At 69.2% G+C, this 52,465-nt stretch carries 76 protein-coding genes (1 of these 76 cut by a window edge); 10 read left to right on the top strand and 66 right to left on the bottom strand.

Features of this window, described 5'->3' with window-relative positions:
* From K7G59_RS32695 to K7G59_RS32580, 24 genes are all read right to left on the bottom strand, one after another.
* Positions 1–552, bottom strand: partial view of a hypothetical protein gene (locus K7G59_RS32695; protein ID WP_225840323.1) — the 5' portion only. Its footprint begins 246 nt before the window's first position; only the first 552 of its 798 coding nucleotides appear in the window; its start codon is at positions 550–552; its stop codon lies beyond the left edge, outside the window.
* Positions 553–567: 15 nt separating this feature from the next.
* Positions 568–765, bottom strand: a complete 198-nt coding sequence (locus K7G59_RS32690; protein WP_225840322.1) for a hypothetical protein — start codon at positions 763–765, stop codon at positions 568–570.
* A gap of 12 nt (positions 766–777) precedes the next feature.
* Complete coding sequence (locus K7G59_RS32685) at positions 778–1,338, bottom strand: hypothetical protein (protein ID WP_225840321.1); 561 nt, start codon at positions 1,336–1,338, stop codon at positions 778–780.
* Between the two features lie 12 nt (positions 1,339–1,350).
* Complete coding sequence (locus K7G59_RS32680) at positions 1,351–4,062, bottom strand: hypothetical protein (RefSeq protein WP_225840320.1); 2,712 nt, start codon at positions 4,060–4,062, stop codon at positions 1,351–1,353.
* A 138-nt stretch (positions 4,063–4,200) separates the two neighbouring features.
* The gene (locus tag K7G59_RS32675; protein WP_225840319.1) at positions 4,201–4,704 is read right to left on the bottom strand and encodes a hypothetical protein; all 504 of its coding nucleotides are present in this window, start codon (positions 4,702–4,704) and stop codon (positions 4,201–4,203) included.
* Positions 4,705–4,719: 15 nt separating this feature from the next.
* Positions 4,720–8,553 (bottom strand): phage tail protein, encoded by a 3,834-nt coding sequence (locus K7G59_RS32670; protein ID WP_225840318.1) that lies wholly within the window; start codon positions 8,551–8,553, stop codon positions 4,720–4,722.
* Positions 8,554–8,694: 141 nt separating this feature from the next.
* A complete protein-coding gene (locus tag K7G59_RS32665) occupies positions 8,695–9,105 on the bottom strand; it encodes a hypothetical protein (protein WP_225840317.1) in 411 nt (136 codons plus the stop codon).
* Between the two features lie 10 nt (positions 9,106–9,115).
* Complete coding sequence (locus K7G59_RS32660; protein WP_225840316.1) at positions 9,116–9,523, bottom strand: hypothetical protein; 408 nt, start codon at positions 9,521–9,523, stop codon at positions 9,116–9,118.
* A gap of 23 nt (positions 9,524–9,546) precedes the next feature.
* Positions 9,547–9,912, bottom strand: a complete 366-nt coding sequence (locus K7G59_RS32655; RefSeq protein WP_225840315.1) for a hypothetical protein — start codon at positions 9,910–9,912, stop codon at positions 9,547–9,549.
* Between the two features lie 3 nt (positions 9,913–9,915).
* The gene (locus K7G59_RS32650; RefSeq protein ID WP_225840314.1) at positions 9,916–10,131 is read right to left on the bottom strand and encodes a hypothetical protein; all 216 of its coding nucleotides are present in this window, start codon (positions 10,129–10,131) and stop codon (positions 9,916–9,918) included.
* 218 nt (positions 10,132–10,349) lie between these two features.
* A complete protein-coding gene (locus K7G59_RS32645; RefSeq protein ID WP_225840313.1) occupies positions 10,350–11,090 on the bottom strand; it encodes a hypothetical protein in 741 nt (246 codons plus the stop codon).
* Positions 11,090–11,548: a hypothetical protein gene (locus K7G59_RS32640; protein WP_225840312.1), complete on the bottom strand. Its 459-nt coding sequence runs from the start codon at positions 11,546–11,548 to the stop codon at positions 11,090–11,092. The genes K7G59_RS32645 and K7G59_RS32640 overlap by 1 nt, the downstream gene beginning before the upstream one ends.
* 6 nt (positions 11,549–11,554) lie before the next feature.
* A complete protein-coding gene (locus tag K7G59_RS32635) occupies positions 11,555–11,923 on the bottom strand; it encodes a hypothetical protein (RefSeq protein WP_225840311.1) in 369 nt (122 codons plus the stop codon).
* A gap of 2 nt (positions 11,924–11,925) precedes the next feature.
* The gene (locus tag K7G59_RS32630; RefSeq protein WP_225840310.1) at positions 11,926–12,987 is read right to left on the bottom strand and encodes a hypothetical protein; all 1,062 of its coding nucleotides are present in this window, start codon (positions 12,985–12,987) and stop codon (positions 11,926–11,928) included.
* Between the two features lie 427 nt (positions 12,988–13,414).
* Positions 13,415–13,855 (bottom strand): hypothetical protein, encoded by a 441-nt coding sequence (locus K7G59_RS32625; RefSeq protein WP_225840309.1) that lies wholly within the window; start codon positions 13,853–13,855, stop codon positions 13,415–13,417.
* Positions 13,856–13,951: 96 nt separating this feature from the next.
* On the bottom strand, positions 13,952–15,304 hold the full coding sequence (locus K7G59_RS32620; protein ID WP_225840308.1) for a phage major capsid protein: 1,353 nt from the start codon (positions 15,302–15,304) through the stop codon (positions 13,952–13,954).
* Positions 15,305–15,315: 11 nt separating this feature from the next.
* Positions 15,316–16,356 carry a head maturation protease, ClpP-related gene (locus K7G59_RS32615; RefSeq protein ID WP_225840307.1) on the bottom strand — a complete coding sequence of 347 codons (1,041 nt, stop codon included), beginning with the start codon at positions 16,354–16,356 and terminating at the stop codon, positions 15,316–15,318.
* The gene (locus tag K7G59_RS32610; protein WP_225840306.1) at positions 16,353–17,840 is read right to left on the bottom strand and encodes a phage portal protein; all 1,488 of its coding nucleotides are present in this window, start codon (positions 17,838–17,840) and stop codon (positions 16,353–16,355) included. Before K7G59_RS32610 ends, K7G59_RS32615 begins: the two co-directional genes overlap by 4 nt.
* 199 nt (positions 17,841–18,039) lie before the next feature.
* Positions 18,040–19,536, bottom strand: a complete 1,497-nt coding sequence (locus K7G59_RS32605; RefSeq protein ID WP_225840305.1) for a hypothetical protein — start codon at positions 19,534–19,536, stop codon at positions 18,040–18,042.
* Positions 19,520–20,050, bottom strand: coding sequence for a hypothetical protein (locus K7G59_RS32600; protein WP_225840304.1), 531 nt, complete (start codon positions 20,048–20,050; stop codon positions 19,520–19,522). Before K7G59_RS32600 ends, K7G59_RS32605 begins: the two co-directional genes overlap by 17 nt.
* Positions 20,051–20,200: 150 nt before the next feature.
* Complete coding sequence (locus tag K7G59_RS32595; RefSeq protein ID WP_225840303.1) at positions 20,201–20,449, bottom strand: hypothetical protein; 249 nt, start codon at positions 20,447–20,449, stop codon at positions 20,201–20,203.
* A gap of 25 nt (positions 20,450–20,474) precedes the next feature.
* On the bottom strand, positions 20,475–20,900 hold the full coding sequence (locus K7G59_RS32590) for a hypothetical protein (protein ID WP_225840302.1): 426 nt from the start codon (positions 20,898–20,900) through the stop codon (positions 20,475–20,477).
* Positions 20,901–20,956: 56 nt separating this feature from the next.
* On the bottom strand, positions 20,957–21,226 hold the full coding sequence (locus K7G59_RS32585) for a hypothetical protein (protein WP_225840301.1): 270 nt from the start codon (positions 21,224–21,226) through the stop codon (positions 20,957–20,959).
* A gap of 12 nt (positions 21,227–21,238) precedes the next feature.
* Positions 21,239–21,577: a hypothetical protein gene (locus K7G59_RS32580; protein ID WP_225840300.1), complete on the bottom strand. Its 339-nt coding sequence runs from the start codon at positions 21,575–21,577 to the stop codon at positions 21,239–21,241.
* A 124-nt stretch (positions 21,578–21,701) separates the two neighbouring features.
* On the opposite strand from K7G59_RS32580, the gene K7G59_RS32575 reads away from it, so the two are divergent.
* On the top strand, positions 21,702–22,055 hold the full coding sequence (locus K7G59_RS32575; protein WP_225840299.1) for a ribbon-helix-helix domain-containing protein: 354 nt from the start codon (positions 21,702–21,704) through the stop codon (positions 22,053–22,055).
* A 166-nt stretch (positions 22,056–22,221) separates the two neighbouring features.
* Positions 22,222–22,689, top strand: a complete 468-nt coding sequence (locus K7G59_RS32570) for a hypothetical protein (RefSeq protein WP_225840298.1) — start codon at positions 22,222–22,224, stop codon at positions 22,687–22,689.
* A 52-nt stretch (positions 22,690–22,741) separates the two neighbouring features.
* Here the strand turns inward: K7G59_RS32570 and K7G59_RS32565 are convergent, their stop codons facing one another.
* The 8 genes from K7G59_RS32565 to K7G59_RS32530 all read right to left on the bottom strand — a co-directional run bounded on the left by K7G59_RS32565 (position 22,742) and on the right by K7G59_RS32530 (position 26,780).
* Positions 22,742–23,005 carry a hypothetical protein gene (locus K7G59_RS32565; RefSeq protein WP_225840297.1) on the bottom strand — a complete coding sequence of 88 codons (264 nt, stop codon included), beginning with the start codon at positions 23,003–23,005 and terminating at the stop codon, positions 22,742–22,744.
* Positions 23,006–23,173: 168 nt separating this feature from the next.
* Positions 23,174–23,347: a hypothetical protein gene (locus K7G59_RS32560; protein ID WP_225840296.1), complete on the bottom strand. Its 174-nt coding sequence runs from the start codon at positions 23,345–23,347 to the stop codon at positions 23,174–23,176.
* Between the two features lie 75 nt (positions 23,348–23,422).
* The gene (locus tag K7G59_RS32555) at positions 23,423–24,004 is read right to left on the bottom strand and encodes a hypothetical protein (protein WP_225840295.1); all 582 of its coding nucleotides are present in this window, start codon (positions 24,002–24,004) and stop codon (positions 23,423–23,425) included.
* The gene (locus K7G59_RS32550; protein WP_225840294.1) at positions 24,001–24,513 is read right to left on the bottom strand and encodes a hypothetical protein; all 513 of its coding nucleotides are present in this window, start codon (positions 24,511–24,513) and stop codon (positions 24,001–24,003) included. Before K7G59_RS32550 ends, K7G59_RS32555 begins: the two co-directional genes overlap by 4 nt.
* Positions 24,513–25,175: a hypothetical protein gene (locus K7G59_RS32545; RefSeq protein WP_225840293.1), complete on the bottom strand. Its 663-nt coding sequence runs from the start codon at positions 25,173–25,175 to the stop codon at positions 24,513–24,515. The genes K7G59_RS32550 and K7G59_RS32545 overlap by 1 nt, the downstream gene beginning before the upstream one ends.
* On the bottom strand, positions 25,175–26,029 hold the full coding sequence (locus K7G59_RS32540; protein WP_225840292.1) for a protein transporter Sec31: 855 nt from the start codon (positions 26,027–26,029) through the stop codon (positions 25,175–25,177). The genes K7G59_RS32545 and K7G59_RS32540 overlap by 1 nt, the downstream gene beginning before the upstream one ends.
* A 159-nt stretch (positions 26,030–26,188) precedes the next feature.
* Positions 26,189–26,383: a hypothetical protein gene (locus K7G59_RS32535; protein WP_225840324.1), complete on the bottom strand. Its 195-nt coding sequence runs from the start codon at positions 26,381–26,383 to the stop codon at positions 26,189–26,191.
* Positions 26,384–26,513: 130 nt separating this feature from the next.
* Positions 26,514–26,780, bottom strand: a complete 267-nt coding sequence (locus K7G59_RS32530; RefSeq protein WP_225840291.1) for a hypothetical protein — start codon at positions 26,778–26,780, stop codon at positions 26,514–26,516.
* A 141-nt stretch (positions 26,781–26,921) separates the two neighbouring features.
* Here K7G59_RS32530 and K7G59_RS32525 point away from each other — a divergent pair, with 141 nt between their 5' ends.
* The 3 genes from K7G59_RS32525 to K7G59_RS32515 all read left to right on the top strand — a co-directional run bounded on the left by K7G59_RS32525 (position 26,922) and on the right by K7G59_RS32515 (position 28,343).
* A complete protein-coding gene (locus tag K7G59_RS32525; protein ID WP_225840290.1) occupies positions 26,922–27,452 on the top strand; it encodes an AlpA family transcriptional regulator in 531 nt (176 codons plus the stop codon).
* Positions 27,445–27,789 (top strand): DUF6221 family protein, encoded by a 345-nt coding sequence (locus K7G59_RS32520; protein WP_225840289.1) that lies wholly within the window; start codon positions 27,445–27,447, stop codon positions 27,787–27,789. The genes K7G59_RS32525 and K7G59_RS32520 overlap by 8 nt, the downstream gene beginning before the upstream one ends.
* Positions 27,790–28,136: 347 nt before the next feature.
* A complete protein-coding gene (locus tag K7G59_RS32515; protein ID WP_225840288.1) occupies positions 28,137–28,343 on the top strand; it encodes a hypothetical protein in 207 nt (68 codons plus the stop codon).
* Between the two features lie 422 nt (positions 28,344–28,765).
* Here K7G59_RS32515 and K7G59_RS32510 read toward each other — a convergent pair whose 3' ends face one another.
* The 13 genes from K7G59_RS32510 to K7G59_RS32450 form a co-directional block, all read right to left on the bottom strand.
* Positions 28,766–29,134, bottom strand: a complete 369-nt coding sequence (locus K7G59_RS32510) for a thermonuclease family protein (RefSeq protein WP_225840287.1) — start codon at positions 29,132–29,134, stop codon at positions 28,766–28,768.
* Positions 29,127–29,543 (bottom strand): hypothetical protein, encoded by a 417-nt coding sequence (locus tag K7G59_RS32505; protein ID WP_225840286.1) that lies wholly within the window; start codon positions 29,541–29,543, stop codon positions 29,127–29,129. The genes K7G59_RS32510 and K7G59_RS32505 overlap by 8 nt, the downstream gene beginning before the upstream one ends.
* A 23-nt stretch (positions 29,544–29,566) precedes the next feature.
* Positions 29,567–29,794, bottom strand: a complete 228-nt coding sequence (locus K7G59_RS32500) for a hypothetical protein (protein WP_225840285.1) — start codon at positions 29,792–29,794, stop codon at positions 29,567–29,569.
* 169 nt (positions 29,795–29,963) lie between these two features.
* On the bottom strand, positions 29,964–30,920 hold the full coding sequence (locus tag K7G59_RS32495) for a hypothetical protein (protein WP_225840284.1): 957 nt from the start codon (positions 30,918–30,920) through the stop codon (positions 29,964–29,966).
* A 79-nt stretch (positions 30,921–30,999) separates the two neighbouring features.
* Positions 31,000–31,983, bottom strand: a complete 984-nt coding sequence (locus K7G59_RS32490) for a site-specific DNA-methyltransferase (RefSeq protein ID WP_225840283.1) — start codon at positions 31,981–31,983, stop codon at positions 31,000–31,002.
* On the bottom strand, positions 31,980–32,522 hold the full coding sequence (locus K7G59_RS32485) for a hypothetical protein (RefSeq protein WP_225840282.1): 543 nt from the start codon (positions 32,520–32,522) through the stop codon (positions 31,980–31,982). The genes K7G59_RS32490 and K7G59_RS32485 overlap by 4 nt, the downstream gene beginning before the upstream one ends.
* A gap of 36 nt (positions 32,523–32,558) precedes the next feature.
* Positions 32,559–33,011, bottom strand: coding sequence for an XF1762 family protein (locus K7G59_RS32480; protein ID WP_225840281.1), 453 nt, complete (start codon positions 33,009–33,011; stop codon positions 32,559–32,561).
* Between the two features lie 54 nt (positions 33,012–33,065).
* Positions 33,066–33,488, bottom strand: a complete 423-nt coding sequence (locus K7G59_RS32475) for a DUF4326 domain-containing protein (RefSeq protein WP_225840280.1) — start codon at positions 33,486–33,488, stop codon at positions 33,066–33,068.
* 17 nt (positions 33,489–33,505) lie between these two features.
* On the bottom strand, positions 33,506–33,706 hold the full coding sequence (locus tag K7G59_RS32470; RefSeq protein ID WP_225840279.1) for a hypothetical protein: 201 nt from the start codon (positions 33,704–33,706) through the stop codon (positions 33,506–33,508).
* Positions 33,703–34,044 (bottom strand): hypothetical protein, encoded by a 342-nt coding sequence (locus K7G59_RS32465; RefSeq protein ID WP_225840278.1) that lies wholly within the window; start codon positions 34,042–34,044, stop codon positions 33,703–33,705. Before K7G59_RS32465 ends, K7G59_RS32470 begins: the two co-directional genes overlap by 4 nt.
* Positions 34,045–34,195: 151 nt before the next feature.
* Positions 34,196–34,945 carry a hypothetical protein gene (locus K7G59_RS32460; protein ID WP_225840277.1) on the bottom strand — a complete coding sequence of 250 codons (750 nt, stop codon included), beginning with the start codon at positions 34,943–34,945 and terminating at the stop codon, positions 34,196–34,198.
* On the bottom strand, positions 34,942–35,886 hold the full coding sequence (locus K7G59_RS32455; protein WP_225840276.1) for a helix-turn-helix domain-containing protein: 945 nt from the start codon (positions 35,884–35,886) through the stop codon (positions 34,942–34,944). Before K7G59_RS32455 ends, K7G59_RS32460 begins: the two co-directional genes overlap by 4 nt.
* Before the next feature lie 80 nt (positions 35,887–35,966).
* The gene (locus tag K7G59_RS32450; protein ID WP_225840275.1) at positions 35,967–36,419 is read right to left on the bottom strand and encodes an endonuclease domain-containing protein; all 453 of its coding nucleotides are present in this window, start codon (positions 36,417–36,419) and stop codon (positions 35,967–35,969) included.
* 90 nt (positions 36,420–36,509) lie between these two features.
* On the opposite strand from K7G59_RS32450, the gene K7G59_RS32445 reads away from it, so the two are divergent.
* Entirely contained in the window at positions 36,510–36,710 is a 201-nt protein-coding gene (locus K7G59_RS32445) for a hypothetical protein (protein ID WP_225840274.1), read from the top strand.
* A 58-nt stretch (positions 36,711–36,768) separates the two neighbouring features.
* Here K7G59_RS32445 and K7G59_RS32440 read toward each other — a convergent pair whose 3' ends face one another.
* The 20 genes from K7G59_RS32440 to K7G59_RS32345 form a co-directional block, all read right to left on the bottom strand.
* Positions 36,769–37,092, bottom strand: coding sequence for a hypothetical protein (locus tag K7G59_RS32440; protein WP_225840273.1), 324 nt, complete (start codon positions 37,090–37,092; stop codon positions 36,769–36,771).
* A 13-nt stretch (positions 37,093–37,105) separates the two neighbouring features.
* A complete protein-coding gene (locus K7G59_RS32435; protein ID WP_225840272.1) occupies positions 37,106–37,447 on the bottom strand; it encodes a helix-turn-helix domain-containing protein in 342 nt (113 codons plus the stop codon).
* Positions 37,444–37,740, bottom strand: coding sequence for a hypothetical protein (locus tag K7G59_RS32430; protein ID WP_225840271.1), 297 nt, complete (start codon positions 37,738–37,740; stop codon positions 37,444–37,446). The genes K7G59_RS32435 and K7G59_RS32430 overlap by 4 nt, the downstream gene beginning before the upstream one ends.
* Entirely contained in the window at positions 37,737–38,303 is a 567-nt protein-coding gene (locus K7G59_RS32425; protein WP_225840270.1) for a WhiB family transcriptional regulator, read from the bottom strand. Before K7G59_RS32425 ends, K7G59_RS32430 begins: the two co-directional genes overlap by 4 nt.
* Entirely contained in the window at positions 38,300–39,103 is an 804-nt protein-coding gene (locus tag K7G59_RS32420) for a hypothetical protein (RefSeq protein ID WP_225840269.1), read from the bottom strand. Before K7G59_RS32420 ends, K7G59_RS32425 begins: the two co-directional genes overlap by 4 nt.
* Positions 39,100–39,687: a hypothetical protein gene (locus K7G59_RS32415; RefSeq protein WP_225840268.1), complete on the bottom strand. Its 588-nt coding sequence runs from the start codon at positions 39,685–39,687 to the stop codon at positions 39,100–39,102. Before K7G59_RS32415 ends, K7G59_RS32420 begins: the two co-directional genes overlap by 4 nt.
* On the bottom strand, positions 39,684–39,905 hold the full coding sequence (locus tag K7G59_RS32410; RefSeq protein ID WP_225840267.1) for a hypothetical protein: 222 nt from the start codon (positions 39,903–39,905) through the stop codon (positions 39,684–39,686). Before K7G59_RS32410 ends, K7G59_RS32415 begins: the two co-directional genes overlap by 4 nt.
* On the bottom strand, positions 39,902–40,084 hold the full coding sequence (locus tag K7G59_RS32405; RefSeq protein ID WP_225840266.1) for a hypothetical protein: 183 nt from the start codon (positions 40,082–40,084) through the stop codon (positions 39,902–39,904). The genes K7G59_RS32410 and K7G59_RS32405 overlap by 4 nt, the downstream gene beginning before the upstream one ends.
* 3 nt (positions 40,085–40,087) lie before the next feature.
* Positions 40,088–40,423: a hypothetical protein gene (locus K7G59_RS32400; RefSeq protein WP_225840265.1), complete on the bottom strand. Its 336-nt coding sequence runs from the start codon at positions 40,421–40,423 to the stop codon at positions 40,088–40,090.
* Complete coding sequence (locus K7G59_RS32395) at positions 40,420–40,731, bottom strand: hypothetical protein (protein WP_225840264.1); 312 nt, start codon at positions 40,729–40,731, stop codon at positions 40,420–40,422. The genes K7G59_RS32400 and K7G59_RS32395 overlap by 4 nt, the downstream gene beginning before the upstream one ends.
* Positions 40,728–41,462 (bottom strand): exonuclease domain-containing protein, encoded by a 735-nt coding sequence (locus K7G59_RS32390; protein WP_225840263.1) that lies wholly within the window; start codon positions 41,460–41,462, stop codon positions 40,728–40,730. The genes K7G59_RS32395 and K7G59_RS32390 overlap by 4 nt, the downstream gene beginning before the upstream one ends.
* Positions 41,459–42,550 carry a hypothetical protein gene (locus tag K7G59_RS32385; protein ID WP_225840262.1) on the bottom strand — a complete coding sequence of 364 codons (1,092 nt, stop codon included), beginning with the start codon at positions 42,548–42,550 and terminating at the stop codon, positions 41,459–41,461. Before K7G59_RS32385 ends, K7G59_RS32390 begins: the two co-directional genes overlap by 4 nt.
* Positions 42,550–43,467: a hypothetical protein gene (locus K7G59_RS32380; protein WP_225840261.1), complete on the bottom strand. Its 918-nt coding sequence runs from the start codon at positions 43,465–43,467 to the stop codon at positions 42,550–42,552. Before K7G59_RS32380 ends, K7G59_RS32385 begins: the two co-directional genes overlap by 1 nt.
* Positions 43,464–43,664 carry a hypothetical protein gene (locus K7G59_RS32375; protein WP_225840260.1) on the bottom strand — a complete coding sequence of 67 codons (201 nt, stop codon included), beginning with the start codon at positions 43,662–43,664 and terminating at the stop codon, positions 43,464–43,466. Before K7G59_RS32375 ends, K7G59_RS32380 begins: the two co-directional genes overlap by 4 nt.
* Complete coding sequence (locus tag K7G59_RS32370) at positions 43,661–44,107, bottom strand: hypothetical protein (protein WP_225840259.1); 447 nt, start codon at positions 44,105–44,107, stop codon at positions 43,661–43,663. Before K7G59_RS32370 ends, K7G59_RS32375 begins: the two co-directional genes overlap by 4 nt.
* Positions 44,104–44,487: a hypothetical protein gene (locus K7G59_RS32365; protein ID WP_225840258.1), complete on the bottom strand. Its 384-nt coding sequence runs from the start codon at positions 44,485–44,487 to the stop codon at positions 44,104–44,106. The genes K7G59_RS32370 and K7G59_RS32365 overlap by 4 nt, the downstream gene beginning before the upstream one ends.
* Positions 44,484–45,209, bottom strand: coding sequence for a hypothetical protein (locus K7G59_RS32360; RefSeq protein ID WP_225840257.1), 726 nt, complete (start codon positions 45,207–45,209; stop codon positions 44,484–44,486). The genes K7G59_RS32365 and K7G59_RS32360 overlap by 4 nt, the downstream gene beginning before the upstream one ends.
* A complete protein-coding gene (locus tag K7G59_RS32355; protein ID WP_225840256.1) occupies positions 45,206–45,520 on the bottom strand; it encodes a hypothetical protein in 315 nt (104 codons plus the stop codon). Before K7G59_RS32355 ends, K7G59_RS32360 begins: the two co-directional genes overlap by 4 nt.
* 92 nt (positions 45,521–45,612) lie before the next feature.
* Positions 45,613–45,792 (bottom strand): hypothetical protein, encoded by a 180-nt coding sequence (locus K7G59_RS32350; RefSeq protein WP_225840255.1) that lies wholly within the window; start codon positions 45,790–45,792, stop codon positions 45,613–45,615.
* Positions 45,789–46,079 carry a helix-turn-helix transcriptional regulator gene (locus K7G59_RS32345; RefSeq protein WP_225840254.1) on the bottom strand — a complete coding sequence of 97 codons (291 nt, stop codon included), beginning with the start codon at positions 46,077–46,079 and terminating at the stop codon, positions 45,789–45,791. Before K7G59_RS32345 ends, K7G59_RS32350 begins: the two co-directional genes overlap by 4 nt.
* A gap of 192 nt (positions 46,080–46,271) precedes the next feature.
* Here K7G59_RS32345 and K7G59_RS32340 point away from each other — a divergent pair, with 192 nt between their 5' ends.
* Together K7G59_RS32340 and K7G59_RS32335 are read left to right on the top strand one after the other, a co-directional pair.
* The gene (locus K7G59_RS32340; protein ID WP_225840253.1) at positions 46,272–46,721 is read left to right on the top strand and encodes an XRE family transcriptional regulator; all 450 of its coding nucleotides are present in this window, start codon (positions 46,272–46,274) and stop codon (positions 46,719–46,721) included.
* 13 nt (positions 46,722–46,734) lie between these two features.
* Positions 46,735–47,313 (top strand): hypothetical protein, encoded by a 579-nt coding sequence (locus tag K7G59_RS32335; protein ID WP_225840252.1) that lies wholly within the window; start codon positions 46,735–46,737, stop codon positions 47,311–47,313.
* On the opposite strand, the gene K7G59_RS32330 is transcribed toward K7G59_RS32335, so the two are convergent.
* A complete protein-coding gene (locus K7G59_RS32330; RefSeq protein WP_225840251.1) occupies positions 47,207–48,874 on the bottom strand; it encodes a recombinase family protein in 1,668 nt (555 codons plus the stop codon). The two genes, K7G59_RS32335 and K7G59_RS32330, sit on opposite strands and share 107 nt — an antisense overlap.
* Before the next feature lie 749 nt (positions 48,875–49,623).
* On the opposite strand from K7G59_RS32330, the gene dxr reads away from it, so the two are divergent.
* Together dxr and K7G59_RS32320 are read left to right on the top strand one after the other, a co-directional pair.
* A complete protein-coding gene (gene dxr / locus K7G59_RS32325; protein WP_225840250.1) occupies positions 49,624–50,895 on the top strand; it encodes a 1-deoxy-D-xylulose-5-phosphate reductoisomerase in 1,272 nt (423 codons plus the stop codon).
* Positions 50,892–52,196 (top strand): RIP metalloprotease, encoded by a 1,305-nt coding sequence (locus K7G59_RS32320; RefSeq protein WP_225840249.1) that lies wholly within the window; start codon positions 50,892–50,894, stop codon positions 52,194–52,196. The genes dxr and K7G59_RS32320 overlap by 4 nt, the downstream gene beginning before the upstream one ends.
* Positions 52,197–52,465: the final 269 nt, after the last annotated feature.

The following is a 52,465-nucleotide window of genomic DNA, read 5'->3' as shown; positions in this document are numbered from 1 at the left end:
GCCCCCCGCCACAGCCGAGGACTTGTCGACGGGCAGGCTGCCGTCCGACTTCGGATTGAACATGGACTGCAGCCAGACGATCCCCAGCATCGCCGGGCCTGCCTGCAGTGCCGACTTGAGCGCGCTCAGGCTGAACGCGTGCGTGTACCCAGACGCCAGCCCCCACCCCTTCAGCGCCTTCGCCACGCCGAGCCCCGAGCTTCCGGTGTCGTCCGGCGGATACGAGCCGCTGATCCCGTCCAGCGTGGTCGCCACCTTGTACAGATCCACGGCGAGCGCCTCGTTGACCGGCCGCGCCACACCCTTCACCGTCACCGAAGTGGCGCCCGGCCCGGCCGCGGAATCCGTCGCCAGCACGCCAGCCGCCGCGTTGCCCGTGCACGAACCCAACTGGCCCTGGTCAAAGACGGGCACGCGGCGCTGCCATTGGACCGGCTTGAGCGCGGACTCCGGCAGGACACCGTGCGCGTACCGCAGCGACCGCGGATCGTGCTCGATGTGACGTCCGAGACGGTACGGGCCGTCTCGCTCGGGGAGATGCTCTATGTTCATGGGCCCTCCTCGGGCTCAGATGACGGTGATGACCTGCTCGTATTTCTGCGCGACGACGGAATCGACCCCGCTCACCCCGGCGAGGCAGTTCCTGATCGCGTTGACGATGACGATGTCGTCGACGACGTGCGGTTCCTGGTCGATGCTGCCGATCGACACCGAAACCACCGGCAGAACCGATGCATTACGTGCGGTGATCTGGTAATACGCCACATTTACTCCTTGTCAGGCGATTCGCTGCAGGCGCAGCCACGAGTCCGTGTAGAGCGTCACCGCGCTGGCGTCCGACGTGTTCTGCGCCCACTGCAGGGCGTACGTGCCGCCCGTCGCGCCGACGCGGAGCATCCCCCAGACCTGCACCGTGAGCGGGGTAAGAGACACGCCCAGGCAGCCAAAAGACCGGGGCTGCGCGACGTCGTTGGTCTCGGTCCGGACCGTGTAGCCGCGGGACGTCTGCGTGTCGGTCACCAATGCCGGCGTGTTGCTGGTCGATATGACCGGGCTGTGCCCGACGCCCCATCCGTACCACTCGCCGAGCGCACCCGCTGGCACCGACCAGCCCATGTTCAGGTCTGCGGCGGCCGGGCCGTCGTACTTGATGATGCCGTCCATGGCGTACACGGCGCCCGCGGTCACGTCGAACGTCAGGTGCGGGTCGGAGGTGAGCGTGGTGGTCGCCGCGAGCGACGTGTCGGCCGTCTTGCGGGCGACCTGCGGTTGCATGGCGCGGAGCAGGCTGGCGGTGATGCGCTGCCCTGCGAGCGGCGTGGGATATGCCTCAGCCACGGTGGTGTCTCCTTACAGGGCGAGGATGGTCGGGTGTGCGAGGCGGACATCAGAGCCCGCCTGCTGGGCTTTGACGACGCCGTTGACACTGCGGACGACGGTGAAGGTCTGCGGGCTGATCAGCTGGAAGTTCGCGAACCGCAGTTGGGGGCTCACGTTGGTGTTGCCGGCACCCGAGAACGAGCGGGTGCCCACAGTGGCGGACGAGGTCAGGGACGAGTCCGTCGCCATCACGTGCCAGCTGCCGGGCTCCGTATCCGTCGCGGTCCAGATCCGCGCCTTCAGGGCGGCTCCGACAGCCTGGATGCGGACGCGATAGAAAGCGCCCGCCACATGCGTGAGAGCAGTGGTGATGGCGGCCAGCTCGGTCTCCACGCCGCTGACGCGTTTCCGCAGCGACAGGACGATCGTGTTCGCGGTGGTGAACTCGACTCTGGCCATGTACCAGTTGTTGTTGTCGACGGCCCGGATCACGGGGCCGCCGAACAGGCTGGCTCCTGTGGCCAGGGCGCTGGTAGCGACGTCCGCGTACAGGTCGGTGTCTGCGGACGATGCGGCGATGGTGGTCAGGTGTGCGATGCCGGTGCTGGGCTGGGTGACGGAGCCATAGCCGCTGCCGACTGCGAAGTCCGCTGCACTCCCCGTGACGCTCCACGGCTGCCCGGTGTCCGCGGTGCCCCACCCGTTGGAGGTGGTCCGAGAGAACGTGTCCCGCACCGACGGCGTGACGGCGGTGACCCGCATCACCTCGCCGCCTACGCGGATGTCCCACGGGGTTTCCGCGCTATCGGTGGTCCAGAGTGTCGACATGCCGGGTGACGGCGCCACGTACAGGATCGTGTCCGAGGAACCGATCGCCGACAGCAGCTGTGAGCCGTCGGTGTCGACCCGAGCCGCCGCACTGTCGAGGTACCCGACCGTGTACGGCGACGCCGGCGCGCACGTGAACGTGACTCGATGCTCGAACCGGGTGATCGTCTCGGACATGCCGAGCACCAGCTGGTCGATCACGTCGGGCGGCAGCCACGCGGGCGGGTTGACGATCTGGATCCGGTCGCCGATCCGCATCCCGATGACCGCCCGCCGCATGTCCGGCGTAATGCTGGAGTGCGCGAGGTTCACTCCGATCTGCGGGTAGCGGGCCTCATCCACCGTGCCCAGATGCACCCGCCACGCCGCCTGGTCCAGCAGGGTGTCCGTGTCCGTCGAGGCGAGGTTGAGGGTGTACTCCTGCCCGTACTCGCCCACCCCGGCCGGGGGCGGCTGGGTGCTGAGGGTGCTGCTGGTGTCCTCGTAGGTCTGTGAGACGCCGTTGACGGTGATGGTGACCTTGTTTTGCAGGTAGCGGTCATCCTCGACTGGCACGGGGACCTGGTCGCCGCGCAGTTGCCCCGCCGCGTAGTCCAGCGTCAGCACCGGGTCCTGGTTGTACAGGCTGCTGCGGGTCCGGTAGCCGAGGCCGAGCCCGCTGCGGGTCTCGTACAGCATCCCGCCGTCAGCCAGCGCGCACTCCTGCACCAGCGACAGCAGATTCGACCTGGCCTGCGCGCCCATCGCCGCGGTGTCGTCGAGATCGCCGATCCACTCGAAACCGAGGCCCTGCTCGGCGCACAGCCGCTGCACCCTCCTGCCCGCGGTCTCGCCGATCGGGTTGATCCGGACGCCGAGCGCGTCGACCGCGGTGATCTGGTTCTCGACCGTCACGTGCCCGACCGCCACGCCCGGCAGATACGCGGCGCCTACCGGGCCCACCACGGACCGACTGGCCGGACCGAACTGCACTCGGGTCACCCGGGTCAGCTGGGTGGATGCGGTGGTGTCGGTGACGCTGTAGACCGTGCGCGTGTTGACATCCACCAGGCGAACCGCGCGGTCGGTGCCGGTCCCGTTCTCCTGCAATTCGACCGATACGTACAGCAGGCGCCCTCGGACATCGAGCGTGTGAGGCAGCGTGACCCCCATCAGCGAGCCGTCGAGGTTGTGCTGCCGCAGTACCAGGCTCCGGCTGGTGGCGTCGTAGTACAGCTCCCAGAACTTCGCGCCGCCGTAGTCGACCTGGTCGATCGCACACAAGACCTTGCCGTCCGAGAGGCCGTCAGCAGGGATGCAGGCCAGGAAACGAACCTGACTGGCGGTTGGGTCGTCGTACTTCGGGACACCACCGGACATGGTGGCGGTAGTCAGGTCGGGCAGCGGATCCGACGCGGCGAACCCCGAGTAGGACGCAAGCGTGGGTATGCCGCTCCAGTGCATTGCCGAGCCCGTAGCCAGCGCAGACGCCAGCGACACGGACCCGGTGGGGTCCTCGCACGGCCAGTACGCCACCAGGCCAGTCGGCTGCGGGTCGGTTATCGCGGTGTAGATGACGCTGCGTTCCGGCGCCGGCGCCTGCGCGAGGCGGCGCAGGACGCCGGACACAGACACGTCCGTCCACACATCCGAGCCAGAAGTGTCCCAGCCCGGCGCCCACTCCGACGCCTCACCCCACAGCCGGTAGGACTTGCCGCCCATGCCGTCCGGGACGCTGACGCGGAACGGCGTGTTGCGGCCGATCATCCCGTAGTACGGGCCGCTGGGGTTGCGCGGGGAGAACCGGCCGTCGCCGTTCCCCAGCTCCAGGCTCGCGGTCGACGGCTCAGTCTGGCTTCCCTCGTCGCGGATGCCGCTGCTGATCGCGATGTTGCCGCTGTCGTCCCGGACCAGGGTGTACCCGGTGATGTCCACCCAGGTGCCGGATACCCACATCTCGACCTGAACCGGCTGGTCGTTTGACGCCTCTCCGGATGCACCAAGTGGGCCCGGACCGCTGCCCAGGCGGCGCATCCAGGCCATCGCCTGCGCAGCAACACTTCCCGGCATCGACTACTCGTCCCAGGTTACGAAGCACGTCATGTTCACCGCGGCACCGAACGTTGCCCGGACCCGCAGAAACTTGGACGCGGCGATGATGGGCCGCTCGTCCGGCATCCACTGGTAGACGTAGTTGATGTCCGTCGCCCCCGCGGTTGGGGGCACGAGGTTGGCGTCAAAGGTGCGCGTCGCGGTGATCGTGCCCTCGGCGGTCGCGGTGTAGCCGGTTCCGGTTGTGCTCAGCGTCATCAGGGAGGCCGGTGCGTTGGGGTCCAAGGGCTGGACACCGGAGGCGACGTGCGCGGTGACGGTGGCTGCTACGTCGGTCTGGATCAGTTCCACCTGCCCCGCGCTCGCAGGGACGCCGTCGAGGATGAACCCCCAGCTGATGAGCTGGATCTGCCTCGTGCTGGGGGTGGCAATCTGCAACATGGTCTTGATCGCGGTGCCCGTTGACACCTTCTGTTGGGCGGCCGTGGTCGGCATCGGGCCGTTGAAGCACTTGTACCGGTGCATGTATCTCCCCTGTTCCTACCTGCCGCGTGGCGGCTTCAACGTGGCTTCAATCGACCCGCGGGCACGGACCGCCTTACGGCCGGCGTCCACCCACAGTTCACCGAACTCGCGGTCGCCGAGCCGAACCTGAATCACGAGTGGTTGGCCGCCAGCCGGAGCAGCCCCGCCTACAGCTGACGGCGCCCGGCGCGGCGCGCTCAGCATCGACGCCCACGGCGCCTGAGCCATGCGCCGCGAGTCCGGGTTCGACCACACCCGCGACCCGGCCGGCAGATCCAGCAGCTCCGGGCCCTGCTCGCCCACCCACGTCAGCGACGACCGGAGTCCGCCGGATGCGGCGGCGCCGACGATCCCGCCGGACGCCTTGCCCTTCTTCTTGCCGCTCCCGAACGCGTCCTTGATGGACTTCTCGATCGTTTTGGCCAGGTTCTCCATCGAGGTCGTGAGCTTCTTCTGCTGGGCTTCCAACGACTTGACGTATTTCTCCTGTTGCTTGATCGCCTTCCCGTACACGACATCCGCGGTCGTCTTCCCAGCCGATCCAGCCGCCGACTCGATCTGAGACTGAGTTTGGTTGATCGTCTTGACCTCGGAGGCGCTGGCTCCCAACAGGGCACCCGCGGTCTCCAGGCCGCCACCGTCGATACCGGCCTCAGCCACCTGCTGAATGATCGACTTGGAGAACCCCTTGGCTTTGAGCTGCTTCAGCGCCGCGGCGAACGCCATCACCTTGTCCTTGGAGATGGTCATCCCGCGCTTGATGGAGGCCAGCGTCACCGGGCCGCCGTCGCCGGCGCCGCGCGTGATGTTCGCCGAGGAGAGGAGGCCCCCCTTCACCGAGCTGGCCAGCGATGCCGCAGCATCCTTCAGCGACGCCAGCTTGTCCTTCGCCTTCGACAGGTTCGCCGTCACGGCGTTGAGCTGCTTCTCCCACTTCAACAGCTGCTTCCCGGCAGCGTCGAGCTGCTTCAACAGCCGGTTCTCCGTCGCCCCGTGCGTCGACTTCTGAATGATGCTGCGCCACTGGTTCAGCGCCGACACCAGCGAACTGATGGAATCCGGCCCACCCAGCGCATGCTGGAATTCGTCCTGCTTCCAGCCAGCCATCTGCCCGAAGTGCGAGACCGTCAGGTCACCCCACGCCTCGCTCCGGGCCTCCGCCTCCGCCTTCGCCTGAGCACGCTTGGCCTTCTGCGCCTTCGTCAGATGCCCACCCTTGGCGTACCCGGGCACTTCCAGGCGACCCGAATTGATGGCGTCGAGCATCCGCGTGCCGTACTTCCGCACGGCAGCGGCCTTCACCACATACTCAGTGTTCGACACCCGGGCCATCGCGCCTGATCCCATGAACGCGAGGATGCTGTCCGACGTGCCCGAGCCCGGCCCCTGGACGTAGCCGCCGTCCGGGAACGACTGCACGTCGCCGCCGCCCGCGTAGCCGCGCACGAGACCGCCCGTGGCGTAGTCCCGCTTCGCTACCGGGACCTTGCTCGTCGACTGGACGGACGTGAAGCGGTTGACGTGGTTCGTGGTGATCGTCACGGTCTTGCCGTGCAACGAGGCGATCGCCCCGGCCACGTTCCGGATCCCGGCCAGCGCGCCACCGGTCACAGCAGTGACCTTGACAGAGCCGTTCGGCAGCCTCTTGACCTTGTAACCGAACGCCTCCAGTACCTGCTCGGCCGACGACGACAGAGTCTTCAGCGTCACCGACTTCGCGCCCGGAGTCCTCTTCAGCGCCGAGTTGAACGCGTTGAGGTCCGCCTTCGCGTCCTCCGTGTTCATCTTCACCCGGGCCGTCTTGTCCGGGATCTTCAAGATCTGGTCGGCAAGCTGCTTGGCCTGACCGGCTGTAAGACCCATCGCCTCAGCCGACTTGATCAGCTGCCCACGGCCACGCGAGTAGATCCCGTTCACCGTCTCCCACGACGACCCAGACTCCCGCGCACTCGCGGCGGCAGAGTCAGTCTTGTCCGCCAGATCCTGCAACGCCGACGCAGCATCGCGCGCCTTCTGCGAACCGAGGTTCAGCACCCCATTCGTCATCGACAAGGCGCCGTGATTCTTCTTCGCCGCTTCCGCCGCAGCGTCGATCGCGGCCTCGAACCCGATCATGCCGCCGAGCCCGGCACGGTTCACATCGTTCAGCGCTTGAATGCTCTGCCTCAGCCCGTCCGCGCTGGCTTTCTGTGCGTCGAGCTTCTTCCCCGTCGCCACCGCAGCGTCACCGAACAGACCCATGCTGTCTGCGGTCAGCTTCTGCTCCAGAGCAGCGTCGGCCAGCGCGCTCTTGTAGTCGTCCATCTCGCTGGCGAGCTTCTTCGGGTCCCCGCCCTTCTTCGCGTACGCCGCCTGCAAGTCCTTCAGTGCTGCGGCGGCGAGCTTCGCTTTCCCGCCCCTCACGAGGTTCGCGAGGCCCTTATCGAGGGAGTCGATGTTCTTTTCGGCGTCCTTCAGGGAGTTCGACTTCGCCATGCCAAGGGTGAACACCTTGTTCATGACGTCGTTGAACTTGTCCATGCCCGACGCCTTGCCGGCCACCCGGTCGGCGGCGTAGGCCAGACCGTCCAAGTCCTTGCCGAACACGCGCAGCGCCTCACCGGTGACCTGCCCGGTGCGGCCGAGATTGCCGAGTGCCGTGGTCATCCGGTCGATGTCCGGGGCTTTCTTCCCCGACTCCGACAGCTTGGCCAGCACGGCCACCACCGCGGCGATTCCCGCCACGACGACAGTCGCCTTCGCCGCTGTGCCCAGCGACAAGAACGCCGCCCGCAGCCCCACGAGGCCGCCTCCGGCCGTAGCCGATGCCGTCCGCAGCGCGGTGATCCGCTCGGCCAGCGCCTGGATACCCCCGGCGACGGCGCCGATCCCTGCCCCGGCCAGCTTGATCAGCTTGAACGCGGCGTAGATCTGCATCAGGTTGCCGACCAGCTGCGGAGGCGCCGCGGCCACCAGCTTCGCGAACGCGTTGACGACCGTCAGCATCCCGGGCCCGGCCTCAGCCGCGCCCTTCGCGACGGTGCCGAGGGCCTGCACCAGGTTCGACAGCAGCTCCCGGACCGCCGGGCCCTGCTCCTTGGCGTATGCCATGAACTCGCTGATCGGGCCGGATGCCTTGCCCTCGGACATGACCCGGATGAAGTGGATTGCGCTGTCTGTCGCACTCCTGAGAGAGCTGTTTGCGAAGTCGGTGACCTTCTTCGACAGGGCATCGAATCCCGGCGTGTTGATCGCCCCGCCGGCCACCTTCATCAGCCGGTCCAGCTGGGTGGAGGTCGACTGCACCATCGGTGTCAGCTTCGGGAGGAGCGCGCCGATCACGGCGAAGCTGTGCTCAACCGGGACCATGGTGAACTTGGCCGTCGAGTCGGAGAACGCGTGGAACTGGTCCCGCAGGTTCGAGTACGCGGCTGCTGCGCGCTGCGTCGCCGCAGGCATGCTCTTCAACGTGTCCGCCACGAACTGCTGAGCCTGAACCGCCTGCTTCGACCCGGCCCCGTACTTCGTGACCGCGGCCGTGTACTTGTCCTGCGCGTCCGCCGCCGACTTCAGATTCGCGATCTGAGGGATCACCGCGGTGCCAAACGCAGCCACCGCCAGCCCAGCCGCGCCCGCCCGCACCGCGATCGGCGCCAACGACGCAGCCACCGGCACCGCCGCCGGCGCCAAGCTGAGGAGCGTGGCGCGCACGTCGACGAGGGAGCGAGTGATGCCGTCCGACGAACGACGCATGCTCCCAGCCGAGGACGCGAACCGGCCGTCGAGCGCGCGCAGCTGGCCGTTGATGTCCCGGAAGCCCGCCGCAGTCTGGTTGTTGACCCGGACTGTGATCGTTACGTCGTCAGACATCGTCCACCTCCTCTCGATCGCGGGCGCCGCCCATCTCTTCGATGGCTACGAGGCGCATGAGTTCCGTGTCCTCCTCCATGAGGGAGGACAGGGTGTAGCCCGGGAACCTCTCCAGCAGGCCGAGCAGGTACCGGGCTCGGGTCAGCTCGCCAGGCTCTCCGACAGTGGCTCCATCGGAATTTCGGACGCCACCCGGGACGGTTCGCCAGAGGGCGAGGTCTCGGGCAAAGGGTCGGCATCGTGGACCCCCAGGAGCGTCTGGATCCAGGCGTTGCTCAGCGCCACCACGAGGTCGTGGTCGACCGCCTTGATCCCCTCCTCGGTGGGCGGGATCGGCTCGCCGGTGTCCTCGTCTTCGAGGTTCCAGGACACGAGGTGCGACGCGAAGCGCTTGATGGAGGCGCTGCCGCCGTCGCCGTCGCCGCCGTCGAGGCCGGTGGCTTCCTGGTACTCGCCGAAGCTCATGCCGCGGACGCGGGCCTCTGCGCCGTGGTAGTCGTGGCCTGCGTCGAAGCGGATGGTGTAGATCTTGACCTTGGTCTTGAATCCCATGCGCTGCTCCTCAAGCCCAGGTCGGAACGGTGCCGTCGCCGAGGACGCCGGGCACGGACGCGGTGAACTCACCGGAGTCCGACCGGGTGAGCGGGTAATCCGTGTAGAGCACCTCGTTCGCGAGGGTCTTCGAAGCCACCGTGAGCGTCGTCGTACGCAGGACCGACGTGGACGGAACGGTCTTGAACACGTCGTGCGCCTGGTTCGCCGCTGGGTTGAAGACGATGTTCAGCGTGATCGAGAAGTCCGCGAGGAGGAGGAGCCGCTCGTACGCCGACTTGTTGATCCCGGTGACGTCCTGCACGCCGCGCGGCGTGGAGAACTGGAGGTTCGTGACGTCGTTGATGATCGGCTGGGGGGTGCCGGACGCATCGTCGACGGAGCACGTCGTCCAGCCGAGGCCGCTTTGCTTTGCCATGACTTACACCCTTCTGTTTCGAGCTACGCCTCGGCGAGCTGCGGTTCGTCGACCCACTTGGCGTCACGGTCGCTGTCCCAGGCCAGAGCGCCGAAGACCTTCCGTGTGCCGTCCGTGGTGGTCCATTCCTTGAGGAAGCGCGTGGGGTGCGTGATCGAGTTACCCGCAGCAACGATCTTCACCGTGCGTGTGGCCCGGCCGTCATCGACCAGGGCCCGGACCCGATCGGTCGGATTGATGAGCGTCAGTTGGAAGCCGGCCGGGCCGAGGAAGCTCATACGGCTCCGGCCGTTGTCCTCCTCATAGACCAGTCGCTTGGTCGCGAAGCTGATTTCCTCGCACTCGGCGGTGAAGTCTTCGCCATCGATCTCGATCCGGTAGCCGTCCACAGGTCAGCCCCGCTCCTGCAACTCGATGAGACGGCCCTGGTTCTCGGCCATGTCCTCCACCCAGTCCGCCGGTCGGGTGTGCTGCCGCCTCCGGCCGGTCGGGTTGCCCCGCCAGTCGCCGTCTCGGACGAGGTAGATCTCCGGGCGGGTGTAGTGCTCTGCGAAACACCGCTGCCCTGACTCGAACCGGAAGACGGTCAGTCCGGCGTCCGTCTTCATCTCGCGGAACGTGCGCCCGGACTGGCCCCGGATGTATGCGGCCTGCGTCCGACCTAGTTCGGTGCTCTCGTCGATGACGGAATCCCAGCCGTTTCGCCACTGTGGACAGTCAACCTGCTCGCATGCGGCCACCACGCGGGTATCACGTTGGGCCGTGATGCTGTACGTCTGATAGGAGCCGACCGGCAGGTTCGGGTCGATCCGGTTACTCATCTGCATCAGAAGCTCACCGCCACGGGGTTACGGATGAAGGACACGGCGAACTGTGCAGACGTGAAGCCGCCGGATGTGGTGGTCACGGCGCGGACGTAGCGGCGGATGGTCGCGTTCGAGGCGGTCGCGACGCGCTGTGTGCCCGGTGCCGTGGTGACCGCGGTGAAGGTGAGTCCGGTGACGTCGGCGAACGTCGAGTTGTCCGCCGAGTCCTGGATCTTGATTGTCACATCGGCGCCAGCAAAGCTGAACACTTGGAGGTATGCCTGCGCCCCGAATGCCGTCGACACCGTCGTCAGGTCCAGCGACGCGCCGTTCGTTGCGCCCGTGTCCGTTCGCTTACCTGCCGTCAGCAGGACGCCCCACTCCAACGGGTACGCGTTGTTCTGGCACGAGGTCTGGAACGTGAAGCTGCCGTCGTCGCCGCGCTGCCCGTCATAGTTCACCTGCTTCCCGACGATCGCCGCGGCAGGCCGTCCGATGGCGGTTCCGCAGCAGTACATTTCGTGCACGTCTCCCGTCGGGAGTGCCGACAGCACCGGGTGCGAGAGCGTCGGGTTCCACCACGAGGTGGCCTCCAGGCGGCCGTCGAGTTTGCCGCCGATCCGCTCGTAGGCGCTCTTGTCAATGCCGGTGATGGTGAGCGGGGCGGGGCCTCCGCCGATGTTGCCGATGGCGGTGTAGTCGCCGGACAGGTCGTTGCCTGCGACGTAGAGGGCGTGGCCGAGGCCGGACTCTTTTGCCACTACGGGGCCTCCGTCCAGAGATCGTTGACGATGAGGGGGAGGGTGAGCGTGGCCACCCGGTACGTCGTCGAGTCGAAGCGGGTGTAACCAAATTCCGTGTCCAGCGGCGCCCCGTGCATGCCGAGGAGGTCCACGTTCGCGACGTTGCCGCCCAACTGGAAGTCACCCGAGTAGGCATTCAGCAGGCCATCCACCGCGCCGGTCACCGCCACATCGACATCGTCTTGCGGCTCCGTGTCCGCCGGCAGGAACACCCGCCCGGTCAGCTCCAGGCGCGTGGACACTGAGTTGAGACCGGACCGGGCCGGGATCGGGGTGATCCGCTTGACCCACAGCGCGTAGATCAGCCCTGAGCCGGGCGCAGACACCGGCTCGTGGCCGAGGACTTGCTCGAACAGGCCGAGGGACTGTGCGTGCGACAGGGCCACGCTGCGGTAGGTGGTGAGATCCAGTGCCACGGGCGATCACATCCGTCCCGTGTACCGGCGCAGCAGCCGCTCGCCGATGCCCTGCTTACGCTCGTTCAGCTGGTGACGGGTCTTGACCCAGTGGTCGTAGCCCTTGAACCGGGTCACGGGGAAATTCCTGCTGCCGACGCCGGCCAGCCACGGCCCGTACACGACGCGGGAGTCCCAGATCTTCCGGCCGTCGACCACCACGCACCGGGACTCGTAGTAGCCGGTCGGGTGCTTGAACACGGCGCGCATCTCCCTGCGAAGGATGTTCAGGCCCTCCTCGGCGAGAGTGCGTTCCAGCCGGTCCACGTAGGCGTTGGCGGCGGCGCGGGCCCGGCCGTCGAAGAGCGGGCCGCGGGTGGAGACGTCGAGCTGCATGGCTACACGCTCCTCATTCGGGCCTTGCGGCCGTGGCTCATGTAGACGCGGGCACGCAGGTCGGCGAGGCCGCGGCCGGATGCCTCCCGCTCGTTCTCACCGCTGCCAGCCGTGCGCGCGTACCCGGACCGCCCCTGCAGAAGGTCGGTGAGGGCCTCAGCAATGCACAGTTGTCGGACCGGGCCGGGAGCGTCCCACCGGTACACGGCGGCACCAGAGGTGTGCGTTGCGGCGGTGGTTCCGAGTGCGCCGCGCGTCACGGTCAGGGTCCGCGGGGCGTAGATCGTGGCCCCGGCCGTGTGGGCGGCGATGGTGGAGCCGTCCCACGCGCGGGTCACGATCAGCGTGTTGCCTGCGATGTCATCGACCCGCATCCGCTCAGCGTCGATCAGGATCGTCTCGCCGGCCGCGAATGCCGCGCCGGAGCCGACCGGCACGGTGACGGCGTTGTTCTGGTTGGTCAGCCCGCCGCCGCCGAGGGTCTGTCCGGTGTCGAGCTGGGCCCGGCCGGTGACGATGACCCGCTCGGAGTCGATGCGGAGCAGGGAGCCGACACCAACGGATGCGGAGGTGGCTGCGTCCACGTCGATACCGGTTTCGCTGGTGTCGAGGGCCTCGACGGTGGCGCCTGTCTGTGTCTCGTCGTTGCGGTGGCCGTACAGGCCGTAGAGCGCGATGTCGCGCTGGTAGGTGTTGCCGCCGCCGAACGTGGCGTTGCTGGAGAGGTTGATCTCGACGCGCGTGTAGGGGGGTTCGTCGTGGTTGTCGGCGCGGCGCAGGAAGTAGGCGGCCGGGTCCAGGGTGACGCCGCCGGAGGTGACGGAGGTGAGCGAGATCAGTTCGTTGTCATCCAGCCGCAGGACCCACGGGGTCATCCCCGTGCGGGGTGGCCAGTCAAAGAACCGCGTGGCCAGCTCTGGGAAGAACCTGCGGTGCAGGAGCCCGTGCACGGCCTCGGTGGCGTCGGCGAGTGCGCGGTCGATCCGGGCGTTGGAACGCGCCGTTTCACGCACGTCGAGTTCCGCTTTGATCTCCTCGCGGGTCGCGTACCACGGTGTCGTCATCTCTCATCACCTCCTCTCGGGCATCGTTCGGGCGGGGGCTACTCGTCAGCGGATCTGGTCTCCGACGTGGCGGCCGTCCGGTCGCCACCCGTCCCACGGGCAGTAGAGCCCTTGCCCGTCCGGTCCTTCCCGGAGCGGTTCCCCGTCGTTCGGGCACGCGATGGGCCCTCGCTGCCGCTCTGCTTCGGCGAGTTCTCGGCCTTCTCGGATGATGTCGAGGAGCTGGTACCAGCTGATACGTCCTCACCCGTTTCCGCGTCGGCGGCGGCGTTCGTGGCACCCCCGTGAACGGTGATCTTCGCCATGTCTGCTCCCTCCTCCTTCGGCAGGGGCCGCTCGTCGACCCGCACCACCGACCCACACTGCGGGCACTCCGGGAGGCCCACCGCGTAGTCGGCCGTGCAGTCGGCGCACGTCCACACAGCCATCAGGCACCCGTCGCCGGAAGGTTCGCCGGGGCGCGCTGCGCGAGCAGGTCACGGGTGAGCGCGTTGACCGTGCCCGCACCGGTCGAGGTGAGCTTCACGTACTTGTAGCCGTCCGACAGCGACGTGCCCTCGACCTCGCACACCATGGCGTTCTGCGTGGCAGCCGCAGCCGTCACCACAGTGGCCGCCGCCGTCTGTGTCCGCCGGGTCCACGCGTCCGACCCGTTGCCCGTGTTCGTCCAGTACTCGGAGATGATCGCGAGGTTCTGCGCGCCGGTGCCCGCGGAGTCCTTCGCCTCCTGCAGCGTGTACGTGTCCCCGACCGCACCGGCCAGGTAGCAGGAGAACGTCACGCCGGCCGCCGCGCCCTTGAGGGCGATCCACACGCCGTCCGCTGCCGGGGTGGTGTTGCAGATACGACCGAGGCCCTTCTGAGACATCTCGTGTCCTTTCGTCTGATGAGCGGGTCCGGGGCGACACTGCCGGCCCGGTAGTGGCCGCCGCCGGGGTGTGAATGCCGGCGGCGACCGGGGGTGTTAGAGGAGTTCGACGAACGGCGACAGCGTGCTGCTGGAACCGTTCTGCGGGGTGATCGCCGACTGGATCCACGGACGGCCGTCGACGCGCTGGATGATGCGGAACGTGGTCTTGTCGCTGCCGAAGTTGAAGTCGGTCGACGAGTCCGCGGTCATGATCTGCCGGTCACCGACGAGGTAGTACGAGAGGTCGACGAACGCGAGGTCGCCGCGGGAGCCGAGCTGGCTGCCCCTCTCGGTGATGATCAGCGGCCGTCCGAAGATGCTCATGGGCATTCCGGCGGCGGCGTTGACGACGAACACGCTGTTGCCGCCGGTGCCGACGGTGAGGGACAGCTGCAGCAGCTGCGGCAGTGCGTCCGGGGCGCACATCCACACCGCGTTGGACAGCGACGACGGGAGCATGCGGGCGTACATGCCGATGACGTCCACGTACTGGATCTTGCTGGCGGTCTGGCGGGACACGGTGACCGCGGCCGGGTTGCCTGCGCCGCGGAAGCCGAGGGGCTCGCCGGTGCCGGATCCGGACTGGAACTTGTTGTCCTCCTCGAAGGCCAGGGCCTTCGGCCACAGGGTCTCGATGAGCGCGGAGAACGAGGTGATGGAGTCCTGCAGCAGCTCGTTCGGGACCGCAGACAGACCCGTCAGCTTCTTCGCGTCGAGGACGACCCTGCCAAACTTCGGGTTGGAGTCCTGGAGGGCGGCGCCTTCCTCACCCCAGTAGGCGACCATGCCGCCGAACACGGAGCCCGCGTTCGTCGTGGTGTCGATCATCGGGAACGGGACGCGCGCCGAATCCATCGGGACGACCGTGGCGAGCGGCCGGACAACCGCCTGTTCCAGGGCCAGCTGAAGCAGCTGGCTGCGCAGGGTCTCCGGGACGAGGAACCCGCCGTCGGAGGGGGACACCGAGGACGCGGCGTTGCGGAGCGCGTCCAGCTTGTCGGCGTCCGCGCGCGTGTTCTTGTGCCAGATGTTGCGGACGTAGTCGATGGAGTTCTCGAAGTGCTGGTCGACGGCCGCGCCCGGGGCGGTGGGGTTGTAGGCGGTGCCCTGCTTGTGGCTGGTGAGCATGCCGCCGCGCTTGGCCTGCGGGTCCAGGTTGAGGCGCTTGATGGCGTCCTTGTCGCCGTTCATGCCGTTTTCGCGCATCATCTGCGCGAACACTCGCTGGGTCTCCTCGGCCACCAGGCGGTTCAGGTCGGTGCCCTCGCCCTGGAGGGCCTCGCCGTAGGCGGTGATGAACTCGGTCAGGGACTCACGGGAGGCCATGACCTCCTTCAGCTTCGCGCCGTCCGCGAGCATCTCCGCCAGTTCGTCGGCGTTGCGCGGGATGGTCATCGTGGGTGCCACAGTTGCCTCCTTCAGGCCGTCGCCGCGCTGGACGACGTGTCGGGCTCGATCAGATGGGAGACGAGCGCCGACCAGTCATCGGTGTCGTCCGGGATCAGGCGGGCGGTGAGCGCCGCCCACTCGTCTACGGGCTCGGCGGCCGGCGCCTCGGGCTCCGGCTGGGGTTCGGCCGGCTCGTCGGAGGGCGCCTCGGGGCCGGGTGCGGACTCGGTCGGAGTCGTGTCCCCGGCGGTCGGGGTAACGGCCGCGCGGAGTTGCGCCGCGACCTCCTCGCCGACGAGGGAGCGGATGTCCTCGCTGAGCGTGTGGGATTCCAGCGCCAGTTCCTCGTCCTTTGAGGCGCGGGGGCCGTGGTAGCCGTAGGCGGTGAGGTCGTAGGCGCGGGCCATGTCCGGCTCGTCTTCGTCCGGCTCAGCGACGGGGGTGCCGCTCTTGGGTGTGGTGGTGGCCTCGTCGGCCAGTCCTGCCTCGACGGCGTCCTCGGGGAGGTACCAGGTCTCCGCCTTCATGCGGGCCCGCCACTCAGCACGGGTGCCGCCTGCGCGGGCTGCGTAGGCGTCGGCGATGTTGTCGCTGATGAGGTTGAGGAGGTCGCTCATCTCTGCCATGTCCGCGGCGTTGCCCACACACAGGCCGGACGCGTCGTGGATCATCATCATCGTGTTCGGGCCCATCTCAACCCGGTCCCCGGACATCGCGATGACGGACGCGATGGACGCGGCGATCCCGTCGACCTGCACGGTGACGTTCGCCGGGTGAGACCTCAATGCGTTGGCGATGGCGATGCCTTCGAACACGCTGCCACCAGGCGAGTTGACTCGGACCCGCATCCGCGGCGCCGTGACGTTCTTCAGATCGGCGATGAACTGGTCGGCGGTCGCGCCGAGCCATCCGCCGATCTCGTCGTACAACATCACCTCGGCCTCGTCGTCCGCGGCGTTGGTGATGCGGTACCAGGGCTGCGCCTCGATGCCGTGCTGCGCGCGCAACTTCTCCGCCTTGTCGCGCTGTGCAGCGGCGAAAGAGGCGATCTTGGAGGGCAGTGTGATCATTCCTCGTCCTCCGACTTCCGGCGCTTACGGACGACGCACCGGCACTCGTTGCCGTACTCCGCCCCAATGCAGTGCACGTAGCCCTTGCCGCCCGGGTAGTCCGCGTAAGCTGCGGCACGGTTCTTGTAGGTCTGGCCGTCGTTGTCCCGGCACGGCTGGCAGGTGTTGTCGTCAAGGTGCGCGACCGCCACCCATCGCTGCGCGTTCTCGATGTCCTCACCGAGCAGGCCCGCCACGGTGTCGGCCCACGAGGCCACCGGGCTGGCCGGAACCGGCGCGGCAGGGGGGCCCGAGTAGGCGATCTCCGGCAGGCCGACAGCCGACAGCGTGCCCGCGGGGTCGAACCCGGCCTGCACGAGCAGATTCGCGGCGTTCGCGCGGGAGGTGAGCTGTGTAGCGTCCTTGTCGATGTCCTCGGGGACCGGGTTGACGAAGTCGAACTCCAGCCCTTCCGCGGTCGGCCCGTACAAGGGCAGCAGCTGGTGATTGAGGGCGTCGCGGACGGCTTCGAGGTCGGGGACGAGGATCCACCGGGCGAACATTCTCTCGCCGGCGTCTCCGTTGGCACGGTTGACGTTCTCGACGGCGCCGGTCATGTGGCGGGGGAACCCGAATGCCTCGTGGATAAGTTCGCGGGAGACGTTGCGCAGTTCGACGAACTGCATGTCGGTCTGCGTGTACTTCCGGTCGACCCACTTGCCGTGTTCGAGGATGGCCACCCTGTGCGCGTTCGCAACGCCCTTGTGCTGCTCGTTCCACCGGTCACGCAGCTCGTCGAACTCGGCGTCGCCGAGGCTGTTGGGCACCTCGATGATGCCGCCCGGCTCGGCCGAGTTGAGGAAGAAGTTCCGGTTCCACTCGGCGGAGTAGCGGACGGCGTCGAGGTCGGTGAGGAGCGCCTGCACCGGGCCGATACCCCGGTACGGGTCCGTCGGGTGCGGCGTCCGTATGAGGATCACGTCCTCCTTGCGGAGCGCGACCTGTTGTCCATCCGGCGACGTGTACATGTACCCGGCGAGGAAGGTGTCCGGGTCCGGAACGGGGGTCATGCGGTCCGGGCGGACGGGCCACAGCTCAAGTGGCAGGTTCACGCGCTCGTTGCGGGCGATCACCCACCACTGCTCGCCGGTCAGCTGCTTGTGCTGCGCGCCCGTCTCCACGAACACGCTCTGCGTGTAGAAGGGGTTGGGCCGGTTCCACAGGTCCAGCGCCGCATGCGACGTGACCTGTACTCGGTCTTCCTTCTTCCCCGACTTGGCCTTGCGGTAGAGCCCCCACTCGACGCCGGCTTCAGCTTTGGCGGTGCGGTTGACGATGGCGAAGAGGGTGCCGACGGAGCCCATGGCGCCCAGTTGGGCGGTGGTGCCGCGGTTGGAGCCGAAGAGTCCGCGACCGTAGCTCTGGTGGCGGGAGGCGTATGGGACGGGCGTCTGGGTGGCGGTGGCGGCTCGGTTGAGGAGCGCGCCGAGGAGGGTTCTGGCCAACGCCCCTCCCTCACCTATTCGCCGCCGAAGAGCCGCCAGTTCAGGACGAAGCACCCAATGCCTGCTACGGCCACGCCGACGGCCGGATGCCACATTATGGCGGAACCCGACAACAACATGATCCCAGCCGTGTCAAGCGATCCGGGCGCCATCTTGCGGAGCACCTTCCCCCACCTGCTGAAATCTGGCTTTCTGCTGGTCACAGCCACCTCACCCTCGTCCGTGCGCCACTGTAGAAAGCCAACAAAAGCGCGTCTGCATTGTCGGGGCTCCTGCCGAGCCGCTTGCGGATCTCGTCCTTCGGCTCGACGAAGATCCGGCCCTGCGCGTCGACCTCCCACAGCGGCTCAAGGAGTTGGGCCACCGTGGTGTCGGCGTTCTCCATCTGCGACAGGTCCCAGCCCTGCCGCTCCGACAGGCCGCGGGCCAACTCCCACCAGATCTCCGCGCGGAGGTTCTTGAACTTGTCCGGGGCGCTGGACTTCTCGCCCACGTTCACGCCGACGATCCGCGCCGAGTGCTCGCCACGGCCGGCCGCGTTCCTCAGCTCGCCGATCACGCCGAAGCCCACACCGATCGAGTCGACCTTCACCGCGGTGGCCCCGGACTCCTTGATGGCCGCCACAACCATGGGCGCGATCTTCTCCGGCCGGTCCGTATGGGCCCGCCACTCCCGGCCGGCGCGCCGGCCGCGGCGCTCGCGGATGACGGTCTCGTCTCCGCCGCCGCCGACGTCCACGCCGAGTTCGACCGGTTCCAGGTCTGCGGCCGTGGCGCGCTTCTCGGGGTCGATGCGGCACTTTGCCACGTCGCTCGCGCGGACGACCTTGTTCGGGGCGTCCTCGGAGAACTCGCCGAGCACCTTGGACTTGTAGAGGGGGTTGTCCTCGCCCCACTCGGTGGCTTTCTCCTCCACCCAGCCGCGGCTCACGAGGGCCTGCGCGACATCGTCGGGGACCTCTTCGCCGGTGAGGTTCGGGGACTCGAAGGCGCTGATGCCGATGACGTGCCAGCCCGAGCCGGGGACGCACACCTTCCGGAAGTGGGAGGCGGGGTTGTCCGGGTTGCCGATCGCGAGGATCCGGCAGTCCGTGTTCGTGGTCAGCGCGTCCGCGGCCACCCACAGCTGCTCAGGGATGCCGCACGCCTCGTCCAAGATCACCAAAACATAGCGGGCGTGGATGCCCTGGAACGCGCTCTCGTCGTGGTCGGCGGGCTTCCGGCCGAACGCGACGAGTTCGTCTTCCATGTGCCACTCGGTCTGGTTGACCCGGCCTGCGAGTTTGCCGCGGCGGTGGACGCGGCGGATGTACCGCCAGAGGATCGCGCGGACCTGCGCGAAGGTGGGCGCGCTGGTGACGACGAATGCCTCACCCGGGGGGTGGGTGTCGAGCCACCAGGACGCCACGAGGGACGCTGTGTGGGATTTGCCGACGCCGTGGCAGGACCGGACGGCGGTACGCCGATGGTCCCGCACCGACAGCATGATCTCGCGCTGTTTCGACCACACCACCTGGCCGAGCCGCTCCTCAACCCAGCCAGTCGGGTTGTGCTGGTACAGACGCGTGCGCTGCTTCAGATTCCGGCGGTCGACCTTCGTCTGCAACTGCTCACGGATCTGCTTCAGCGCCTTCGTGTCACCAGCGCGCACCAGCTGCTGAATCTGCTGCTCGACGTGGTCACGTGTCGTCGTCACCGGTGTCCTCGGGGTCCATAGCTGCGTCGAGGAGTCGGGTGATCTCGCGGCCGAGCTGCTCAGCTTCGACGCTGACACGGGACGGCGCGTCGAGACCCAACAGCTTGCGGAAGCTCTCCCGGGTGCGAAGCGCCCGGTCGATGGCCTTCAGCTTCATCTCGTCGTCCACGAGCGGCATGCCGGCATCGTCCTTGACGATCCGACCGTGCGAGACGACGGGGTGATCGCGTTCGAGGATGTCGAGGACCTGGTCGTACATCGCTTCCAGGCGCTGCACTTCGAGGTCGACGAGTTGTTTGCCGGGGCCGGCGCAGGCGTCGCGGATGGCGCGGCGGACGGCGCGGATGGCGCCGCTTTTTTCGATGCCGAGTTCGTCGGCGATCTGCTGGTAGGTATGGCCTTGGGCGCGGAGTTCGGCTGCGTGGGCGTCGCGTTGGGCGTGTTCGATGGTGCGGGTGTATTGGCCTTTGTGGTCGCGGCCGTAGGGGTTGTGGGCGGGGTTGCCGTTGGCCACGGTGTCCCCTCCTCTTGTCGTTATACGTATGACGGTTGGCGTGTTTTGATGGTACGGATGCGTGCAACCTGGGTGGCGGCTCTGAGGGCGCGCGCAGGGAGAAGCCCCACCGTGTCCGGGCGTCACGGTGGGGCTTCGGCCATGCAGGGGTCAGGCGCCGCCGCGCCAGTCCGCGAGCGCGCCCTCGATGACCTGGCCGTTGGTCTGGTCCCCGTCCTCGTTGAAGTCGTTCCACGCCTCGTAGAGCCAGGCGGCGAACGGTCGGGCGCTGTACGGGGGAAGCTCGTTCGCGTCGGTGACGTGCCGGTAGATCATCGCTTCGGTGACGGGCTGCACTTCGGGCCGGTCGTCGAGGTCGTAGCCGCACTCTGCGAGGGCGTCGGGGTTGAGCTTGTCCATGGGTTCGTCCTGTCGTGTCGGGCGGTCAGGCGTCGGGCGTGGCGTAGGACCGGAACCCGATCCGCTGGGCTTCAGCGGCCAGGGTTTCGCGCCAACCGTCCGGCGGCGGGTACTCGGCATCCTCGCCGTCGCCCCGGTAGTACAGCCACGGCGCCGAGTAGGGTCCGGCCGCGATGAACTCGACGCCGAGCCGCTTGGCGTCAGCGATCAGGGTGTTCAGAGCGATGGACAGGCCGCTGCGGATCTTGGCGTTGCGCACCGGATAGCGGGTCTGGAGCGTGCCCTCGGTGGAGACCTGTCCGGCGTCGGGGTCGTTGTCGGCGAACCCGTCGTCCATGTAGTCGAGTTTGGCGTGCCAGCCGCCGTAGGGCTCGTCGTGGATGCGTTCGGCGAGCGGGCTGTAGGTGACGGTGATGCCGGTGGACCAGTAGCGGCCCGACTTGCTGATCACGGCGGGTTCCTTTCGGCGGTGGGTTGAGCGTATGGCGGGGGTCAAACGGCGAGGTCTCAGTCGATGGGCTCCCAGGTGCCCGTGAACCAGTTCAACGCCGTCCACGAACCGTCAGCGTGTCGGGTTGCGTATGCGCTGGTCTGGTTGCTCGCCGCCGTCCAGCACGTCACGTTGCCTGGGGCCCCGAGGTCGTCCAGGAACTTCCGGGCCTCCCGGAAGGTGGTGGAACGCTGCTCACGGCCAGCGAACTTCGTACCGTCTTCGCGCGTGACGGTCTCGTTGGCGTAGAAAACCTTCTTGGCGTTCCGGGGGATGCGGGTGGTCATGTCGTTCTCCGTTCAGGCCGCGAGCGCGAGCTTGGCAGCGGCGGTGCGGTAGGCGGGCTTGCGGGGGCGGTAGATGACGGCGATGCGGGCGACCTCGGCCGGGGTGTAGCGGGTGCAGTGGCGGGCGCGGCCGTGGGTGTAGCTGACGCTGGGGGTGCCGGTGACGTTGGCCTTGGCCGCGTTCTTCCGGAGGCTGCCGGCGACCGAGCGGGCTTCGCGGATGGGGAGGCCGGCGGCGATGCAGTGGGTGGCGAGGGTGGCGGTGCCCTGGCGGCGGATGCGGGCGGCGGCCTGGTGCTGGGTGCGGCGGGTCTTGAGGGTGGCGCGGCGGGTGCGGTTGGCGGCGATCATCTCGACTGTCCCCCTACTGCGGTGCGGTTTCTGTAATACGAGAATGCACCCGGAGCGGGAGGCTTGTCAACGGGCTTGCGCAGATGGATGCTGGTTTCTGTAATACGACACCCGAGGAGGAGCCATGGCCCGGCCACGCACCGGCCAGACCCCGCCGATCTCGTTCCGGCCGCCACCGCAGCTGCTGAAAGAGTTCGACGCCACGATCGAGGAGGGGCGCTCGCGGTCCGACGTGCTCATTGAGTTGATGCACGAGCGCGTCACCAGGAAGGAACGCGAGCGGGCAGCAGCCGAGCGCGCGGCAACGAACGGCGACCCCGACAGCATGTGCGGCGCGGCGCACCGAACCGAGCACCACGGGGTCGCCCGCTGTTCACGCGGTCACGGACACCCAGGCGTACACACCGGGCACGCTGACGACGGAACGCGCCACCAATGGCCGGAGCGCCCGGCGAGCAGCGAGGAGACGAGCGCATAAGCGACGACGAAGGCCCGGACTGCCGTCGCTGCGGGAAGCCGACCGGCAAGTGGTGGCTGTCCGACGCTGGCACTGCCGCCGAACACCGCATGCTCTGCGCCAGTTGCGATGCGGCGGACACGGAGCGGGCGCTGAAGCTACCGGTGCGCCCGGATGAGGAGTCCACGTGAGCGACGGCCGCATCCCGTTCGAGGCTGACATCCAAGACGACGTGCATGTGTCCGGGTTCATCGAGCGGGACAACAGTGGCGCGCCGGTGATCACCACTCTCACCGTGTCCTGCACAACAGAGCACAACATGAACCACCTGTTGCGGAGACTCCGTCTCGGTGAAGTCCTCCAGCAGGCCATCGACAGGCCGATCGTGCAACCCCCGCCGCCCGCGCCTGTTGGGCCGCAGCGCCGAGGGCGTCAGGCCCTACCCGACGACCTGCTGAAGAAGGTCGCCGAGGCGTACCTGCGGGAGACCGCGCATGGTCGGCCGCCCGGCGCCGTGAAGCGGCTCGCTGCCGAGTTTGACCGCCCGGAGGAAACTGTCCGCAGTTGGATTGCCCGCGCTCGCTCACGTGGATGGCTTGGCCCAAGCAGGCAGGGGCGACGCGGCGCCGAGCCGGGCCCACGGCTCACTGCATGACGACGGCCCCGCCCGGACGAGATCCGGAGCGGGGCCGCTGCACGTCCCGGGATCAGCCCGGGTAGTCGTCGCCGAGCACCTCACGCCGCTCCCGATCCGCCCGCCGGTTCAGCGCCTGGTGCATGCGGTACGCAGTCACCGACAGCAGCACGAACAGCAGCAGGGCGACCACGGCCGCGATCATCCCGCCCGTCGGCGAGAACACCCACACCGCCCGCGCCACGAACAGCAGAATCAGCCCGCCGGCCAGCCACGCGAACCAGAGGCGTCTCTTCTCGACGTTCACGGCTTTCTGCACGTCGCTGTAGCTGGGCATGGATCCCCCCGGGGCAGGTGGCTGGCTTCGGAGGCATGATGCGCGTCGGTGCGGGCCGCGTGAAGGCGCTTTCACCGGACTGTGACATGCGAAAGCCCGCCGGGACGGGGGACCCGGCGGGCCGCGGCACACTCGCCACCCCCAGTCTGACAGGACTGTCAACTGGCGTCAGCCGTTGCCGCGCTGGCGGCGCATCTCGGCCGTGATGTCCTCCTCGGTGGCGCCAAGGTCGTGCGCGCGCACCATGGCGCGGGTCACCTGCTTCGGGTCGGTGAGGCAGTCCGGGCCGCCGTGCGCGAGTACCTCGCGGGCGGCTTCCTCGATCGCGGTCTGCTTGTCCATGTCGGTTCCTCTCTCAGGGAGATGGGCGGTAGATCCACCGGTAGATGGCGGGAGACGGGCAGGTAGAAGTGCAGGTCAGGCGGCGGTAGATGGCGCGGTAGACGGCTCCTCGGTGGCGGCCGGGGAAGGGGCTTCGAGGTCCCTCCGGCGCACCCCCCACGTCGGCACACCGGCCACCTTCACGCCGCGGTCGTGGGGGATGCCCAGGCGCTGCAGATGGGCGCGCAGATCGGTGACCGTGCGGTCCTCCCAGTGGCCGTGCTCTTGGAGGTGGGCGAGGACGGTGCGCAGGTGTACTCCGGAGCCGTCCCCCATGAGGGTCAGCAGCAGGGTGCGGACCGCGTCCACGTCGGGGGTTGCCGTGTCCTTTTCCTTGGCGTCTGTGGGGGCGCGACGCCCGGACCGCCAGGCGGCGATGGCCCAGCTGGTGGATAGCAGCCACATGAGGGCGGGTACGGCCCGGACAAGCCGCCACAGCAGGTACACGCCGAGCATGAGACTGACGAGTCGCAGCCAGCAGCCGAGCGCGGCCCGCCATCCGGTCAGGTCGTGGCGGCGCCCGCGCGCGACCCAGGTGGTAAGCCGCGCGCCGAGACCGCGGGCGACAGCGGCGGAGCCGGTGGCAAGCCGCGCGGCGGGGCGGGCGAGGCGGCTCACAGGACCCCCGATCCCTGCACCGCGGCCACCACGCTGTCTCCGACGCCGTTGAGCGCGCCGGGCAGCCACGCGAGGGCGCCGGCCACCCCGGCAGTGAGCAGCAGGACGGAGCCGACGAAGAATCCGCCGGCGATCCGCCGCTTGTCCGCCTTGCCCGCCGTCTTGTAGGCGAGGACGGTGAGAAACACGGCGATGACGACCACGACGGCGCCGGTCGCGGACAGCCCGGCGAGCTGTCCGCTGGTCAGTCCGCTGCTGGCGGTTGTTCCGGTCGCGGCGGATCCGGCGCGCCCGCCTGTGCCGTTGGCGACGGCGCCTGTGTGGGTGTGGGCCCAGCCGAGGATGCCGCCGGGGCAGGCTGCGGCACACGCGGCGGCGCCGAAGCCTTTCCCGAAGGGGGCGAGTTGCTTCATTTCCCGGCCGCCCTTGTACCAGGGGTGCAGGTTGGCGACGAGGACGAGGAGCGCGGCGAGAAGACCGCCGAGGGTGAGTGTGGTGGTGCCGGTCATCAGCGGTGTACTCCGGTCTGTACGAGGATCGGGTCGAACCAGTCGAGGACGCCGAGCGCGCCGAGCAGGGCGGTGACGAACAGGAAGCGCGGCACGGCCCGGCCGGTGCGCCGGTCCAGCGCCCATGCGGCGGTGAGGGCGACTCCGGCGATGACGTAGGCGGCGCCGATGCTGGCCTCGGTGCGCGCCTGGTGGACGGTGTGCGCCCAGATGCCGACGGGGCTGCGGCCGTTCGTCCATGGCAGGAGTGCGGCGAGGATCGCGGCAACCATGCGCCAGGTGACGAGCGCCTCCCAGGCGTGTTCCCACCAGCGTGGATCCGGCTTCGGATCGGGGTCCGGGCTGGTCAGGAGGATTTCGTGGACGTGCCGGACCTCGACTGTCCGCGGTTCCGGACCGCGCGGACCGGGCAGCGGATCCGGATCCGTCGGTATGGGCGGGGGCGGGGGCGGGGGTGTCCGCCACGGGGGTGCCTCGCCGGGCTCGGGCGCGCGTGCGGGGAGCGGGGCGCCGGCGGGGATGACGCGGGTAGGGGTGACGGGTCGGCGGGGTGCGGGGATGGACATGGTGGGCTCCTGGTGGCCGAGGGGGCGGGCGTGTAGGGCGCGGAGGTAGGCGCGGGCGCGCAGCTCGTCGCCTTCGGGCAACTGCTGCGCGCCCATCAGCCAGCCACCTTCAGGGCGCGGAGGTAGCGGCTGACGGTGTCCGGGGAGGGTGCCTTGCCCATGACCTTGGCGACGTAGCGGATCACTTCGGATTCGTCGCGGACGCCTGCGTCCCAGGCGATCCGGACTGCGTCCTTGGTGGTCACACCGCCGAGCGGGAACTGAAGGATGTCGCCGTCCGGATCGTCCGCGGACTGTCCGGACGGGTCCGGATCCGCGGATCCGGGGTCCGCCGCTTCGAGAGCGCGGCGCTCCGCTTCCACAAGGGCGTGCGCGCGATTCACGCGGCGGCGGACCGGCATACGGGACAGCTCGGCGCCGGCCTCAGCGAGTTCCTGTTCCAGCCATGCGGCGGTGCGCTTGTCGAGGGGGACGGCTTGGTAGTCGAGGAGGATCGTCCATGTGCCCTTGGCGAGGCCGGAGACGACGGCGCCGACGATGCCGGTGGCGGCGTCTCCGGCGAGCCAGCCGTGTGTGCCGACGGCGCCCATGGCGATGGCGAGGGCGATCCAGCCGCCGTAGCGGGCTTTGTTGGCGCGGGTGGGGGTGTAGCGGGCCAGCCATTCGATGATCATGAGGGCGATCCAGGCCAGGTCGAACACCGCTGCTGCGCCGAATGCCGCAGGGGCGACGACGACCCGTGAGAGCAGGTCGCCGACGGACACGGTTGACCACAGCACGCACGCGACGACGAGGACCGTGACGATCACGGTGACGACGCCGAGGGCGATCTGGTCCCAGTCCCGCGGCGGCACGGGGATGTCGATGACCTCGTCGTCAGGGACCATGCGGGTCTTGCCGTCGATGGTGTGGGGGACGAGGCGGGTCCGCTCGATCTTGCGGGTTTTCACGGTGCTCCTCCGGAGAGGTGCCGGCCTCCGCGCCGTGGGGGAACGGTTTCGCGGAGGCCGGCGGCTTGGGTGGGTCAGTGGGCGCGGCCGAGGAGGTAAGCGCCGAGGATCAGCGGCCAGGCCATGGCGAGCAGGTAGAGCCAGCGCATGGGGTCCTCCTTATTGGGCGGGCCGGTACCAGCGGCCCTTGCGGTCTTGCTGCCGGTCGCGGTCTTCCCAGGCTTGGCCTTGCGTGGCGGCGCGGCGGGCGCTGGTGGTTTTGGCGCGGCGGAACCGGTCGGCGGGGCCGGTGACTGTGATTCCGGCGGCCGGGTAGGCGCGGGTGGTCTGCGCGCGGCGGGTGAAGAGGCCCATCAGGCGTGCCCCCTTCCGCCGCAGCTGGTGCAGGGCCGCCATACGCTGATCTGTCCGCCGCCGGGTTGGGGCGTGGTTTCGGTGTGGCCGCCGGCGCCTCCGCAGCTGGTGCAGGTGGGGCCTTGGTAGCTCATGTGGTCACCTGCGGGCGGGGCAGGGCGCGGCAACGCTCGGCGTGGGACTGGGCTTCCTGGCGGGCGATGTCGACGCGGGTCCATCCGATGTGGTGGCCGCATCCGTTGCAGTCGCCGCTGTCGGCGTAGCCGCGACTGGTCTCGTCCTGCTTCAGGTCGAAGGTGGCGCCGGCGACGGTGAGGTAGCGGGCGATGACGCCGTCGGGCCACGGCTCGGTTTGGGGGCTGGGCTGTGCTTGGGTCGTGCTCGTAGACTGCGGCACGGCTGTCTCTCCTGTTCACGGCAGGTGGATGGCTGGCCCCGGCGGGAGGTGCGAACTCCCGTCCGGGGCCGTGTTGTTGGTGCAGTGCCAGACTGGCAGGAACCTCTTTACAACGTCAAGAGGTTCGGGAAGGATGTTGCCGTGCCCAAGAGCCCTGACAGCGAGGGGGTTCCGCGCTTGATGACCGTCTCGGAGATCGCGCAGGAGCACGGGGTCAGCCGCCAGACGGTGCACTCTCACCGGCGGCGTGGCGCCTTCCCGAAGCCCGTCGAGGGTGAGGGCAGCACCCGGCCCCGGTTCCGCGCGGATGAGGTGGCTGCCTTCTTCGCAGCCAACCCCAAGCAGCCGGGCAAGAGGCGCAGTTCCCCGCCCGAGCAGCAAGGAGAGGCCGTGTCGACCACTGTGGACCCGCGTATCGCGATCCTGTCCGCCCTGAACGATCCGCCGTACAACGAGGTGGCGGAGAAGCGCTGCGTTCCGTGGGACGAGGCGGTGAAGATGCTCAACGCCTATCGGGCGGCCGTACTGCGGGAGGCTGCCGCCCACCTGGACAAGGTGCATGACTACCCGTCCGGCAGCGCTGAAGCAACAGGCGCGTACCTGTCGGGCATGGAGAACGCCGCGAACCTGCTGCGGCGCACGGCTGACGAGCCGGAGGCGTCGGATGGATGAGTTGGTGCGGTGGCTCGACGAGCAGCTCACTGCCGACACGGCGCGCGCTCAGGCGTGCCCCGGCAACGGCAAGTGGGACACGGAAGGCATTGCCTTCTACGCGCCCGATCTCTCGCCCCAGGTGCGTGAGCACATCGTGGAGCATGATCCTGCTCGGGTGCTGCGCGAGATCGACGCCAGCCGGGACCTGCTCGGCCGCTACAAGGCCATGGCGGCGGGCGTGCTGGTGATGACCGGCGTGGAGTCGATCTTGTCGGAGTACCGGCGCGTGATCCTTCCGAACCTCGCACTTCGTTACGCGGACCGGCCCGGCTACCGCGAGGAGTGGCGGCCGTGAGTGACGCAGGCTGGGGCTGAGCCCCGCGGGAACGCCGAAGCCCCGACCGTGGTGGTCGGGGCTTCGCCACACCCGGAGCCAGGGCGAGTAGCAGCCGCCGGCGCGAGCCAGGAGTAGCGCCTGCGGTTGAACTCAGGGTAGGTGCCGTGTCAAACGGTGTCGGGGCGCGTCGACAGCTGGTGCTCGTCGGCGGGCGGTGCCTCGCCGTAGACGTCGGGCCAGCCTTCGCCGTCGTCGGGGCGGTCGGGGGTCTCGTCTGGGGCCATGCGCACCAGGATGGCAGGCGCTGCGCCCGTTCGGCGGTGCCCAGCCTGCGACTCCCGGGCCGTTCCCGCAGGCTGGGGGGTATGCCTGCGGTGGTCGTGTATCCCCCGGACGAGGACGGCGGCCGGCGTGTCCGGGTGGACGGGGAGCAGCTCGGCCGTGCGTGGTCGCTGCGGGATGTCGCGGTCCTGCTGGAGCGCGCCGGCCTGGAGGGCGTGGACGATCTGGACGTGGCCGGCGCCGACTGGATCGAGTGGCGGGGCGGCGGGCCGGAGGTGTGGGGGCGGTGACGCGAGGGTTCCGTTCCGGCCGGGGATGGGCGTACGGTTTCGGCCGAGGGGGGGCACCCACTCATAGCGCGGCCCGTCATCCTGGTGTGGATGGCGGGCCGTCGCGTATCTCCGGGGGCCTCTAACCCCGCTGCGGCGTTGGTCCCCGTTGGGGCGCGGCTTGTGGTGCGGGAGGGTCCAGTTCCCTGGTCCCGGCCTGATCCCGGCAGACGGTGGCCCGCTCGGCTGTTGCGCCGACTGGTTTTCGGGTGCCCGGGTTTCCCGCGGGCAGACGAGCGGGCTGGGTTCAGGATGCCACGGCCGTCAAGCCGGTTCACCACATTCGGCAGGCGCGCCATAGCAGTTCGGCCGCGCCGGGGTGGCCGTGCTCGACGAGCCAGCATCCGGCGCGGTCGATCTGCTGGGTGATCCAGCCGTGCAGGTCAGGCACCAGTCGTCTCCTTCACCTCGGCGGCGGGGCGCGGCCACGGTAGGGCCTGCCCCGCCGCGAGCATGTCCGTGTTGAGGCACGCCCCGTCCGGCGCGAGGATCGTGCCCAACAACCTGCCGTAGTTGTCGTTGCGGTCCTTCTCGGTGCGGACGGTGATGATGCCGACCGGCGCGTGCTGCGTGAACCAGTCGCGTACCCAGGCGAGCGCGGCGCGACCGGCGTCGGTGGCCAGTTCGGGCGCGTTGAGGCCTGCGGCGCGGATGCGCTGGCCGTGGAGCCAGGTGTGCATGCCGAGGTCGATGTCGAGGATGAGGGTGTCCGCGTCGACGATGCGGACGAGGCGGGCGGAGTACTCATACACGGGGCTGCTCCTGGTTGTCGGTCGCTTGGGTCGCTGCCGGCGCGGGCTGGTTGAGGATGGTGTCGAGCATGTCGGCGATCCATCGGGCGCCGGTGATGCCGCGAAGGTCGTCGCGGAGCGCGGTGATCTCGGTGGTGAGGTGGTCGGCGCGCTGCCGCTGCTGCTCCCAGTCCTGGACGGTGGGTGCGGCGTCGCCGCGTCCGCAGGCGGGGCAGTAGCCGCGGGCGACCTGGCGAAGCCTGGCGAGTTCCGCCTCGGCGCGTGCGGACCTGGTCGTGGCGGAGGCGAAGGCGTCGCGGGCGGTGGCCAGTTGCCGCTGCGCCTCGGTGGCTTCGGCTGCTTCGAGTTGCTCGTACAGGGCGTCGAGAGCGTCGCTGGTGAGGTGGTCGAGGGGGATCCGGTCGGTCATGACTGCTCCGGGATGTCGGTGGGTCAGATGGTGTTGGCGGTGATGGTGCGGGCGAGGTGGATGCTGCGGCCCATGAGGTCGCAGGCGTAGTCGTCGCAGGTCTCGCGGTCGTGGTCGCGTGCGAGGTCGGGGTAGGCGGTGGCGAGTTCGGCGGCGGAGTCGAGCAGTTGCGCGGTGGCTTCGGATGCGGGTCCGGCCCAGTAGGCGCGCATTTCGGCTGCGGCGGTGCGGAGTTCGTCGGCGGGTGTCATCGGGGTTCCTGTCTGTCGGGCGCTTGTGCGGGCGCTGGAGGCTCTGTGGGCGGGTCTGGCGTTGCGAGACCCGCGCGAGGGGGAGTTCGGCCGCGAGACGGGCGCTGAGCGCGTTCCTGGCCCCGCGACGCCCCGGCTGCCCGCATGCCAGCAGCCGGGGCAGGACGGGTCAGTCGTCGTCCTCGTCGCCGTCTTCAAGGCGCTGGAGGACAGCGCGCATGTCGTCGGCCCACTCGGCGGGGACGTGGATCGGCACGTTGTCGCTACGGCAGGCCATGGTCGCGAGGTGGCCGTGGTTGTCGCCGCGCCAGCACCACCAGCCGACGTGCACCAGCTCCTCGCCGTCGGCTGCCGCGGGCTGCTGCGCCACAGGGGCGGGCACGGCCGGGGTGTGTTCGGCCTCGACGGTGTACGTGGTCGTGGCGCGCACCAGCCGGAACGGACGGGCGGGCGCGGTGCTGGTGGCGGACTCGTAGCTCTCGCGCGCCCAGTCGTGCTCGTCGTAGGTGGCGCCCCAACTGGCCCACTGGTCGCGGCGCGGGGACTCGACCTTCCACGTGTGCTGCGGCGGGTGCGCCTCCTGCTGCTGTGTCCCGGTGCCGTGCGCCTCGACGGCCAGACGGCGCTGCCACTCCTGCCCGCAGTCCGGCGCGCATAGGTCGTGGTAGCCCTCGATATGGCCGAGGATCCGCTCGTGCGCCTCGCAGGGTTCCCCGCCGTCCTCGCAGACGTTGGGCACCGAGCACGGGGTGGCCTCGTACTCAGCTTCGCCTGCCTTGCGGAGGAACGTCTCCATGAGGACGAAGGCGGCACCGGCGGCGTCGTTGGCTCCGCGTTCGGCGTAGGCGCCTCCGGCCTTGTCGCACTCGGCAGCGGCGTCCAGCAGTCCGGCGGCCCGGTTCGTCGGCGGGGACACCACGGCAGACGCGGCGGCGGGCTTGGTCGCAATGGTCATCCGGGGCAGCAGCCAGCGGGCGGCCTTGCGGTAGTCGTCCCTGATGCGCTGGCCGGGATCGCCGACCAGCTGCTGCCAGGTCGGGTGGTCGTCACCGTGGACGTGGACGTCGGCAGCGCACAGCATGCGGGCCCACACCTCGATGGCGGCGGTCGGGTCGGTCTGGTTCACGATCAACTCCAGGTGAGAGAGTGGGGTGCCCGGCCGGCCCGCGCGCTTACCTCACGCGGGGCGGCCGAGGCGTTGGCGGTCACGCGGGAATGTCGAAGTCGAGGACGCCCTGCACGAACCGGTCCTTGGCGAGGTCGTGGTAGGCGGGGTTCAGGTCGACGCCGATGTACTTCCGGCCGAGCTGGCGGGCCGCGGCGCCGGTCGTGCCGGAGCCGGAAAACGTGTCGAGGACGGTCCCGCCCGGTCGGCACCCGGCCTTGATGCAGCGCAGCGGCAGGTCGATCGGGAACACCGCGAAGTGGGCAGCCGGGTATGGGCGGGTGCTGATCGGCCACACGTCACCGGGGTTCGCACCGCGGGCGTTCACGTCGGCGAAGTTGTGGAACTTCTGGCCGCCGACTCCGTCCTCCAGGTACACGGACTTGGACTTGGCCCTCCGTTTCGCTCCGGCGATGGACTCCGCACTGTGCGGCTCTCGGATGGCGTCGAGGTCGAACCAGTACCGCGGGGACTTGGCGAACAGGAACAAGTGCTCGTGCCGGTTGGACAACCGGTCACGGACGGACTCGGGCATGGCGTTCGGCTTGTGCCAGACGATCTCGTTGCGGAGGATCCATCCGTCGTCCTGAAGGGCGAAGGCCGTGCGCCACGGAATACCGAGGAGGTTCTTCGGCGGCAGGTGCCTGTCGAGAAGGGTCTTCCGCCGCCCCAGCGCGTCCTCAGTCGCACGCTGCTTGGCGTCGCTGCTGCCGTCGCGGTTGGAGTTGCACGCGTTCTGCCCGGCAGCGGTGTTGTTGTACGAGTCACCGAGGTTGAGCCACAGTGTCCCGTCGTCGGCAAGCACCCGCCGCGCCTCGGCGAACAGCCGACGCATCGTCTCCACATACTCGGCCGGCGTGGCCTCAAGTCCGTACTGCCCGGGCGTGCCGTAGTCGCGAAGCCCGTAGTAGGGCGGGCTGGTGACGATGCAGTTGACGGAGCCGTCCGGCAGGGTGCGGAGGACGTCGAGGGCGTCGCCGAGGAGGAGGGTGACCTGGTCGTCGCTGTAGTACGGCTTGCTCATCGTCCGTCCTCGTTCGCGGCAGCCGAACCAGCGGCGGCGAGGGCGGACTCGCGTTCGGCTGCGGCCTGCCGGTTCGTTTCGAGCTGCGCCACGGCCTGGTCGTGCGGGAGCTGCCGGTACGCCTCGCAGGGGCAGGTCTTGCCGTAGGCGAAGCAGCCGTGCGGGGCTGGGACGGTGTGGGCGTGGTGGCTGTGGCCGCACTCGCAGAGGCGCGGGGTGTGCGGGTTGTGCGCCTGCATCAGCGTCCACTCCAGGCGCTGGGCTTCTTGCAGCTCGGCCACCTGGGCGCGGAGGCGGCGGACTTCGACGACGAGCGCGGCATCTGCATCAGATGCGGGGTGGGCGGAGCAGCAGGCGAACCCGAGGGCGGGGTGCTGCTGGTAGGCGGCGACGGCGGTCTCGTACTCGTCGAGCTGCTGGTCGGTGGTCACGGTGGTCTCCTGGTTTCGGTCGGTGTAGACGCCGGGCCGGATCTGGGTGGGCGGGGTCAGGTGGCAGTGGCAGGGGATGACGGTGCTGCATCTGCGGCAGAGCGCCACGGTGGTCTCCTGGTGGTGGGGTACGGCGGGACGGGGTCAGGCGGTGGCTTCCCACAGGGTTCGCGGGATGCCTTCGGCGCCGGTCGGTTGTCGTGGACGGCTCGGCCGGTTCCATCCGGGGTTCGCGGGACGTTCGGCTATGACCCGCCACCCGGCTGCGCGAAGGCTGGCGCCGGTCTCGCCGGCCTGCGTGTAGGTGATCAGCCGCGTGTAACCAAGGGCACGCGCAGCGCGCCATGCCGCGCCGTACAGCATCGAGTTCGCGTTGCCGGTGCCGTCGGTGGCGGTGCGGGTGACTTCGAGAGTCTGGCCGTTGTCGAGGTGGCGGGCGACGGGCCGGCCGACGATAGCGACGCCGTGGAGGACTCCGTGGTCGTCTGCGACTCCGACGGCGAAGACCATGCCCACGGGGGCCTGGTGGTGCCGGTGCCACATGCCGACGAAGGCGGCAGCGTCGCGGAAGCGGACCGGCACGAGATGCAGGTTCATCGGTGCTCCGTTCGGTGGCTGGTGGGGTGGGTGTCTTGGCCCGAGGTGTGCCGGTCAGGCGGCGGTGTGGGGCGCGTTGGCCAGTTCCAGCAGGACGGCGGCGTGGCAGTGGTCGGGCTGGCCGGGTTCGGGGAGTGGGCACCAGCACATGAGGTCGCGGCCGGCGAGTTCGGAGCGTGCCGCGTCGGCCAGGCCGGGCCGTTGGTCGAGCCAGCGGCGGTACAGGACGGTGGCCTGCTCGCGGGTGGCGTCCTGGACGAGGTGCCAGGTGACGGTCTTGTCGGGGTGGACGTAGGCGTGGCGCTGGCCGGAGGTCTTGCCGAGGCGGCCTTCGTGTTCCCACTCGGAGCCGTCGAGTGCGGGGTAGCGGACTTGGGTGCAGGGGTTGCCCCAGCGGGTGCCGCGGCCGACGTAGACGGCGCCTTCGGGCTTGCGCCATCCCTTGGTGCGGCGGCGTTGGATGCGGGTCGGGCTCATTGGTGTCTCCGTGGCGTCTAGGCGGCCGTCTGGTGGGCTGTGGCGTGTCGGGTGGGGCGTTGGGCGTCGGGGGTGCCGACGGTGGCGCAGAGGGTGGTCCAGTGGGCGTCTTGCTCGGCTTGGGTCCAGTAGCCGCCGGGGGTTGCGGGGGCGGGGCGTTCGGCTGGCTCGGGGCGGATGGGGATGGCTTCGGTGAGGAGCCGTTCGAGGGGGCTCACCGTTGGTCCGCCGTGTGCTTGGCTGCCATGCGGAGTGCGTCGGCGACGGTGTAGCCGTTGACGGTGATGTGAGGCGCGGCCTGTTTGGCGAGCTTCAGCGCGGTGTCGAGGTCGAACCGGTGGGTGGCCAGCCACTCGTCTTCGCGTTCGCTGGGGATGGACTCCCAGGACCAGGTGCCGTCTGCGGCGAGGCACTGGCTGTGGCGGACGACGGCCCACAGGCCACGGCCGCGGTATTCGACGGCGAGGTTGAAGTGGGCGCCATCGTGGTCGTCGGGTTCGAAGCAGGAGACGACGTAGCGGGTGGCCTGGACGGTGGGTTCGGGCAGGGTGGTCATGCGCTGGCTCCGTTCTGTGCGGCGGTTTTCCAGGCGGTGATGCGTGCGTCGTGGGTTTCGATGGCGAGGCGCCGGCCGCGGGGGCTGGTGCAGCGTTGGCCGGGTGGGGCGTTGCACCAGGGGCAGCGGATGGCCCATTCGGGTGGGTGGGTCATGAGGCTTCGTCGACGATGTCGGCGTTGTGGATCTCGTCTTCGCGGGCGAGGTGGCGGGCGGACATGTCGCGGATCCGCTGCTCTTGCGCGGCCCGTTCTTCGGCGGCCTGCTCGGGCTCACCGTTGACGGCCCGCAGGCGGGCGCTGTGCGGCTTCAGCCGGGGTTTGCCGAGTGGCTGCCTGTCCGAGCCGCTGGGGGTCTTGCAGGGCCTGCCTATGGCCGCTTGGCAGGCGGGGCAGATGATGCCGAGAGGGCCGGAGCGGCGGACGGTGTCGATCAGCTCGGCGGCCACGGCTTCCTCGTCGGAGCTGGGGACCGTTCGGTTGCCCTGCCAGCCGCGGGCTTCCAGTTCCCGCATGAACGCCTTCGACGGGCCACCCTCCAGCGCTTGCCGGCCAGTCGGGGCGGCGGCGCGGCCGGAGGCGATTGCCTGAACCTGGCCGCGGTAGCGGGCGAGGAACTCGGTCGGGGTTTCGTCGCCGACGGGCTCGTACTGGAAGTTCTCCAACCGGGCGTTACGGATCTTGGCGCGGAAGGTGCGGACGTGGTGCGGAAGGATCCACAACCGGTCCTTGGGGTTCTCCGGCGGGGTTCGGTAGTAGAGGGCGACGGCGTCCTTCGCGTCCTCGTCGAGGGGCACGTCGTGGAGGGCGGAGGCCCATGCGATGGCGGCGGTGAGGGAGGGCTGCCGGTTGTCGAAGGCGGTGCAGTGGCCGAGGAGTTCGGCAGCTTCTTCCTCGTTCATGCGGAGTCTCCTCGTTGGCGGAGTTGTGCGGCGATGGCCATCCATCCGGCGACCTTGGCGTCAGTGCCGGTGAGGGTTTGGCCGGTGGGGAGTTGGAAGACGTTGCCGGGGCGGCGTGCTGCGCGGTCGGCGTCTTCGGCTATCCACTTCCGCCAGGCTTCGGGCCAGTTGCGGCGGCGGGTGCCGGTGGAGCGGTAGTGGGAGATGAACTGCTGGGTGGAGTGGGTGAGGTTGACGTGGGGGTGGACCTCGTTGGCCCAGCGGCGCATGGCGTCGGTGACGGTGAAGCCGTCGGTGTCGATGGGGGCGGGGGGGCCTTCGGGCCAGGCGTCGAGCGCCCGGTCGTGCGCGGTGTTGTCGACTGCGTCAGCCACCCCCCGGTTCAACGGACGGTTAGTGGGTGGTTCAAAGGACGGTTTGGGTGACGTGGGCGTCACCCCGGTCGCGACGTGGGCGTCACCCCACTCGGACGTGGGCGTCACCCCGGAGGTGACGTGGGTGTCACCGGTGACGTGGGCGTCACCCCCTGACGTGGGCGTCACCCCTGGCGTGGCCTGAGCTGCGGCTTTACGTCCACCCCTTGCACGGGATGACGTCAGCGTCACCCGTGACGCCTGCGTCACCTCGTCATCGCCCGCGCGCCCGCCCGGAACGGTGCGTTCCATGGCCAGGTCGTAGACCGCAGGCCGGCGCTCAGCCGGGATGTGCGCGGCTGCCGCGGGATCGCCGGGACGGATCAGACCGAGCTTGATCAGCTCCTTGAGGTCACGCTGGACGGACCGTTCCGCCTTGCACGCATAAGCGGCGAGCGTGCGCACGGAGGGGTAGGCGCCACGGCCGCGCTTGTCGGCGTGGTCGGCGAGGCCGAACAGGGTGCCGAGCAGCTGCGGCGGCATGGGCGGCGCGTACTTGAGCGCCCACACGGTGGCTTCGATGCTCAACGGTCCTTCTTTCGATTGCGCTGGTCAGGGCATGTCGAGTAACGCCCTTGTTCAGGGCGGTTGTTCGAGCGCCCGGTTACTCATGCGCGCTCCTGTGCCGTCAGGCCGGAGAGGCGTCGAGTCCATGGGGTGCGGGCGGCAATCTGCTGGTTGGCGAGGGCCAGTTGGTCGGGCGTGGCGCCCCACGCGTCGCGGTGGTAGGTCGCCGCCTTCTCACGCCACGGCTGCGTCTTCGGGCCCCACGTGACCTTCCGGTCGTGGCGCGCCATGACCTGGTTGCATCGGTCGCACAGGAGGCCGCGCACGAAGAAGAGATCCATCCACTGGTAGTGGTCGATGATCAGTTCGCCGCGCACTGTGTCGCTGTCCGGTGTCCGGCAGACCTCGCACGCGTCCTGCGCCCGGTCCCGGAGCGAGTCGTACTGGGCGCAGGTCAGGCCGTAGGCGACGTGCGTGCAGAACTTGTCGCCCCGGGGCGAGTGGCCGTAGTCGATGCGTCGGCGGGCCGGGATGCGCGGTGTCTCATCCGTCATGACATGAGAATACCGTTCGCGATCGCTCTTCGCGACCTCGTTCCGCGTTCGCGTAGCGCGACCGTGACTGGCTGTGCCACCATGAGCGGCATGGACGCCCTCGACATGGAGATTCAGGCCGCAGCCAAGAAGCGCACCCGGGCTGAGGAGGCCTTCAAACGCGCCGACGAAGAGCTGCGCGACCTGCTCGTGCGCGGGCGCGCCGCCGGTAAGGGGCCGTCGCACATGGCGAAGCTGACCGGCTTCACGCGCGAGTGGGTCGCGAAGATCGCACCCGCCTCGAAGTCCTGACACCGTTCCCTCCCTTCTCTCCGGGCCCCGCCGTGTGCGGGGCCTCTGTCGTGTCCGGCTACGCGACTCGGCCGGCTTGGGCGGCGCGGGTGCCGCGCCAGACGGAGACCGCGGAGTGCTCGCCGGTCGGCCGGAGGGAACGGTCGAAGCCGCAGTGTTCGAGGAGTCCGTCGCGGACGAGGGACTGCACGAAGTTGCCCCAGTCGGCGCGCGGGTTGGCCGGCTCGGGGAGGTCGCAGTCCTTCGCTACCTCGTAGGCGGTGAACCGCCGGCCCGTGCGCGCGGCCTCCACGAAGGCGGGGCGCACCTGGTCGACCCACGTCGGGTAGTCGACGGCCGGTGTAGGGAGGGTGTCGTCGAGGGTGGGTTGCAGCGCGGTCATGAGGGGACTCCTCTCAGCTGTACCGGTGGATCGTTGCCGGACTGACCCCGTACTCGGCGGCCAGCGCGCGGAGCGTTTCCCCCTCAGCGCGGCGGCGGCGGATCTCTTCGTGCTGCTGGGGCGTGAGCTTCGACGGCTGGTGCTTGAGGGGCGGACGGCCGCCGTTGTTCCACGCCTGCTGGCTGCTCGACGCCTGGACCGGGCCGATACGGATCCGCACGCCGGCCTCCACGAGCAGGGCGCGGGTCGCGTCGTAGGAGCGGCCTATCGCCTTGGCGACCGCGGAGATACTGGCGCCCTGGGTGTACAGGCGAGCGGCCTGCTCGCTGACGCTGGCGGGGGTCTCGTCGGTCATCGGGGTCTTCCTTCCTGCACCGTGGCCTGCGCGGCGCGGTACGTACCCGGGGCGGAGCGCCGCTTGTCGGAGGCGATCGCGCGGGCGTCGTGGACGCGGGAGTCGTTGATGGGGCTGGCCGTGGTCCAGGCGGCGGCCGGCATACCGGGCCCGGCGGGAATCTCGGGCAGGCCGTGGAGCGCGTTCGGGGTGTGCCGGTTGCAGCGCCAGCCGCACGGGAACGGACGGGCCCGGAGCAGGCCGTGCGGGAACCACGGCACATCGCACGGGCGACGAACTCGGGGGCCGGTCATGCGGCGAGGTTCTTCGTGGCGCCAGCGTCTGCGTTCGCCCACCGGGCGGCATCCCGCATCCGCCGATCCCACAGACACGACGGACCCACGCACTCCTCGACGTCACACCTGCGCTTCACATGACCCACCGGAGGCACCCCGAACAGGGCCAGGAACGCCAGCTGGTGGATCGTGTACGGCTGCTTCCGCACGTTGATGAAGTGCCGCGTATCGGTCCACACCACATGGACCCCGTCACGGCGGGTGTGCTGCTCATAGATATGCCGGACCAGGACCGTCACGTCATCGAGGGCCTCGGAAACGGCACGTGCCACGTGTCCCTCGGCGAGGCGCAGGTAATGGCGACGCTCCTTGTCGGTCAGGCCCCCGCGGATGGCCCACTGGTCGCCCACCTCGTAGGCATCGATGAGGCATTCGGCGCGGACGGGACACCCCGCGCAGACGGACCGGGCCTCCTCAATCTGGTCACGGTCGCCGGCGTGGAAGATGTCGGGATCGATGTTCCGGGACGCGCACGCGGCGCTGTCGTACCAACTGGTCTTGCGATTGGACTCCGACGTCATGCTGCTGCTCCGTTGCCGATGTTGTGAGTGATGCGGGCTCGGAGCACGGTCCGCGGGGACACTCCGAGCCGGCGGCCGATTTCGACGTCGTCCAGGCCCCTCGCGGCCAGCTCGGCGATGTCGTCGGCGTGCAGGTGGCGGGGCGCTGTTGGCTCCTGCGGGTCGGGCTGGCAGGCAGGGTCGTCGATGTCTGCCCACGCCATCGGCCCGTACCATCCCCGTTCCATGGCCTGGTTTCGGGCCTGCTCGGCAGACCGCGATGGCGGGGCGCTGACCAGCGACAGTTGGCGGTAGACCCGTGCCACCTTTGTGGCCGTACCGGATCGGATCATCACCCACCGGCCGTCAACGGTCTGCTGCAAGCTGCTGACGCCGACACCGACTCGTCGAGCGATGTCGGGCAGTGTGTGCCCGAGGACCATGAGGGCCTGCAGACGTCGTCGTGTTCCTGCTGCGTTGACCAGTCCACGCGGGATCGGCGGTGTCTGGTCGAGGCGGACGCTGAGGATGGCTTCGGCGGCGTGTCGGCTGATGGTCTTGTAGCGGGCGGCGAGTACGTCGTGGATGCTGCCGTTGCTGAGCCCTGCGGCGGCTGCGATCTGTGCGTGCGTCCAGCCGCGGGCGACGAGTTGTTCGGCGTGGATGCGGGTTTGCGTGTTGTCGATGCGGCGGCGGACGCCGTTGACGCGGTCGTAGCCGAGCAGACGGCGGTAGGTGCGTCCGGCGTCTCGGCAGGCTTGGCAGCGGCAGCCGTGGGAGATGTAGCGGCTGTAGGCGCCGTGAGGGGGCAGGTGGGTCACGAGGTCATCGCCTCGCGGTCGGGCCACTGGCAGCCGGCCAGCGCCGCGCGATTCCGGGCCGGGACGTCGGCGAGCGGCTGGCCCAGCCAGTCCGACGCTGCGGCGAGCGCGCCGTACGCGTCGGCCATGTCGTATCGGCCGGCACCCTCGGTGTGGATGCCGTACCGGTCGGCGACCGCTGAACGGACCTCGCCCTTGGTGGCGTTACCGCGGCCTGCGGTGTACAGCTTCAGGCTCGATGGGGGTATCACCGCGTATGGCAGCTGGTGACGGTGGCAGTAGCGGCGGACCAGGATCCGGAGTCCCGCGAGTTCCTCGTGCCCGGCCATGGCGCCGTGTCCGTACGAGGGGCCTTCCATGGCGACCATGTCCGCGGTCCGTATGAAGGAAGCGATCTCCGTCTCCAGGTAGGCGAGGCGCTCATCACCGCGGAGCTTGGTGCGGATTCGGTCGGTCCAGCCGACCCCGGCTATGCCGGTGCAGGTGAGGCTGAGGTCGAGGGCGATGATCGTGAAGGGGGCCGGGGGCCCGGCCACCACAGGAGTGGCCGGAACCTCGGGTGCGAGATCGAACAGGGCGCTCACCGCTGCCCCCGCTCCATCAGGTGCCGCAGCCCGACCACGACAGCAGCAGCGGGCCAGAACACGGTGACCACGGCCAGAGCGAGGCAGGCACGGACCGGGTCAGTGGACATGGCTGCGTCGAGGGTGAGGTCGTCGCGGCCGATCACAGCGAGTCCGGCGGCAGTGGCAATGATGCCGAGCGCCCATATCGCGAGCACGACGATGGCGACGATGGTCACTGAGCTTCCTCCGCGTCCCACATGTCCGCGACCTGTCGCAGGACGTACGCCGCGGCCTGCTTGCTCAGTCCCTTGGCCGCGGCCTCGATGGACACGCCGCCTTCGGTCTGGCCGGGTCGGATGATGACGAAGGCGAGGGCGTCGGTGCCGTCGATGGCGGTGATCGTGGTGTCGCTCATGGTTCAGTCCCCCTTCTGGTTGTGCCGGTCGTGGCGGACGGCGTTGAGGAGTCGGTCAAGGCCGGGGTGGTCGGCGAGCAGGGGGTAGACGCGCGCGCTCTCGGGGTCCGCGGCGATCAGATGGCCCTCGGAGCACAGCACCGCGGTGCCGTGGACGGTGGCCGCGGTCGTCCGGGCGCAGGCCGGGCAGTGCACCATCTGCTGCACCGTCGCCGCTCCGTACACCCGCCGATGCCGGGCACGCGCGGGCGCCGGGCTGACAGCCCACCGCACAGCCACCGTCGCCACGACGAGCGAGCCCATCAGGGACGCGGCGCCGATGGTGATCTCCGGAGTCACGACACCGTCCCCTTCTTGTCGTGGCGGGTCTGCTGCCACCGCTGGCCCTCAGCGACCTGGGCGGTGTTGAGGCCGAGGCAGTCGTCGAGTCGCTGCTGCAGGCGGTCCGCGCGCCGCTGCTCGGCGGCGAGCGCGGCCCGGTACCGCTTGCACGCGCGCAGGGCCCGGGTGAGGCGGCGGGCGACGGCGAGGTTGGCGTCGGTCAGGCAGTTGTTGACGATGCTGGTGTCGATGGCCTGCTCGGTGGCGTAGCTGGCCTTTCCGACGGCGACCTCGTAGCGGGAACGGGAGACGAACGGCCACCTCATACCGCACCCCCGCGCTGTGCCGGGATCAGCGGCCACTCGGGCCGGACCGTGTCCGCCAGATGCTGCTTACCGGGCGTCTTCGCGAAGTACTCACGCAGCCCCTCCGCCTGCTCCCGCGCCCACGCCATCTGCGCGTGATGCAGCTCCTCCAGACCCATCGCGGCCAACTCCGGCCGGGTCGACCCCAGCCGCCACGCCACCCGTGCCGCCGCAATCGCGTCCGCCGCGGAGTCGTGGGCGCCGTCGAGCTTCACCGCGTAGTGCTCGCACAATGCGGTCAGAGTGCGGGAGCCGCGCCGGTACCGGTCGACGTGCTTGTCGATGACGAACGGGTCGATCACCGGCCAGATCACGTCATCGACGTACCGGTCGACGAGGGTCTCCAGCCCGTGACGCCAGCACTCCCTGTCCAACACCGTCAGGTCGTAGCGGGCGTTCATCGCCACGATCGGAACACCGTGCGCCAGGACTTGCCCGAGCGCGGCGGTGATCTCCTCGACGACCTCGGCGGCCGGGCGGCCTTCCTTCCGGGCGCGCTCCGTGGTGTAGCCGTGGATCTTCGCGGCCTCCTCGGGGATCTCCACCCCGGGGTCGGCGATCCACGTGGCGGCCTGCGGAGGCTGGTTGCCGCCGACCTGGACGACGCATGCGGTGACGATCCGCGCGGTCTCCGGGTCGGCTGCGGTCGTTTCCAGGTCGAACGCGCACATGCGCTTCAGGTGCCAGCTCATCGGACCTCACCCGCCTTCACCGCGGCGAGGTACGCCGTCATCTGCGCGACCGTGCCGGACGACGGGTGCGTGCCGCCGTTGCGCTGTGCGAACCCGGCCTCGACTTGCTCGGTGGTCAGACCGTGCTGGCCGGCGGCGGCGATGACCTGGAACCAGACGGCCTGTACGTCGGCCGGATCGTCGACGAACTCGGCGTCGTACACCCCCTCGGCGTCCGGCGTCGGCTCCGGCTCCTTCTTCACCGGCGCCTTCTTCGGCGCGCCGAGCTCAGCCGCGCGGGCCGTCAACGCATCAGCGATCTTCTTGTTCATGTGGCCCGCGGCGACGGCCTGCTCGTACAACTCGCGCACCGCGTCGGGTGTCTCGGCGACCGAGGCGAGCCGCAGATAGTCCGGGCGCGGCGCCTCGATCGCGGCCCGCTGCCGGCCAGCCGCAACCGCCGTCCCCACCGACGCGGCACCGGCCATCAGCGCGGCCGGGGTGACTGCGAGGTCGATCGTCGGAACCATCCAGTGCCGAGTCTGTCCGTCCCGCTTCGCGGTGCGCTGCTCCAGTCCGAGGAACGCCTCGACGTATCCGCCGGTCTGCGCGAGCAGCTCGGCCACGCCCGGGAGTTCGAGGGCGGCGTAGTAGCCGTGGGACTCCAGCCGCCACACGCCGACACCCTCGATCTCGGAGAGCACGACGTTGAGGCGGGTCGTGGGCTTGCACTGCCGCTGCTCCGGGTCCGGGCCGCAGATGCACGGCCGGTCCTTCAGCAGCTCGGTGACGCCGTCGCAGCGGCGCTGGCAGCCGCCTCCGGACCACAGCTCGAAGTACTGGGAGACGGGCTGCGGCGGCACGTGGATCGGCATGCGTCGCGCGTCGGTGATGACCTCGTATTGGCCGGCGCCACCCTCGGGCGTCCACGGGGCGACGGTCCCGCCGTACTTCGCGGCCACCCTGTCGAGGAGTTCCTTCGACGGAGAGGTGAGGCGGAACCGGTCGAGCTTGCCGGGCCGGGTCTTGCCGTTGGAGGTGGCGACCTTCTGGCCGATGCGGATGCGGCCCAATTCACGGAGCCGCTGCTGCAAGGTGAGGATGGGCATCAGGCGGCCTTCTCTTCGGTGCGGGTGGGAAGGGTCAGGGCTTCGCCCACGACGGACTTGGCGAGGACACGCTGGAACTCGGCGACCTGCTGGACGTGGCGGAACACCTCGTACACGTCGTCACCGCACTTCAGCGGCATCGGCCGGTATCCCTCCGGCCGCAGGTGCAGGACGATCCCGACGTCGTGGACCTTCGGCATGGGCAGCTGCGTTCCGTCCCGCAGCCAGCAGACCTCGGCCCTGCGGTACGCGGACATCTGCGCACCGGCCTCCGGGTACACGCCCTTCTCGTCGAGCTCGCCGCCGGTCTTGGTGTCGCCGATGAACAGGGTTTTCGGCGGCACGTCGAGGAGGTGGGCGATGGGGCGGGAGCGGAAGAGGTAGTCGAGCTTTCCGGCCCAGCCGTCGGTGAAGTTCCCGACGGTCATCTCGGAGGCCTCGAACTCGATCTCCCAGTCGGTGACGAAGCGGAGGAAGTGGTCGATGAACGGGGCGATCTCGTCGTTGTCGAGGAGCGCCTCGGGGATCGGCTCGCCCAAGACCTTCGCTTCGATGACGTCGTGGACGGCGCCGCCGACCTCGGCGCGTTCGTCTTTCTTGCGGATGTGGCCCTTGCGGAGCCAGTCGTAGGCCTCCTCCTTGTCGGCCGGGTTGAGACTGGCGGCGACGAGCTTGGGGAGGGTGGCGAAGGCGTCGGCAGCGGTGAGGTTCGCGGCCCAGAACACGAGCTGCGGCTTGGGGAAGCCCTGGTTGAGGATGGTGGTGACCCGGCGGAGTTTGATGTCGGTGCCGGGGACGCGGTACCAACCTTGGGAAGGCTGGGGGATCCGGTCGGTGCCGGTCGGCTCCTGCTTGGTGCGGGAGCGGCGGCCGGCGGCCGGGGCCGCGGGGGCCCCGGCGTCGGTGGTAATGGTCACGCGCCACCGTCCTTCGGAAGCACGATCAGCGCATCCGCCCAGGCGTCGTCCGCGGACGGTGCCGGAGCGGAGGCCGGGCCCCAGACGGCGTTGCCGTAAGCGGCCTGGTGGCGGGCAGCGATCCGGCGGGCTGCCTCGGCTCCCACGGCGATCTCACCGCGTTCGATCTGGCCGAGGATGCGGTCGGCGTCCGTCATGAGCGGCCGTCCTTCCTGGTCTTGAGGGTGTAGAACCGGCCGTCGTCCGGGCCGTGTTGGATCAGGTGGCCGCGGCGGGCCAGCTCTGCCAGGTCCCGGCGGGCGGTGCTCCGCTGAGTCGGGCCGCCGATCAAGCGCCGCCAGTCCTGCACACCGCTGGCGGTCCACCGGCGGCCGGGGTGAGTGCGGATGGTGTCGAGGAGCTGGGCGAGGCGAACCTCGCGGCTGGAGGCGGTCACGCGTGGGCCTCCGGGCATCCATCCCGGGTAGTCGCCGGGGCACGAGCACCTGTCGGGGTGGTCGCAAGCGAGCTGGGAGAACTCGGCTTCGAGCGGCTCAGGCTGGTGCCGGTACGCCGTCTGAAGGGCCTGCCGGTCGGCGTCGGTCTGTTGGGCGCGCTGTCGGGCGACGAGCGCGGCCACCTTCTCGGTGAGGGCGCTCACGCTGCCGCACCCCCCTCGCGGCGCTGGCCGGGCGTCAGACGCTTCGGGTTGAACCGCGACAGGCGCCGTACCACCTCGGTCAGCTCGTCCCGCAGCCGGAACGTGTCCTGGATGGACACCTCGATCTGTGCGGTGTCCATACCGGCCGCGTCCTCGACCTGCTCGATCGCGGTGTCCAGCTCGCCCTCGCTGCGCGGGCCGCACACGACGGCGGCGAGTTCGTCGAGGGCGTCGATGATGTCGTCGCGGGACTGCGGGTCGGCCCAGTGCTGGACCAGTTGCATGAGGGTGTCGGTGCGGATCTGGTCGACGCGGAGCACACCGTGCAGATGGTTCGCGCCGAGGGAGAACGACTGCTGCGGCTTCTTCGAGTGGTTCATCGGGTACCGCCCGTCTCCGGCAGGTCCCGTCCCAGCAGGTATTGGTGCGCGAGCGGGCCGTCGTGCGGGTCCTCCAATGCCGCCCGCTTACCAGCGAAATAGCTGCTCAGGCCCTCACGCATCTGCGCATGCGCCTCCGCGGTCACGGTGTACGGGACGGCATCGTCGCGGCGGGCTCGCAGTTCCTGGACCGCGTCATCCAGCGCCTCGTTCGTCGAGTGCCGCTCCGCCTCCAACTCGGCGACACGGCTGATCAGCCACTCCACCGCGGGCAGCAGCATCTCGCCCAACGGCATCGGCACCTTCCGCGCCTCCCCGTTAGGGGACAGCGCGCCGCGGATGTTCAGCGCATCGTTCTGGAGCGCCACCAGCCGGGCACGACGCCGGTCACGCTGCGCCCGCAGCCGCTCCACCTCGGTGATGAGGTCAGCCAGAGCGCGGCTGACCACCGGGGCCACGCGGTCCGACATCATCGACAGCAGGTCCAGCGACCGGATCTCCGCCATCCGCTCATCGCTCAGCGGCTCCGGGCCGACCGGCATCGGCAGGACGCTGGCCGATCCGACGATCCCGTGCTCCGCCAGTTCTGCCAGCGTCGCCATCACGAACTCCGGGCAGCCGCCGCACTTCTCCGGCGCGTACAGGGCCTGGCCGTCACGCTCGCCCTCACGGCGCGTCCAGCACGTTCCGTCCGTGGTGTTCACCACCAGCGGGGCGCTCATGCCGCCACCGCCAAAGACCGCACCGGCACCGACACGATGATCTCGACCGGTACGTCCCGCCACCGCGCCGTCAGCACGTGCTGCCGCAGTCGCTCGGCGCTGCTGCCGTGCTCGACGCCCGCCCGGATACTGCCGCCGAGGAAGTCGGCGCAGTCAGCGAGCACACGCATCCCGCCGTCGTGGATGTACCCGACGAGGACCGGGCTGGTCCGGCTGATGGACCACGTCAGGTGCTCGGACAGCTCGGGGTGCTCCGTCAGGAGCTGCACCAGCGCGGTCGCCGCGCTGATCTGGGTAGAGTTTCTGGTCAAGGTGACCTTCTTCCTTGGGTTGATGAGGTTGCCGAGTCGGGGGTCGCTCAGGCCGGCACAGTCGGAGCGGCCCTTCGGCGCGTTCATGGGGATCAGGCGGCTTCGGCCGCGAGTGCGGGGCTCGGCGCGGGAAGCGCGCCCTGCGGCTGGGTGAAGATGCGGCGCAGACGCTCGACGACCTCCGGCGTGGGCTCGGGGGCGGCGTCGACGATCGCTTCGATGTGCTTGAGGACCTCGGGGCCGAGGAGCGCGTGGCGCTCTTCGCGGGTCACGCGGCGACCTCGACGGGGACGCGCTGGATGACGGTGCGTAGGTCAAGGTCATATGCCTCGGCAAGTCGCATGGCCGAGTTCAAGTCAGGCTGAGTCTCGCCGTTGAGGATCCGGTACACGGACGACTCGGCAATCCCGGTGCGGCGGTAGATCGCAGCGCCGGTCTTGTCGCCGCGGGCGGCGGTGGCCTTGAGGAGCTTGGCGACGTCCAGGCGGAACACGTAGTCACCTCCTTCGGAGGGCGGTTGGCAGGGGTTGCCGCTGATGGAGGGCGATTCCTTGCTCACGAGGGAGAGTCTGCCATTAATCACCCTCCCTCGCAAGGGAGAGAGGTTGTGAAGGAAGAGTGAAACTCCAGGCGAATGTCTGTTCGAATGAATCGGCAGCCTGCATCAATGCAGGTCAGTGGCGTAATAACGACCCTTGCGGGCGAGGGATTTTCTGGCTACTCCCTAACTAGGGAGGTAGAGTCACGGGACATGACCGCACCCCAGCCGACGCGCGCACGACGCTTCGCCGACATCGTCGTGCCCGCCGCCGAACGCGCCGGCTACACAGGCCACGGCGCCAAAGCCCGCTTTGCCCGGGATACCGGCATGACCGAAAGTAGTGTCAGCCGGATGTGGCAAGGCCAAGCCGTCCCTGAGCCGCGATTTTTCGAGGTGATCGCCGAACGGACCGGGCTCGACGTGCGCATGCTTCTCGTGGAAGGTGGCGTCCTGTCGCCTGAATCCCTTCCGTCACTGTCCGAATCTGATCGAACGCAGGTAGGCTCTAGCCTCACTCCAGAGGAAGCGGCCGATCAACTCGGGATCAAAGACGAAGTAGGACGGGCGATGTTCTTTGCAACCATCGAGCGTCTCAAGCGTCTAGAGAACGAGGCTGCTGATCATGACGCGAACCGCGGAGGGACAGCAGCACAGATGTGACGCGGGGGTACGTATGAACACGAGCGGCACACGGGTCACCATCGGCGCGACAGGTCTTGCCGCGATCGTCGGGTCTACCCTCACTGGCCGCGGCATCATCACTGACAACCTCCCGCAGGTCGTCGGAGGCTCGTGCATCACCATGGCCGGGCTGGTCATCGTCGTGCTGGTCCTCATCCGCGGCTGGATAGTCGACACCACGGATGCCCGGAACGCGCTTGCTGCAGCCCAGCGCAGGGCTGACGACGAACGGGCCCGCTACCAGGCCCTGCAGATGGGCCTCGAAGGTGAACAGGGCCGCCTCAACCGCGACATGGCCGCCGAGCGAGCCCGCATCGCCGCATCCCTCCTCGCTGAACGGGCGAGATTGCGGGAGGAGTTCGAGGAGGAGCGTGCACGGCTTGCATCCGAAGCATTTGAGACGGGCGCGATGATGGAGCGGGCCGGCATGCTCAAGGCCGATGCTGAGCTGGTACGGGGCAACCTCATTCCCTTTCCGAAGCAGCCCGACCATGCCGCGGAACGGGAACGGTCCCGCGAGCACGGGCCGGAGCGGGAGCGATCCCGCGAACACGGGATCGTGGGACCTTGAACCCTGCCGAACCGATGAACGACAGCGTCACCCGGTCCGAGACCTTCCGCCTCCGGTCCTTCTGCCTGTACACACGCACCGTGACTATCTGACGAAGCGCCTCACGCTTCTGCTCCAGCGACAGGCCCAGCCTTGCCGGCACATCCTCCGTGGCCTCTGAACCGTTCCAGAGCACCTCCGGGTCAGCCGCATTCAGCAGATCCTGCACCAGCAGGGGCACACCCGTGGCTGCCTGCAACCGCTCCTGCAACTCCTCGATCTTCGGCAGCAGCTCCAATTCCTTCTCTGACAACACGGCCAGCGACAACAGCGGCCGGCCCTGCTCGTTGCGTGTGCGGTTCAGTCGGCGGGCTTCCTCAAGTTCCTCGGTATAGACGTCGAGGAGTTCTTGTGCCTTCTGGACTTCCTGGGCCACCTTGCCCTCATTGGGGATCAGTGCCGCGCGTGCCTCCTTCTTCTTGCGGAGCCAGGTGAGCACGGCTTGCTCCACGTACGCGTCGAGGATGTCCTCGGAGATCGTGATGTCGCGGTTGTCCTTGCACCGGTAGATACGCCGGGCGGGGCGTGCTATGCCGCCGACCTTGTCGGCTCTGATGAGGTGGTCGTCTCCGCATTCGCCGCACAGCCCGAGATGGGACATCAGGTGGGCGGCGCGCGAGTCGCGGATCTCCCCGCGGCCCGGAGCGGTGAGGGTCCTGGTGACGCGGCGGAACAGGGCCTTTCCTTCAGGTGTGTCGAGGCCCTTGATTGGATCCCACTGTGCCTTCACGGACTCGCCGTGGTGGACACGCTCGCCGAGATATGCCCGGTTGAGGAGCATGTACTTGACGAGGCCCTCGTTCCACTCCGCTCCGTCAGGGCGGGCGGCTTCCGGGTTGGCCTTCAGGTTCTTGATCAGGGAGTTGATCGAGCCGCCGCTGTCGATGTGCTTGAGCGCCTGAAGGACGATCGGCCCATGCTTCGGATGCTCGTACTGGCCGAGCAACTCGCCGGTGTCCTGGTCGTATTTCCGCGAGTATCCGAACGGGATCTTCCCCCAGACGCCGCCCTTTTCCGCTGTCTGCCGGGCGGTGCGGACGTTCCGGTCGCGGATGCCCTCGACTTCGTCTTCCGCGGCGATGGCGTCCTGTGCGGTCGCCTTGCGGTCCTCGCGTTTGGACAGGTCGTAGACCGTGTTGTTGTAGCAGAGCAGCACGCCGGCGTGATAGCAGGCGTTCCGGAGACGTACGTACGCCTCAAGGTCGCGGTAGTAGCGGGACGCCTCGTACGCGACACAGATACGGATGACGCCGGGGATGGAGGGGCCGTTCTCGATGGCGTCGAGGAGCGCCTCGAAGTCGTCGCGGTCTCGGCGGGCGTGGCGGCTGGCGCTGAGGCCGGCGTCCTTGAACTCTTCGACGATCTGCCACTCGAAGCGGTCGCAGAGGTCGCGTCCGTCGTTCAACTGGGCCTCGACGGAGCGGCCTTTCTTCTTCGGGTCGCGGGAGTTGCGACCGTAGAGAAGGGCGTGGAAGACGACGCCGGGGTGGACCATGTGCAGGTACTCGGGCGCGATCGGCATGGGCTTACGCTACCCGGGATTGGACGGCCCTGGGTGTGATTCGCGGACGCGACCCCCGGACCGCCTGTCCGCGAGAACGCCCGCCGCCCGTTCGGCGGCTAGGCGTATCCGGTCGACCGAGGGGCACCCGAGGGCAAGCGCCCCGGGTGCCCCGGCTCCCGTGCCACGGAAGGCGGCTGCTGAGCAAGTGCCTGGTGGGCGCCTTCACCCCGAGACCGCCCTTCTCCCGAAGGTCCCCGTGTACGCGGACACCGTCTTCGACCTCGTGGCCGTGGCCGGGCCGCGCGTGGGCGTGGCCGGGCCGGCGAGGCCGAGCTGAGCGGTGGTGACGAGCCCTGCGTGGGCAGGACGGCCGCGCTCGTGCGCCTGCGACGCACCGCGGTGTCACTCGCCCGTGACCAGCCCGGCCCGGCGGGGCACACCGCGACAGCGTGTCCTCGCCGCCTCTCGGACGCAGCGCGAGGTCCCCCGACACTCCCTGTCGGCGACGTGAGCCGCCGACCTGACCCCCGGCACAACCGCCGGCCGTGCGCCGGGAGGACCGCGGACCCCCGGGAGAACCGCCGCCCCCCTGGAGAGCTGCCGGCCGTGCGCCGGGAGAACCGCCGGCCGTGTGCCGGGAGAACCGCCGGCCCCGACGCCGAAAGAACCACCCACCCCGCGCCGAAAGAACCGCAGACCCGCCGTCGGCGCGCCCGCTCGAGGGACGCCCTGTCCGGGCGGCCGGCGGTTGCGGCAAGAATGGGGGGATGACCGACAGTCCCGCCAGTCCCGCACCCCTCGCCGACCCGCATCTCGTGTACGACCCCTTCGCGGGAGACGGCCCGAAGGACGTGGTGATCCTCGGCTCCACCGGGTCCATCGGCACCCAGGCCATCGACCTGGTCCTGCGCCACCCCGACCGCTTCCGGGTCACCGCCCTGTCCGCGAACGGCGCCCGCGTCGCCCTCCTCGCCGAGCAGGCGCACCGGCTGCGGGTGCACACCGTCGCCGTCGCCCGCGAGGACGCCGTGCCGGCGCTGCGCCAGGCGCTCGCCGAGCGGTACGGCGCAGGGGAGCCGCTGCCCGAGATCCTCGCCGGACCGGACGCGGCCACCCAGGTCGCCGCCTCGGACTGTCACACCGTCCTCAACGGCATCACCGGATCCATCGGCCTCGCGCCCACCCTTGCCGCCCTGGAGGCCGGCCGTACCCTCGCGCTCGCCAACAAGGAGTCGCTGATCGTCGGCGGCCCGCTGGTCAAGGCGCTCGCCAAGCCCGGCCAGATCATCCCGGTCGACTCCGAGCACGCCGCGCTCTTCCAGGCCCTCGCCTCCGGCAGCCGCGCGGACGTGCGCAAGCTGGTCGTCACCGCCTCCGGCGGCCCCTTCCGCGGCCGTACGAAGCAGGAGCTGGCGAACGTCACCGTCGAGGACGCCCTGGCGCACCCCACCTGGGCCATGGGCCCGGTGATCACGATCAACTCCGCGACCCTCGTCAACAAGGGCCTGGAAGTCATCGAGGCACACCTCCTGTACGACATTCCCTTCGACCGCATCGAGGTCGTCGTGCACCCCCAGTCGTACGTCCACTCGATGGTCGAGTTCACCGACGGATCCACGATCGCCCAGGCGACACCGCCCGACATGCGCGGCCCCATCGCCATCGGCCTGGGCTGGCCCGAACGCATCCCGGACGCCGCCCCGGCCTTCGACTGGAGCAGCGCCTCCACCTGGGAGTTCTTCCCACTGGACAACGAGGCCTTCCCCTCGGTGAACCTGGCCCGGCACGTGGGGCAACTCGCGGGCACCGCCCCGGCGGTGTTCAATGCGGCCAACGAGGAGTGCGTCGAGGCCTTTCGCACCGGCGCTCTGCCGTTCAACGGCATCATGGAGACCGTCACCCGGGTGGTCGAGGAGCACGGCACCCCGAACGCGGGAACTTCACTCACCGTGTCGGACGTCCTCGAAGCGGAGACCTGGGCGCGGGCCCGGGCCCGTGAACTGACCCACCGGCCGGCGAACGCGGAGGCGCGTGCATGACGACCTTGATGTTCATCCTCGGGATAGTGGTCTTCGTAGTGGGCCTGCTCGTCTCCATTGCGTGGCACGAGCTGGGGCACCTGTCGACGGCCAAGCTCTTCGGCATCCGCGTCCCGCAGTACATGGTCGGCTTCGGCCCGACCATCTGGTCGCGCACCAAGGGCGAGACCGAGTACGGCATCAAGGCCGTCCCGCTCGGTGGCTACATCCGTATGATCGGCATGTTCCCGCCGGACGACGACGGCCGTGTCTCCGCCCGCTCCACCTCCCCGTGGCGCGGCATGATCGAGGACGCCCGCTCGGCGGCCTTCGAGGAACTGAAGCCCGGCGACGAGACGCGCATGTTCTACACGCGCAAACCGTGGAAGCGGGTCATCGTCATGTTCGCGGGCCCCTTCATGAACCTGGTGCTCGCGATCGGGCTGTTCCTCACCGTCCTCATGGGCTTCGGTATCCAGCAGCAGACCACCACCGTCGCCTCCGTCTCGCCCTGCGTCATCGCCCAGAGCGAGAACCGCGACAGCTGCAAGAAGTCCGACCCGGCCTCGCCGGCCCAGGCCGCCGGCATGAAGGCGGGCGACAAGATCGTCTCCTTCGACGGCAGGCCCACCAAGGACTGGGACACGCTCTCGGACCTCATCCGTGACAGCGCCGGGAAGACCGTCCCGATCGTCGTCGAGCGGCACGGCAAGCCGCTCACCCTGCATGCGAAGATCGCCACCAACGTGGTCGCCAAGAAGGATTCCAGCGGCGGCTACGTCCAGGGCAAGTACGTCAAGGCCGGCTGGCTCGGCTTCGGCGCTGCCACCGGCGTCCACCAGCAGGACTTCGGCGAGTCCGTGACGTGGATGACCGACCGGGTCGGCGACGCCGTCGACTCCCTGGTCGCCCTGCCCGGCAAGATCCCGGCCCTGTGGGACGCCGCCTTCGGTGACGGCCAGCGTCAGCCGGACTCCCCGATGGGCATCGTCGGCGCGGCCCGCGTCACCGGCGAGATCGCCACGCTGGACATCCCGGCCTCGCAGCAGCTGGCCATGTTCGTCTTCGTGCTCGCCGGCTTCAACCTCTCCCTGTTCCTGTTCAACATGCTTCCGCTGCTCCCGCTCGACGGCGGCCACATCGCCGGTGCCCTGTGGGAGTCCCTGCGGCGGAACGTGGCGAGGGTGCTGCGCCGGCCGGACCCCGGCCCGTTCGACGTGGCCAAGCTGATGCCCGTGGCGTACGTGGTGGCGGGGATCTTCGTCTGCTTCACCTTGCTCGTCCTGGTCGCGGATGTCGTCAATCCGGTGAAAATCTCCTAGCCGTACGACGTTCCAGGCGGCTCGGAATCTTGTATTCCGGGCCGCCGCCCATCGAGTGGGTTCACCGGGTGGGGTGTGCTCGGGCCCACGGCGGTGCCGTAATCTCGAAGCCTGGAGCCCGCTGTTCCGGGACCGGACCTTGATCCACGACTTGGGGTTGCACAGCAGATGACTGCGATTTCTCTCGGCATGCCGTCCGTTCCGACCAAGCTCGCCGAGCGCCGGATGAGCCGGCAGATCCAGGTCGGGTCGGTGGCCGTGGGCGGGGA

Origin of the sequence: Streptomyces sp. NK08204 (assembly GCF_020400585.1) — a bacterium.
Taxonomy (GTDB): domain Bacteria; phylum Actinomycetota; class Actinomycetes; order Streptomycetales; family Streptomycetaceae; genus Streptomyces.
This window is presented reverse-complemented; position numbering and strand designations above follow the sequence as displayed.

Excerpts from the sequence above, each read along its gene's own strand:
- K7G59_RS32580 (WP_225840300.1), bottom strand. The coding sequence starts at position 21,577 with ATGATCGCCGCCAACCGCACCCGCCGCGCCACCCTCAAGACCCGCCGC.
- K7G59_RS32665 (WP_225840317.1), bottom strand. The coding sequence starts at position 9,105 with ATGGGATTCAAGACCAAGGTCAAGATCTACACCATCCGCTTCGACGCA.
- K7G59_RS32630 (WP_225840310.1), bottom strand. The coding sequence starts at position 12,987 with ATGACGACACCGTGGTACGCGACCCGCGAGGAGATCAAAGCGGAACTC.
- K7G59_RS32395 (WP_225840264.1), bottom strand. The coding sequence starts at position 40,731 with ATGAGGTGGCCGTTCGTCTCCCGTTCCCGCTACGAGGTCGCCGTCGGA.
- K7G59_RS32520 (WP_225840289.1), top strand. The coding sequence starts at position 27,445 with ATGGATGAGTTGGTGCGGTGGCTCGACGAGCAGCTCACTGCCGACACG.
- dxr (WP_225840250.1), top strand. The coding sequence starts at position 49,624 with ATGACCGACAGTCCCGCCAGTCCCGCACCCCTCGCCGACCCGCATCTC.
- K7G59_RS32385 (WP_225840262.1), bottom strand. The coding sequence starts at position 42,550 with ATGCCCATCCTCACCTTGCAGCAGCGGCTCCGTGAATTGGGCCGCATC.
- K7G59_RS32465 (WP_225840278.1), bottom strand. The coding sequence starts at position 34,044 with ATGACCACCCTGCCCGAACCCACCGTCCAGGCCACCCGCTACGTCGTC.
- K7G59_RS32505 (WP_225840286.1), bottom strand. The coding sequence starts at position 29,543 with ATGACCGACCGGATCCCCCTCGACCACCTCACCAGCGACGCTCTCGAC.
- K7G59_RS32390 (WP_225840263.1), bottom strand. The coding sequence starts at position 41,462 with ATGAGCTGGCACCTGAAGCGCATGTGCGCGTTCGACCTGGAAACGACC.
- K7G59_RS32670 (WP_225840318.1), bottom strand. The coding sequence starts at position 8,553 with ATGTCTGACGACGTAACGATCACAGTCCGGGTCAACAACCAGACTGCG.
- K7G59_RS32480 (WP_225840281.1), bottom strand. The coding sequence starts at position 33,011 with ATGAACCTGCATCTCGTGCCGGTCCGCTTCCGCGACGCTGCCGCCTTC.
- K7G59_RS32435 (WP_225840272.1), bottom strand. The coding sequence starts at position 37,447 with ATGACCGACGAGACCCCCGCCAGCGTCAGCGAGCAGGCCGCTCGCCTG.
- K7G59_RS32365 (WP_225840258.1), bottom strand. The coding sequence starts at position 44,487 with ATGAACCACTCGAAGAAGCCGCAGCAGTCGTTCTCCCTCGGCGCGAAC.
- K7G59_RS32440 (WP_225840273.1), bottom strand. The coding sequence starts at position 37,092 with ATGACCGCGCTGCAACCCACCCTCGACGACACCCTCCCTACACCGGCC.
- K7G59_RS32320 (WP_225840249.1), top strand. The coding sequence starts at position 50,892 with ATGACGACCTTGATGTTCATCCTCGGGATAGTGGTCTTCGTAGTGGGC.
- K7G59_RS32545 (WP_225840293.1), bottom strand. The coding sequence starts at position 25,175 with ATGGGCGCGCAGCAGTTGCCCGAAGGCGACGAGCTGCGCGCCCGCGCC.
- K7G59_RS32360 (WP_225840257.1), bottom strand. The coding sequence starts at position 45,209 with ATGAGCGCCCCGCTGGTGGTGAACACCACGGACGGAACGTGCTGGACG.
- K7G59_RS32515 (WP_225840288.1), top strand. The coding sequence starts at position 28,137 with ATGCCTGCGGTGGTCGTGTATCCCCCGGACGAGGACGGCGGCCGGCGT.
- K7G59_RS32560 (WP_225840296.1), bottom strand. The coding sequence starts at position 23,347 with ATGGACAAGCAGACCGCGATCGAGGAAGCCGCCCGCGAGGTACTCGCG.
- K7G59_RS32535 (WP_225840324.1), bottom strand. The coding sequence starts at position 26,383 with ATGGGCCTCTTCACCCGCCGCGCGCAGACCACCCGCGCCTACCCGGCC.
- K7G59_RS32375 (WP_225840260.1), bottom strand. The coding sequence starts at position 43,664 with ATGACGGACGCCGACCGCATCCTCGGCCAGATCGAACGCGGTGAGATC.
- K7G59_RS32615 (WP_225840307.1), bottom strand. The coding sequence starts at position 16,356 with ATGATCACACTGCCCTCCAAGATCGCCTCTTTCGCCGCTGCACAGCGC.
- K7G59_RS32340 (WP_225840253.1), top strand. The coding sequence starts at position 46,272 with ATGACCGCACCCCAGCCGACGCGCGCACGACGCTTCGCCGACATCGTC.
- K7G59_RS32635 (WP_225840311.1), bottom strand. The coding sequence starts at position 11,923 with ATGCAGCTCGACGTCTCCACCCGCGGCCCGCTCTTCGACGGCCGGGCC.
- K7G59_RS32595 (WP_225840303.1), bottom strand. The coding sequence starts at position 20,449 with ATGGACAAGCTCAACCCCGACGCCCTCGCAGAGTGCGGCTACGACCTC.
- K7G59_RS32675 (WP_225840319.1), bottom strand. The coding sequence starts at position 4,704 with ATGCACCGGTACAAGTGCTTCAACGGCCCGATGCCGACCACGGCCGCC.
- K7G59_RS32405 (WP_225840266.1), bottom strand. The coding sequence starts at position 40,084 with ATGAGCGACACCACGATCACCGCCATCGACGGCACCGACGCCCTCGCC.
- K7G59_RS32475 (WP_225840280.1), bottom strand. The coding sequence starts at position 33,488 with ATGAGCCCGACCCGCATCCAACGCCGCCGCACCAAGGGATGGCGCAAG.
- K7G59_RS32500 (WP_225840285.1), bottom strand. The coding sequence starts at position 29,794 with ATGACACCCGCCGACGAACTCCGCACCGCCGCAGCCGAAATGCGCGCC.
- K7G59_RS32650 (WP_225840314.1), bottom strand. The coding sequence starts at position 10,131 with ATGAAGACGGACGCCGGACTGACCGTCTTCCGGTTCGAGTCAGGGCAG.
- K7G59_RS32585 (WP_225840301.1), bottom strand. The coding sequence starts at position 21,226 with ATGACCACCCGCATCCCCCGGAACGCCAAGAAGGTTTTCTACGCCAAC.
- K7G59_RS32450 (WP_225840275.1), bottom strand. The coding sequence starts at position 36,419 with ATGACGGATGAGACACCGCGCATCCCGGCCCGCCGACGCATCGACTAC.
- K7G59_RS32445 (WP_225840274.1), top strand. The coding sequence starts at position 36,510 with ATGGACGCCCTCGACATGGAGATTCAGGCCGCAGCCAAGAAGCGCACC.
- K7G59_RS32330 (WP_225840251.1), bottom strand. The coding sequence starts at position 48,874 with ATGCCGATCGCGCCCGAGTACCTGCACATGGTCCACCCCGGCGTCGTC.
- K7G59_RS32335 (WP_225840252.1), top strand. The coding sequence starts at position 46,735 with ATGAACACGAGCGGCACACGGGTCACCATCGGCGCGACAGGTCTTGCC.
- K7G59_RS32460 (WP_225840277.1), bottom strand. The coding sequence starts at position 34,945 with ATGAACGAGGAAGAAGCTGCCGAACTCCTCGGCCACTGCACCGCCTTC.
- K7G59_RS32490 (WP_225840283.1), bottom strand. The coding sequence starts at position 31,983 with ATGAGCAAGCCGTACTACAGCGACGACCAGGTCACCCTCCTCCTCGGC.
- K7G59_RS32625 (WP_225840309.1), bottom strand. The coding sequence starts at position 13,855 with ATGTCTCAGAAGGGCCTCGGTCGTATCTGCAACACCACCCCGGCAGCG.
- K7G59_RS32575 (WP_225840299.1), top strand. The coding sequence starts at position 21,702 with ATGGCCCGGCCACGCACCGGCCAGACCCCGCCGATCTCGTTCCGGCCG.
- K7G59_RS32565 (WP_225840297.1), bottom strand. The coding sequence starts at position 23,005 with ATGCCCAGCTACAGCGACGTGCAGAAAGCCGTGAACGTCGAGAAGAGA.
- K7G59_RS32425 (WP_225840270.1), bottom strand. The coding sequence starts at position 38,303 with ATGACGTCGGAGTCCAATCGCAAGACCAGTTGGTACGACAGCGCCGCG.
- K7G59_RS32550 (WP_225840294.1), bottom strand. The coding sequence starts at position 24,513 with ATGACCGGCACCACCACACTCACCCTCGGCGGTCTTCTCGCCGCGCTC.
- K7G59_RS32660 (WP_225840316.1), bottom strand. The coding sequence starts at position 9,523 with ATGGCAAAGCAAAGCGGCCTCGGCTGGACGACGTGCTCCGTCGACGAT.
- K7G59_RS32430 (WP_225840271.1), bottom strand. The coding sequence starts at position 37,740 with ATGACCGGCCCCCGAGTTCGTCGCCCGTGCGATGTGCCGTGGTTCCCG.